This is a genomic window from Hymenobacter rubripertinctus (assembly GCF_003583925.1).
In the GTDB taxonomy this organism is placed as follows: domain Bacteria; phylum Bacteroidota; class Bacteroidia; order Cytophagales; family Hymenobacteraceae; genus Hymenobacter; species Hymenobacter rubripertinctus.
This window is the reverse complement of the sequence record NZ_QYCN01000030.1, coordinates 1-50,041: the sequence shown is the minus strand read 5'-3', so window position 1 is coordinate 50,041 and position 50,041 is coordinate 1. Positions and strand designations below refer to the sequence as shown.

Genomic DNA, 50,041 nt, shown 5'->3' with positions numbered 1-50,041 from the left:
GTCGGCACGGCCTGAATCTGTTGCGCCAACTCACCCGGCCACATACGGCCCCTGACCAGYCGCTGGCACGCAAAATTCTGAACCTACTGGATGTATTTAGTCGCTATCTTGCTCGTGGACAACCCACTAAAATAGTAGGGTAGAGTAAAGAATGATCCTCCCTGCTATTACGTGACCATCAACGATAAAATGGTTCTAATTTACACGGAAGGCTGCTCATCCAAAGACACATCAGACAGGGTCAGTTTCTTCATCAGTAAACTAAGAAATAGGTTGAAAGACGACATAACGAAGCAGCCAGACCGTTTTATCGATGGATATAAATTAATCACGGTTTCTGATTTCTTCGACCCTTCGAACGTAAAAATCAGTGAGTGTGGGCCTAAGACCTGCACTCCAGTTTTGATAGAGAAGATACCATAGATATGCGGCGAATTTGCGCCCTTCTTCCACCCCTCTCCTAGATACGGTGTACCTTTGCAGGCTGCCGACCCTTCTCGGGTCGGCAGCCTCTTTTTTTACCGCCGGCCCAAGCCCCAAGCCCCAGGCCCGAAGACCCCAGCACCACCTGCCCATGTCCACCCGTCTCAATAAATACATCAGCGAAAGCGGCGTGTGCTCGCGCCGCGAAGCCGACCGCCATATCGAGCAGGGCAACGTGCTGGTCAACGGCAAGCGCGCCAGCGTCGGCGACCAGGTGACGCTCAAGGACCGCGTGGTGGTGAACGGCATGCACATCGAGCCCCGGCCCGAGGAAGAGGCCGTGTACATTGCCTACAACAAGCCCCCGGGCATTGTCACGACCACCGATACGTCGGTGCGCGACAACATCATCCGCAGCATCAAGCACTCAGTGCGCATCTTCCCCATCGGCCGCCTCGATAAGGAGTCGCAGGGTTTGATTCTGCTCACCAGCAACGGCGACATCGTCAACAAAATCCTACGGGCCGGCAACCAGCACGAGAAGGAGTACGTGGTGATGGTGGACAAGCCTATCAAGGACGATTTTATTGAGGCCATGCAGGGCGGCGTGCCCATTCTGGGCGTGATGACCCAGAAGTGCAAGGTCAGCAAGGAGACGCCCTACATCTTCCGTATCACCCTCATCCAGGGCATGAACCGCCAGATCCGGCGCATGTGCGAGCATTTCGGCTACGAAGTGGTCCAGCTCGAACGCATCCGGGTGATGAACATCGGTATCAAGGGCCTCGGCCCCGGCGAGTGGCGCGAGCTGCGCGACAAAGAGCTGAAGGTGCTGTTTGAGATGATTGAGCACTCCAGCGGCACTGACGATGGCGCGGTGCCCCGCCGCCGCAAAGTAGTATCCACAGCCGACCAGTGGGGCGACCGGCCGGGCCACAAAACGGCCCGGCCAGCCACCAGCCGCCCCGCCATTTCCCGCCTTCCTTCCGGCCCTTCTTTCGACGATGAAACCGCGCCGCGCCCGACCAAAACCCTGCCCGTGGGCACGTGGCTCGATAAGGGCAAGCCCAAGGCCGGAGCCGGCCCCAAAAAGCTGTCCACGGCCGGCCGTAGTGCTGGTTCGGGCCGGCCCAGCGGCAAGGCTGGCACCCGTCCGGGCAAACCCGCCAGCCCGGCCAGCGGCCCCAAAGGCCCTACCAAACGGCCCGCCAAGGGAGCCGGCAGCGGCGGCCCGGCCAAGGGCAAAACCAGCACCCGGGGCAGCCGCGGTGCGAGCCGCCCCGGCAAGCGCTAGGCGCATCGTCGTCGGATCATCGTTTTTGGCCTTTCTTATTCGCGACCTGACTCCTGTCCGGCCATATGCGCAAACTCCTTCGCCTCGGCACGGCAGCCATCTGTTTACAGGCAGCAGCCTGCGGCCGGCCGGTTCCCGTCGACTCCCTCTTCACCCTGCTGCCAGCGACCGAAACCAACATCGGGTTTCGCAACGACCTGCGGGAGGATAAGCGAACGAACGGCTTCATGCAGGCCACGGCCTACATGGGCGGCGGCGTTGCCATCGGCGACGTGAACAACGACGGGCTGGAGGACGTCTATTTTTCGTCGAACCAAGGTCCCAACAAGCTGTATCTCAACCGCGGCCATCTCACGTTTGAGGACGTAACCGACCAGGCCGGCGTGGCGGCCACCGGAGTCTGGAAAACGGGTATCACGCTGGCCGACGTGAACGGCGACGGCCGGCTCGACATTTATGCCTGTCGGTCGGCGGTGGCCCCGGGCAGCAACAGCCGCAATCAGCTCTTCATCAACCAGGGCAACGATGCCCGGGGTATTCCCGGTTTTCGGGAGGAAGCCGCCGCCTACGGCCTCGCCGACCCGGCTGCCAGTATGCAGGCCGTCTTCTTCGATTACGACAACGACCATGACCTGGACATGCTCCTGGTCAACTACAACACCAGCTGGTTCTCGACCCTGGACGAGGACTTTATTCGCCGGACCCTGACCACGCCCAACGCGGCGGCCGGCCTGAAGCTGTACGTCAATCAGCTGGACGCGGGCCGCCACTATTTTGCGCTGGATTCCACGAGTCGGATCCGCAATACGTCCCTGGCGCGTGGCCTGGCCGCCACGGCCTCCGACCTTAACCTGGACAACTGGGCCGACCTCTACGTTTCCAATGACTTTGAGGCACCGGATTACGTGTACCTCAACCAGCAGAACCGCACCTTCCAGGACCAGGCTGCCCGGCAGCTCGGGCATACGTCCCTGTATTCCATGGGCAACGACATTGCCGACATCAACAACGACGGGCTGCCGGATATTCTGACCCTGGACATGCTGCCGGCCGATTTTCGACGCCAGAAGCTACTGATGGGCGATGAAAGCGTTGAGACGCACGACATGCGCGTGCGGGCCGGGCTGAACCGGCAGTTTATGCGCAACATGCTCCAGCTCAACAACGGCGACGGCACCTTTTCCGAGGTTGGCCAGCTGGCCGGCCTCTCCAACACCGACTGGAGCTGGGCTCCGCTGCTGGCCGACTACGACAACGACGGCCTGAAGGACCTGTTCGTGACCAACGGCTTCCTGCACGACTACACGAACATGGATTTCGTCAAAAACATCGGCGACTCCATCGATATGCGCCACGGCATAATATCGGAGGCGGAAGTTTATAAGATGGCCCGGCGCGTACCCTCCAGCAAGATCACCAACTATATTTTCCGCAACCAGGATGGCGTATCGTTCACGCAGGCCAACGCTGCCTGGGGGATTACGGGCTCTTCCAACAGCAACGGGGCCGCCTATGCCGACCTGGACAATGACGGTGACCTAGATTTGGTGGTAAATAACCTGAACGGGCCGGCATTCGTGTACCGCAACAATGCCCGCCACAGCGGGGCCGGAGCCTTCCGCTACCTGAGCGTGAAGTTGCAGGGGGCCGGCCACAACCCCTACGGAGTAGGGGCCAAGGTAACGGTGTACTGCCCAGGCCAGCAGCAACTGGTGGAGCAGCTACTCACCCGGGGCTTCCAGTCCAGCGTTTCGCCGGTGCTCCACTTCGGGCTCGGGTCCGCATCGGGCATCGATTCGGTGCGGGTGCAGTGGCCCGGCGGCGCGAGCCAGCTGCTGCCCGGCGTAAAAGCCAACACCGTGCTGACCCTGCGCGAAGCCACCGCCCGCCCCCCCCGGCCCATACCGGAGCCCCGGCCCCCGGCATTTACCGCCATGGCCTCTCCCGTACCGGGTATCTGCGCCGAAAACGACGTCAACGACTTCAAGCGGCAGCCCCTGATGCCGGCCAGCCTTTCCTACAGCGGCCCCTGCCTGATTTCGGCCGACGTAAACGGCGACCAGCTGCCGGACCTGTTCATTGGCGGTGCCCAGGGCTTCGCGGGCCGCGTGCTGGTGCAGCAGGCCGGGGGTGGTTTCCGGGCCTTGCCCCAGGCCGCGCTGCTGGCCGATGCGGGCAGCGAAGATGCCGCCGCCGCTTTCTTCGACGCCGACCACGACGGCGACCTGGACCTGTACGTGGGCAGCGGCGGCTACGACACGTTTCTGCCCGATGATGCCCGCCTCCAGGACCGCCTGTACCTGAACGACGGGCACGGCCGCTTCAGCCGCAGCCCCGCCGTGCTGCCGCCCATGCGCACCAGCACCGGTACCGTGGCGGTGGCCGACATCAACGGCGACAGTTACCCTGACCTGTTTGTGGGGGGGCGGGTGATTCCCGGGCGCTACCCTGAGCCACCGCGCAGCTACGTGCTGCTCAACGACGGTCACGGCCGCTTTACCGACCACACGGCACAACTGGCCCCGGCCCTGCAACGGCTTGGGATGGTGTCGGCGGCGGCCTGGGCCGATCTGAATGGCGACAGTTACCCCGACCTCGTGACGGCCGGCGAATGGCTGCCGGTCCAGATCTGGATCAACCAGCGCGGCCGGGGGCTCCGCGACCAGACTACCCACTACCTGCCCGCCCGGCACACCGGGTGGTGGAACACCCTGCTGCTGACCGACCTGAACCACGATGGGCAGGCAGATATCGTGGCCGGCAACATGGGCCTGAACACCCAGTGCAAAGCCAGCGAAGCCGAACCGGCGGAGCTGGTGTATAAGGACTTCGATGATAACGGTGCCGTGGACCCCATTCTGTGCCTCTACAACCAGGGGCGCAGCTACCCCTACCTCACGCGGGATGAGCTGCTGGACCAGATCAGCCTCATGCGCCCGCGCTTTCCTACCTACGCCCGCTTTGCCAGCGCCACCCTGACCGACATATTCACCGCCGCCGAGTTGCAGGGAGCTTCCCGCCTGCGGGCTAACAGCCTGCGCACCCAGTGCTACCTCAGCACCCCCGGCGGCCGGTACCGTGCGGTAGCGTTGCCCATGCAGGCCCAGTTTACGTCTGTTTTTGCCGTGCAGTCGCTGGATTACAACCACGACGGACACCCTGATCTGTTGCTGGGGGGCAATGTCTCGCACCACCGCATCCGTTTCGGCAACCAGGATGCTGGGTTCGGCTGCCTGCTCACCGGCGACGGCAAGGGCGGCTTCCGCTACCTGCCCCAACGGGCTTCCGGGCTGAGCATTCGCGGCGACGTTCGTAGCTTCGCGCTGCTAAACAACACCTTGCTCGTAGGGCGCAGCGGCGCGGCGGTGCAAGCATATCGGGTGCGTTCGAAGTGAGGCCAGTTACCCTCCTTTTGCTGCTCCTGACCTGCCTGGGAGTGGGTCCGGCCTGCCGGCGCGCACCCCGGCAAGTGTCGTACGCTATGCCGGCGGCCCGCATTGGCTGGGTAGTAGACCGTATGCAGCAGCTCATGCGGCAGGATATCACCAACCCACCGCTGGCCGCGCGCTTTTTCGCCTATTCTATGCTGGCGGGCTACGAAACCCTGGCCCAGTCCGATTCCAGCCTAATGCCCCTGCACGGACGCCTGCGCGACTACCCGCGCATTCCGCGCCCGGCCGGCCAGTGCCAGGCCCCGCAGCTGGCTGCCTTGTTCGCCATGCTGCACACGGCCGGCCAGCTCCAGCCATCCGGGTCTGGGCTGGCCGCTGCCGCGGCCGCCCTCACCGACAGCTGCCGCAACGCGGGCATTCCGGCGGCGGTTGTGGCCCAGGCACGGGCGCGCGGGCAGCTGGTGGCTACTGCCATTCTCGCCTACGCCCGGCAGGACGGCTACAACCGCATCAGCAACTACCCGCGCTACACCCCCACCGCCGGCCCCGGGTACTGGAGCCCGACTCCCCCGGCGTTTTTTGGGGCCGTGGAGCCCTATTTCAACCGCGTCCGTCCTTTCGTGCTGGATTCCGCCGCTCAGTTCCGGCCCCCTGCCCCGGTTGCGTTCGATTCGCGGCCCGGCTCCGGCTTTGCGGCGCTCATGCGGGAGGTGTACCAGACCAGCTGTACGCTCACGCCCGCGCAGCGGGCCACGGCCGCCTTCTGGGACTGTAACCCCTTCGCCCTGCGCGAAAACGGCCACCTGCGCATAGGATTGAAAAAAATGTCGCCCGGTGCCCACTGGATGGCCATTGCGAGCATCGCCTGCCGGCAGCGCAAGGCCCCATTTGCCCACACCCTGCAAGTTCATACCGTGCTGGCTGTTGTGCTGACCGACGCCTTCATGTGCTGCTGGGACGAAAAGTACCGCAGCAACCGCATCCGCCCCGAAACGGCCATCCGGCGCTACCTGGACCCAACCTGGCAGCCCATTCTCCAGACGCCCCCCTTCCCCGAATACCTCAGCGGCCACTCCGTTATCTCGACGGCTGCCGCCGAGGTGCTGACCCATTACTTTGGCCCCACCTATGCCTATACCGACACTTCGGAGCGAGCCTTTGGCCTGCCCGACCGCCGGTTTAGTTCCTTTCGGCAGGCGGCGGCTGAAGCTGCCATCTCCCGGCTCTATGGCGGCATCCATTTCCGCGATGCCATAACCCAGGGCCAGGACCAGGGCCGGCAGGTGGGCCAGTTAGCCCTGCGCGTGCTGTTTACGCCGGTTACCAACCCCCGCTAGCAACCCGGGGCGGCTGTCCTAAGCGGCCCGTTTGCTATGGCTCAGAGTCAGGGCTGAATCTTCGGCGGTAGGCGTAGCCTGCCAAGCAGGTTGCGGCCGGCTGCGTACTGATTGGCCCGGCAAAAGGTTTTGCACATCCTTGATGTTAAGTGCGCCTTTTTTGCTATTCGCTTTCGGAGCTTCGCTATATATAGTAGTTTCTGCATTACCTTTGGCCATTCTGGAATCCTATCCCCTCTCCGCAAGCCTATTGCGTTGGGTTGACTCTTTTCAGGATTCGGGTGGCTTCCATACCTCGCGTTTCATGCGCCAGGCAGTGTAGCCCAATGCTTTTGTTCTTTCTCCCTACCACACCTCCATTGCCGATGATTGCACCGCTACCGCACCCTGCTTTCCGCCGCCTGCTTTCCCTGGCAGCCCTGGCGTTTTTGCTGCTGGCCTACGCCCCCAACACCCAGGCCCAGAACAACTGGACGGGCAACCAATCATCGGACTGGAATAACTCCGGCAACTGGAGCTACGGCTCGGTCCCGACCAGTGGTACTGCCGTCACGATTTATCCGCAGTCTACTCAGGACCGTGGATACTGGCGAACCAGTTCCTACAGCTGTGGCTCGTGGCCGTTCTACCGGACTTGCTACTATGATACCTGGGTGCCTGTTTACTATTATCCCCCCACGCCATACGTATACGGCGGCACGATTACCTGCGGGTCTTTGACCATAAGCAACACGTCGCTTAACTTCAATGCCGGTAGCAACCTGACTGTTAACGGTGACCTGACTATTAATAACGGGGGCCCCTCGTCGGTTGCTACGCTTACCGTTTCCGGCAACATAAACTGTCCTCAGACCAATCTGAACCTGGGCAGCGGCGGCCTCATCCTCAATGGCACGGGCAATCAGACGCTGTCCATCGGAAATAGCTCCCTGGCATTGCTGACCATCGATAAGCCATCGGGCGTGGCCAGTATCGGGACCAACCTGAGCATCACCTCCCGGCTCTCCCTCACCCGGGGGATGCTGCAAACCTCAGCCTCGTCGGCCATTACCATTCCGGCGGGGGCCACAGTTGTTGGGGAAGGCGCCGGCCATTACGTGAAAGGCAATCTGATAGCACAGGCTAGCAATGTATCTGGGCTGACGACTTTCGGCAACGGCGTTACCATTAATGCCACTAGCCAGCTGGGCAACGTAACGGTGAAGCGCACCGCCGGCCTGCAAGCGGCCGGCGTCAGCTATGCGGCCAACCCCAAAGATGGCTTACTGAAAGGTATTGATCAGATTTGGGAAATAACGCCCCAGAACCAGCCCGGCGCCCCAGTAGCCGTTACCTTCACCTGGACCACCGACAACGACAATCTGCTGGATCTGACGAAGGCACAGGTGTGGAAGCAAGAAACCAGCGCCGACCCCTGGGGCAGAGTCGGCCCCGTGGCCAATGCTACCGCGCATACCATTACGGTAAGCACCGGTTCATTCTCGCGCTGGACGGTGAGCAACGTGGCCAATCCCCTGCCGGTGCAACTACTTAGTTTTACGGCGGAAGCGAAGGGCAATGATGCCCTGATGCGCTGGGCTACGGCTTCCGAAATCAATAGCCGTCACTTCGCTCTGGAAGTGAGTACCGATGGAAAGCAGTTTCAGTCGTTGGCCCGCATTACGGCCCAGGGGAATTCCTCGACCCGGCACGAGTACCAGTACACGGATGCTGTGGTAGCGCGCTACGGCACCAGCCAACTCTACTACCGACTGCGGCAGGTAGACCTGGATGGCACGGAGGCTATTTCTTCGGTAGCGCCCCTGCGCATAGCCCGCCAGCCGGACCTCATGCTGCAAGCCTTCCCCAACCCCTTCAACGACCAGCTTACGATGCGCGTAGCGTCTCCCGTTGCTGAGTCCGCCACATTTACCGTGCACGATGCCATGGGCCGCGTGCTGCTTAGCCAACCCGTGCTACTCGAGTCCGGCACCACCAACATCAGCCTGCCCGCCGTGTATAATCTCGCGCCGGGTCTCTATGTGCTGACGGTACAAACCAAAACTCAAAAAACAGTCGCCAAGGTCTACCACCAGTAACCTTGGGGGTCTGGTAGTATCAGGCCCGGGGCCAGCGCGTCAGGCGGACCGCTTAAGGGTACGCAGCCGGCTGGCCTCAAGCAAAAGTCCCGTTGGTCTGTGCGGATTAGCAGGACTTTTTTGTACACTATCTGATTTTACAAAGTCTAACGAAAGACAGTTTTCAGAAAACTGATAAAACATCAGCAGCCGCTAGCAAGCGGCTATTACGCCTTTTACAGGCGTTTATCCCTTACAACATTCAAACCAGCAGATCGCCATTCCTTCATCAGGAAGCTTTTTTCAAGTCTGATTCCTGGAAATCTTCGCGCCGTTCAGGCAAAGCAACCGGGTATGTTTGGGATGTCGGATGGGTTGCCGCCGGCCTTAATTTTTCGCACCTCATTCGTACTGCCATGACCACGCCTAAAACCTCCAATGCCTTCGTTGCCGCTTCCTGGTTCGCCCTGCTCGCGGGCATGGCCGCCTTCATGATCGGCCTCTGGAATGCCCAGATGCTGCTCAACGAGAAAGGCTACTACTTCACTATCCTGATGTACGGCCTGTTCTCGGCCATTTCCCTCCAGAAGTCGGTGCGCGACCAGCTCGATGGCATTCCGGTCACGAACATTTACTACGGGTTGAGCTGGTTTTCCACCATTCTCTCCATTGCCTTGCTCGCGGTGGGCCTCTGGAATGCTACGCTCACGCTTAGCGAGAAGGGATTTTATGCCATGTCGTTTCTGCTGAGCCTGTTTGCTGCCATTGCGGTGCAAAAGAACACCCGCGACAGCCAAGGCAAAGTAATGGCCCCGGAAGCCCCGACTTCGGCCTATAATTAACGAGCATCTAACTGGAGGCAGCCGAGAAATCCGCTTCTCCTGTATCTTGCGGCTCGTCGGCAGCTTCGGCTCCGGCGAGCCGCTTCGTTTTGCCCCTACTTTGGCCGTTAGCTGATGGCTGTTCGCTATTAACTGCCGTTCTAAAGCCCACCCCAAAAGCTAGCAGCCATCAGCTAACAGCTAACAGCTCAAAAATCTATGAATCTCCGTACCGACTGGACCCTCGCTGAAGTATCCGCCATCTACCACCAGCCCGTGCTGGAGCTGGTGACCAAAGCCGCTGCCATCCACGCCGAAACCCAGGCCACCGGCGAAGTACAGGTGTGCACGCTGCTGAGCGTGAAAACCGGCGGCTGCCCCGAAGACTGCGCCTACTGCCCCCAGGCCGCCCGCTACCACACGGGGGTGCAGGCCCACAAGCTGCTGCCCGACGCCGAAGTGCTGGCCTCGGCCCAGCGTGCCCGCGACGCTGGCTCCACCCGCTTCTGCATGGGTGCCGCCTGGCGCGAAATCCGCGACAACAAGGACTTTGACCGCGTGCTGGGCATGGTGGAGCAGGTGAACGGCCTGGGTCTGGAAGTGTGCTGCACCCTCGGGATGCTGAACGAGTACCAGGCCGAGCGCCTGAAAGCGGCCGGCCTCTACGCCTACAACCACAACCTCGACACCAGCCGCGAAAAGTACGACGACATCATTACAACCCGCACCTACGACGACCGGCTGAACACGCTGGAGCACGTGCGTAAGGCCGGCATCTCGGTGTGTTCGGGCGGCATCATCGGCCTGGGCGAAACCGACGAGGACCGCATTGCCATGCTGCACACGCTGGCCACGCTGGCTGCCCACCCCGAAAGCGTGCCCGTGAATGCGCTGGTGCCCGTAGAAGGCACGCCCCTGGCCGAGCAGCCCCGCGTGAGTGTGTGGGAGATGCTGCGCATGATTGCCACGGCCCGCATCCTGATGCCCCACACCATGGTCCGCCTCTCGGCCGGCCGCCAGGAAATGCCCGTAACGGAGCAGGCCCTCTGCTTTTTGGCCGGTGCCAACTCCATCTTCTCGGGCGAGAAGCTGCTGACCACCCCCAACCCCGACTTCGACGCCGACCAGCAGATGTTCGCTTTGCTCGGCCTCACGCCCCGCAAATCGTTCAAAGACGTGCCCGAAGGTGCCGTCCTCATGGGCCGCGGCAAGGCGCCGGTAGAGGCGTAAACGCGGCCTGGTAGCACAGTATAAAAGAACAGTGTCATGCTGAGCGAAGGCGCAGCCGCAGTCGAAGCATCTCTACCGCAGTAGTAATCATGTTGACTGCAACGAAGCGGTAGAGATGCTTCGACTGCGGCTGCGCCTTCGCTCAGCATGACGTTCTGTTTCTTTCCCTTCCTCTTCATCCCCTACCCTCCCCTCATGGAAATTGCCTTCGACCTCAACCTCGACCACACCTACGCCGAAACCATCCGCCAGCAGCACGAGGCCCGCGAAGCCCACGAGCTGATTTCGGAATTGGAGGATAAAATCGGGGCGGCCCTGAGCCTGGTGATGCAGCGCCACGGCGTGCTGCCCGCCGTCGGCGACCGGGTGGAAGTGGATTCCGAGTGGCTGGTCATCAGCGCCCGCACCTTCGGCCAAGACGGCAGCGTGTGGCTTTCGGCCAAGCAGTTTGAGGGGTAAACGGAAAGCGAAAGAGCAGTACCGCGAAAGTCTGTTTCGCGACGAGCGAAGCGAGTATTTGGAAACGAGCCCCGAGAACCAGGCGCGCCGATACTCGCTTTGCTCGTCGCGAAACGGACTTTCGCGGTATTTACCGTCTTGACAGTTGCCCATGATGCCCACCCCCCTCCACCAGCGCCTGCATGCGGAACTGGCCCGCCGCGAGGCTGTCGGTACCCGCCGCCACCTGCCCGCCCCGCCCGCGCCCGGCCTCGTCGATTTCAGCTCCAACGACTACCTGGGGCTGAGCCGTCACCCGCGGGTGCAAGCCGCCGTGGCCGAAGCCGCCCAACTGCCCGCCGGCAGCACCGGCTCGCGCCTGCTCACCGGCAACTCCGGGGCCACCGAAGCCCTGGAAACCCACTTGGCGCAGTTTCATGGCACCGAAGCGGCGCTGCTTTTCAACTCCGGCTACACCGCCAACCTGGGCTTCTTCGGGGCCGTGCCCCGGCGCGGCGACACGATTCTCTACGACGAGGCCAGCCACGCTTCCGTCAAGGAAGGTATCCGGGCCAGTTTCGCCACCGCCTGGAGCTTCCGCCATAATGATTTGGCCGACCTGGAACGCAGGCTGGTCCGGGCCACCGGCGCGGTATTCGTGGCCGTGGAAGCGCTGTACTCGATGGATGGCGACCCGGCCCCGCTGCCCGAGCTGGCTACCTTCTGCCGAGGCCGGGGGCTGCACCTGGTGGTGGATGAGGCCCACTCCAACGGCGTGTACGGCCCCCGGGGCGAAGGACTGGTAGCGGCGCTGGGGCTCCAGAACGACGTGTTTGCCACCATCCTCACGTTCGGCAAGGCCCTGGGCAGCCAGGGCGCGGCGGTGGCTGGCCCGGCCCTGCTGCGCGACTACCTGCTCAACTTCAGCCGTCCGTTCATCTATACCACGGCCCTGCCCCCGGCCACCATTGCCGGCCTTACGGCCGCTTACCAGCTGCTGCCCACCCTCACGGCCGAGCGCACCCGCCTGCTCCACCTCTCGGCCTATCTCCAGGCCACCCTAAATGCGGTGCCCGGCCTGCATGTGCCCGCCACCAGCCACATCATCCATCCAGTCTTCTTCACGGCTCCCAATTCGCCCGCCACCGTGCGGGCGGTGGCCGTCGCCGCCGCCCAAACTGGCTTCGACGTGCGGGCCATTGTGGCCCCCACCGTGCCCGCTGGCACCGAGCGCCTGCGCCTGATTGTGCATTCGTTTAACACCGAAGCTGAAATCGACGGGCTGGCAGCAGTGTTGAGTTGAATAAACTGGCTTTTATCAAAATCGTAAACCTAGCTGGTATTGTTTGGGTCAGATAGCCAGTCGTAAGCAACAGTCAGAAGCATGGGTGGCCTTTTCTCTCTGCGACAGTCCAGCCAATTTGAGTTAGGTTGCTGCACTTATCGAGATTCGGATGATTGCACAAAGCATCCCTGCATCATGTAGCAGCCGGCAGCAAGCGGCCACATTGCACACTGCTACTGTAGTTTAGGAAGCTGCTGCCAGAACAAAATTGCGGAGCACACACTTGATATCTTTCGCCGCCGCCGCACAACGGCAGGCACAAACAAAACAGTACATTTTTGCGCAATGGAAAGAGGAGAAATCATAAAACACAACTACTTAAAGCTTATTCTTTCTTCGGCACTCATCGGGTTAGCCAGCAGTACGCTGGCCTATGCCTTAAAACACATGACTGAGCACGTCGAATTAATAATTTATAAAAATATCAGCAATTTTAATCCTATTCTATTTATTGGGTTACCCACGGTTGGATTGACACTTATTTTCTTCTCCAGAAAGTATTTGTTTTATGGCCGGAAGAATAAAGGAATTGTGGAAATATATAAAACGCTTGATCAAAGAAAAGAACATCTGCCTATATTCAAAATTCCATCCCATTTTCTTAATGGCTTCCTGACGGTTATTTTTGGTGGCTCTACGGGTGTGGAGGTTTCTACAGTGGTGGCTACTGCTACCATCGGGAATACAGTTTATAAAAATGATTTTTCGGCAAATAGGTATAAGCGCGAACTGGTATGCGCTGGCGTTACGGCGGGTGTCGCTGTTCTGTTTGTAAGCCCTTTGGCGGGTGGGCTATTTGCGATGGAAGTTATTGCCCGCAAAGTGAGGCGCTCCATCGTTGTTAGCTGCGCTGCGTCAGCGTTAACCGCCTGGCTGTTTATTGCTTTATTCGAACACGAACGGCTTTTATCTTTGTCTGTCCAGGACTGGCACTGGCAGGCATTGCCCTGGTTTGCCGCCCTTAGCTTGCTAAGCGGCCTGCTATCAGTCTATTTCACGTTGCTGGTAACCCGCATGAAATCCATATTCGGTAATATCAACAATAACTTTCTGCGGGTCAATATCGGAGCCATTCTGGTTGGCAGCATGATTTTTATGTTTCCGGCTTTATATGGTGATAGTTACCATGGATTAAAAGAAATATCAGCCAATCCATCAATTTCTATTCTAACACTCGCAATCATCATGTTGCTGAAGCCACTAGCGGCTTCCCTAACGCTTGGGGCCGGTGGTGATGGCGGCGTTTTCGCACCGAGCATTGTAGCAGGCGCGTTTCTGGGTTTACTGTTTTGCTCTTTATGCAATACAGTAGCAGGCACCCACCTAATCCCAATCAACTTTGCATTGGTAGGCGCGGCAGCCACCCTGTCAGCATCTATTTATGCTCCTTTTACTGCTTTGATACTGGTGTGCAACATAGTTCCAAATGGCTATGAGTTATTTATACCCCTGGCACTAGGCTGTTTTATAGCTAAATTATTCGCTCAGAAAATACTTCCTTATAATGCTTATACCTACGATTTTTATTTAGCTAAATCCGATAACATCGCAATAGAATCATCAGAAAACAAATTTTAAATCTGACCCCGTATTGGTAACGCCCAACTCCTATTCCCAGGAACACCTCTTCATCACCGGCATCGGCACCGACGTGGGCAAGACCTTTGCCGCCGCCGTGCTCACCGAAGCCCTGCGCGCCGACTACTGGAAGCCCGTGCAGGCCGGCCTGAAGCCCACCACCGACGCGGGTACCGTGCGCGGGCTCGTGCAGAACCCCGATAGCCGCTTCTGGCCCGAGCGGCACCGACTGGCGCTGCCGGCCTCCCCCCACGCCGCCGCCGCCGCCGAGGGCCTCACGCTGCAACCCGCTGACTTTGAACTTCCCGCCACCGAAAACCACCTGGTGGTAGAAGGCGCGGGCGGGTTGCTGGTGCCGCTAGCCCCCGGTTTCCTGGTGGCCGATCTGGTGCAGCAACTGGGGCTGGCCGTGGTGGTCGTCTCGCGGCACTACCTGGGCAGCATCAACCACACGCTGCTCACGCTGGAGGCGCTGCGGGCGCGGCAGATTCCGGTGCGCGGCCTCCTGTTCAACGGCGAGCCGACGCCGGCTACCGAAGAGGCTATTCTGAGTTATTACAACGGGCCGGTGCTGCCGCGGCTGCTGCCGGAAGTGGAAGTGACGCCCGCCGTGGTGAACCGGTACGCGGCGGAGTTCCGGGCCTGGTTTGCGGAATAGATTTTTTTCGCGCGGAGTTCGCGGAGTTACGCAGAGCCATTTACGTGGAATCGGCTCCGCGTAACTCCGCGAACTCCGCGCGAAAAACCTTACCTGCCCTACCTTTACCCCATGCCCACCCTTTCTGAACGCGACCACGCCGTACTGTGGCACCCCTACACCCAGATGCAGACCGCGCCGCTGCCCATTGCCATCGTAAAAGGGGAGGGCAGCTGGCTTATTGGCGAGGACGGCACCCGCTACCTCGACGCCATTTCGTCGTGGTGGGTGAACCTGCACGGGCACGCCCACCCGGCCATTGCCGAGCGCGTGAGCGAGCAGCTCCGCACCCTGGAGCACGTGCTGTTTGCCGGCTTCACCCACCCCACCGCCGTGGAGCTGGCCGAGCAACTACTTGCGCTGCTGCCCGCCAACCAGGCTCGCGTGTTCTACTCCGACAACGGCTCGACGGCCGTGGAAGTGGCCCTGAAAATGGTGCTCCAGTACTTCCACAACCTCGGCCAGCCCGAGCGCCGCACGTTTATCTGCTTCCAGAATTCCTACCACGGCGACACCTTTGGGGCCATGGCCGTGAGTGCGCGCGGGGCCTTCACCGAGCCCTTCTGGCCCTTGCTGTTTGATGTGGAATTTCTGGACGTGCCGGTGCCGGGCCGCGAGGCCGAAACGCTGGCTCAACTCGATGCGCTGCTGCTGCGCCCCGACGTGGCCGGCTTCATATTTGAGCCCCTGGTGCTGGGCACGGCGGGCATGGTGATGTACGAGCCGGGCGTGCTGAGTGAGCTGCTGCGCCGTTGCCACGCGGCCGGCGTGCTCTGCATTGCCGATGAGGTGATGACGGGTTTCGGGCGCACCGGGCCGCTTTTTGCCTCCGAGCTGCTAAGCGAGCAGCCCGACATGATGTGCTTTTCCAAGGGCCTCACCGGCGGCACCCTGGCCATGGGCCTGACCACCTGCGCCGCCCCGATTTACGAGGCATTTTTGAGCGACGACAAGATGCGGGCCCTCTTCCACGGCCACTCTTACACGGCCAACCCCGTGGCCTGCGCCGCCGCTTTGGCCAGCCTGGAGCTTACCCGGGCCGATGCCTGCACGCAACAACGCCAGCGTATTGAGGCGGCCCACGCTGCGTTCGGCCAGGAAATAGCGGGCCAGCCGGGCGTGCGGGCGGTGCGGCACCGGGGCACCATCCTGGCCGTGGAGTACGACCCGGGCGAGGGCACCAGCTACTTCAGCCGCCTGCGCGACGCCTTCTACCAGCTGGCCCTCGACCACCACGTGGTGCTACGGCCCCTGGGCAACGTGGTGTACCTGCTGCCGCCCTATTGCACCACCGACGACGAGCTGGCGCTGCTGTATGCAGTGCTGCGGAAAATGCGGGCGCTGGTCCTCGATTTCGTGCCCGCCGCCAATCTGCCCCACATCCTGCATGATTAACCCCGCACCGCCCGCCGACGACACCGTGGTGGTTATCCGGGGCCGGGGCCGGGTGTCGGCGCTGGGCTTGGAGCTGGGCCCCGATTACCCGGTTTCGCCCTTCACCGCCCACCCTACCGGCGTATCCGTGGCCGCCCTGCCCGCCGAAGCCGAAGCGGCCCTAACGGAGCTGCGCCACGCCCACCCCGCCTACCGCCAGCTCGACCGCACCGTGCTGCTGGCCCTGCTGGCCGCCCGGCTGGCAGTGGCTAGAGTTAAGTTGCCAGTGGTCAGTGGCCAGCTGCCAGTCCGTTCTGTAGCTGGTTTGGCTGAACGACCTGACTACTGGGCACTGGTCACCAACAACCGACAACCAACAACCAATAACCAATTGGCCATCAGCATCGGGAGCAGCCGGGGCGCGACGGGGCGGCTGGAGGAGTTTCACGCGGGGTTTCTGCGTGAGGGCCGGGTGCCGGCCGCCGCTTCGCCGCTCACGACGCTGGGCAATGTGGCCAGCTGGGTGGCCTTCGATGCGGGCCAGCAGGGCGCGGCGGCCCTGAGCCATTCGAGCACCTGCAGCAGCGCGTTTCAGGCCCTGGGCAACGCCGTGGCCTGGCTGCGGGCCGGCATGGCCGACCGGTTTCTGGCCGGCGGCACCGAAGCCCCGCTCACCGATTTCACCCTGGCCCAGATGCGGGCCATTGGCATCTACTCGCCCTACGCGGCCGCCGACTGGCCCTGCCGGCCGGGGGCGGGCCGGCCCTCCACGTTCGTGCTGGGCGAGGGCGCGGCCGTGTTTGCCCTGGAACGGGGCAGTCGGGCGGCGTTGCGGGCAGCGGGAGAACCAGCATTTCTGCTCGAAGGCGTCGGGTTCGGCTTTGAAGCCATCGGCAGCAAAACCGGCCTCTCGCCCGAGGGAAGCCACTTTCAGCAGGCCATGCGGGAAGCCCTTCGCCAGGCCCGCGCTGCCCCCGAAACCATCGACGCGGTGGTGCTGCACAGCCCCGGCACCCCGGCCGGCGACGCGGCCGAGCGGGCCGCACTGCGGGCCGTGTTCGGGGAGCACCAGCCATTGCTGCTGTCCAACAAGTGGCTGCTGGGCCACACGCTGGGCGCTTCGGCCGCACTGAGCCTCGACTTCGCCCTGCACGTGCTGGCAACTCAGCACTGGCCCACGCCCCCCTTCGCCACCGACGTGAACGGGCCCGCTACGCACCCACTACGGCGGATTCTGGTGAATGCGGCCGGCTTCGGCGGCAACGCCGCCAGCGTGGTCATTGGGTTGGAGTAAGCAACTAACTCAGGTTGCAGACTAGAAACTAAGGCTAGCTCCCCTCCTTTCCAGGGAGGGGCGCTAACTTCTGAACTTTAGTTTTGGCACTCTGCTGCCTGGCTTCGCGCTACCGCCGCAACGCCCGGGCCGCAATTGCGTCTATACCTTTCCAACCATAACTTCCCTATGACCCGCTCCCTCCTCTTGCTGCTCGGCCTCGGCTGCGCGACGCCCGTTTTCGCCCAGAACAAGCCCACCACCACGCCCGATCCGCTCATTTTGCGCATGGTGCAGCAGGTATCGGAAAAGAACCTGCGCGATGACATTTACAAGCTTGTCAGCTACGGAACGCGCCACACGCTGAGCGACACCAAGAGCAAGAAGCGCGGCATCGGGGCGGCCCGCAACTGGGTGGAGGACGAGTTCAGGAAGTACAGCAAGGCCAGCGGCGGACGGCTCAAAGTGGAGCAGGATACGTTCACCGTCAAGCCCGACGGCCGCCGCATTAGCCAGTCGGTGGTGATGGCCAACGTGATGGCCACCCTGCCCGGCACCGACCCCACCGACAAGCGCATCTTTATCGTGAGCGGCCACATCGACTCGCGGGTTTCGGACGTGATGAACGCCACGGCCGACGCGCCCGGGGCCAACGACGACGGCTCGGGCACGGTAGCCGTGATGGAGCTGGCCCGCGTAATGAGTCAGCAGCAGTTCCCGGCCACCATCATTTTTGTGGTGGTGCAGGGAGAAGAGCAAGGCCTCTATGGCTCCACCCACTTAGCCAAACGTGCCAAGCAGGAAGGCTGGAACCTGGTGGCCATGCTCAACAATGACATCATGGGCAACTCGACCGGCCACGACCCGGAAATCAAGAATACGACCCAGCTGCGGGTATTCAGCGAGGGCGTGCCGGCCACCGAAACGCCTGAGGAAGCCAAGTTGCGCCGCACGCTCAGCAGCGAGAACGACTCGCCCAGCCGCCAGCTCGCCCGCTACGCCCGCGAGGCCACCAAGCAGTACGTGCCCGGCCACGAGGTGGTGCTGGAGTACCGCCCCGACCGGTTCCTGCGCGGCGGCGACCACACGCCGTTCAATCAGCAGGGCTTTACGGCCGTGCGCTTCTCGGAAATGAACGAGGACTTTCGCCACCAGCACCAGGATTTGCGCACCGAAAAGGGCGAAGAGTACGGCGACCTGCCCAAGTTCATGGACTTCGCCTACCTGCGGCAGAACACCGGCGTGAACCTGGCTACCCTGGCCAATTTGGCCCTGGCCCCCGCCGCCCCGCAGAACGTGGGCGTGCTCACGGCCGAGCTCACCAACCGCACCCAGCTCAAGTGGGACGCCCCCGCCGCCGGCGAAAAACCAGCAGGATACTACGTGCTTATGCGCCCCACCAGCGCCCCCGAGTGGGAACAGAAGTTCTTCGTAACCGACACCACTGCCGACCTGCCCTTCAGCAAAGACAACTTCCTGTTTGGCGTAGTGAGCGTGGATGCCGAGGGCCACGAAAGCCTGCCGGTTACACCCAAGCCGCGGCGGTAGGATGCTGGCCCGGGGCACATTACCTTGGGCCTCCATCCCCGTTATCCGCATTGTGCATCGCATGAAACAACTGTTACTCCTGCTGGCTGCCACTGGCAGCATCTCCTTAGCCTACGCTCAGGCGCCGACGACGCCCACCTACCATGTGGCGGTGGGCGTGCTGGGCTCCTACCGCACGGCGGGGGTGCTGGGGGAAGCCCGGCTGACGCCCCATTTCGGCCTGAAACTGGCGGGAGTGCTCACCTCTGACGGTACGGTGCCCGACGAGTACAGCACCGCCGGCATCGGGCAAGTGGCCTATTACCTGCCTTGCCATCTAACGTGGCTGGAGCCGGTAGTAGGCCTGGGCGGCATCTACACCAGCTACCACTGGCAGCAGTACGGGCAAAGCGGCACCGTCCGCGACCTGAACGTGGGCGGCAGCTTCGGGGCCAACGTAGTGTTTCATCCGCGTCTGCGCACGGGCGTGCAGGTGTTCGTGGCCAACGGATTCAGGGGCGCGTACTCCGACAACGCCATGCGCATCAGCGGCCGCCGGCTGCTGGCCTTGCCGGCTCTCACGCTCGAAGTACTGCTGTAAGCGCCCGGGGCGGGCCCTGCTCCCGACCTTTTCCGGGAGCCGGCGGCTTCAGGCAAAGCTAGCAGCCCGACGCGTTCCTCCGGCCGTAAGAGCCACAACAACGGCCGGCCTGAAGGCGGCAGCCATGCAGGCTTCGGGCTTGGAAACACCGCGAAGCTGAACCATTGATTTGCGCGGCCGGTCCTGTTTTTTTCGCGGCTTTACTGGAATACTGCCAATCCGGAGCGAACTTGCGGCTGCAAAAAGGTCGAGTTATCTTTTGCACTCCCGATCATAATTGCCCTATGTACTGCCCGTTTTCCTCTGCTCCCGTTTCTTTCGCCAGCCGCTCGGCTTGCGCTATGGGCGTGTGCAGCAAGCGCAAGCGGGCGACTGGCGGCCCCCTGATGGTCAAGAAATCGAAGAAACCTACCCCGACCCGACCGTCGCACTAGTTCACCGTACCTCCCCTGAACGTTCAAGCGCCGGTCCTGCCCAGGATCGGCGCTTTCTTTTGTTCTGCTCTTTTCACATCGCCCCCCCGGGTCTTTTTCCGACACTCGTTTTCTGCTTTTCTGGTTTATGAAGATTTTGAAGTTTGGCGGTACGTCCGTCGGGTCGGCGCAGCGGATGCGCGAAGTGGCAGAACTTATTCACGCACCCCATTTGGACCGGCGCATCGTGGTGCTGTCGGCCATGAGCGGCACCACCAATTCGCTGGTCGAAATTGCCCGCCTGCTCTACAGCGGCGACGCGGCCGCGGCCGAAGCCCGCATCACGTTTCTGCAGCAGCGCTACCACGAAGTGGCCCGCGAGTTGCTCGGCGGCCAGGCCGACGCGTTGCTACCCACCCTCGATCAGAACTTCCAGACCCTGCACGACCTGACGGCGGCCCCTCTTTCAGCCGACGGCGAGCGGGTGGTGCTGGCCCAGGGCGAGCTACTGAGCACGCGGCTGGTGCACGCCTACGTAACGGAAGTGCTGGGCCGCCCGGCCGTGCTGCTGCCGGCCCTCGACTTTATGCGCATCGACACCGACGAGGAGCCCGATGCGCCCGCCATCCGGGAGCGGCTGGCCACCACGCTGGCCCCCTACGCCACCGCCCCGCTGTTCATTACGCAGGGCTACATCTGCCGTAACGCCCAGGGCAGCATCGACAACCTCAAGCGCGGGGGCTCCGACTACTCGGCTTCGCTGATCGGGGCGGCCGTGGGGGCCGAGGAAATCCAGATCTGGACCGATATCGACGGCTTGCACAACAACGACCCGCGCATTGTCAAGGGCACCTACCCGATCCGGGAATTGTCGTTTGATGAGGCGGCGGAACTGGCCTACTTCGGGGCCAAGATTCTGCACCCCAGCTCGGTGCTGCCGGCCCGCCAGCACGGCATTCCGGTGCGCCTGCTGAATACGATGCAGCCCGACGCGCCCGGCACGCTCATTTCGGCCAAAACCGGGGCCGAGGCCATCAAGGCCGTGGCCGCCAAGGACGGCATTACGGCCATCAACGTGAAGTCGAGCCGGATGCTGCTGGCCCACGGTTTCCTGCGCAGCCTGTTCGAAATCTTCGAGCGCTACCGTACGTCCATCGACATGATTACGACCTCGGAAGTGGCCGTGTCGCTGACCATTGACGACGCCGGCCGCCTGCCCCAGATTCTGGCCGAGCTGCGCCGCTTCTGCACGGTGGAAGTCGATGAAAACCAGAGCATCATCTGCCTGGTAGGCAACCTGCTCCAGGACGCCCACGGCAGCGCCAACCGCGCTTTCACGGCCCTCCGAAACATTCCGGTGCGCATGATCAGCTACGGCGGCTCGCCCAACAACATCAGCATCCTGGTCAGCACCGACGATAAAGTGCGGGCGTTGCAGGCCCTGAACGAGGGGCTGTTTCGGCGGTAGCATGGGATTAAAGCCCGTCATGCTGAGCGAAGGCGGAGCCGCAGTCGAAGCATCTCTACCGCTTCGTTCTTACGTCTCGCCTCACCCCCCGGCCCCCTCTCCGAAAAAGGAGAGGGGGAGCCAGCCGACAGGTTTACTATTGCGGTAGAGATGCTTCGACTTCGCTCCGCTGCGCTCAACATGACGGGCATTCTTGCCCAGTTCCCCCTCCCAGCACCCCAATACCCCAACCCATGTCCTTCCAACTGCCGGCTGAATTTCACACCCAGCCCACGCCCTTTTATTACTACGACCTCGCCCTGCTCGACCAGACGCTGGCGGCGCTGACGGCCGCCGCCCGGCCGGGCAAATTTCGGGTGCATTACGCCCTCAAGGCCAACTTCAACCGGCCGATTCTGGAGCGCATAAAACAAGCTGGGCTGGGGGCCGACTGCGTGAGCGGCGGCGAGGTGCAGCGGGCCCTGGAAGCCGGTTTCGGGGCCGACCACGTGGTATTTGCCGGCGTGGGCAAGTCGGATGCCGAGATAAACCTGGCCCTGGCGGCCGATATTTTCTGCTTTAACGCCGAGTCGGTGCCCGAGCTGCGGGTGCTCGATGAGCTGGCCGGGGCCCAGGGCCGCCGGGCGCGGGTGGCGCTGCGCATCAACCCCAACGTAGACGCCTACACCCACCCCCACATCACGACGGGCCTCGACGCCAACAAGTTCGGTATCAGCCTGCCCGATCTGGCCGGCGTTATCGACCAGCTCGACCAACTGCCCAACGTGGAGCTGATTGGCCTGCACGCCCATATCGGCTCCCAGATTACGGAAATGAGCGTGTTTGCCGCCCTCAGCCGCAAGCTCAACGACCTGCAAACCTGGCTCGAAGACCGGGGCCACCAGTTGCCCCACCTCAACGTGGGCGGCGGCCTGGGCATCAACTACGAGCAGCCCGACGAGCAGCCGATTCCCGATTTCGCCACTTACTTCGGCATGTTCGAGCAGCACCTCCAGCGGCGGCCAAACCAGCAGGTGCACGTGGAGCTGGGCCGCTCGGTGGTGGCCCAGTGCGGCACGCTGCTTAGCCGGGTGCTCTACGTGAAAGAAAGCCAGCACACCCGTTTCGCCATTCTGGATGCGGGCATGACCGAACTGATGCGCCCGGCCCTTTACGGCAGCCACCACCACATCCAGAACCTGAGCAGCCAGCTTCCCGAACAAGCCTACGACGTGGTCGGCCCCATCTGCGAATCGACCGACACCTTCGGCCGCGCCCGCCTGCTGCCCGAAACCCACCGCCACGACCTGGTGGCCATCCGCTCGGCCGGGGCCTACGGTGAGGTGATGGCCTCGGGCTACAACCTGCGCGAGAAGGCGGTGGCGGTGTATGGCGGGCGGTGAGGGGCAGTGAATGAGGGCCGGTCTGGATTGGCGAGCCCGGGGCAGAGACGCATCTTTGCGTCTGGTCGTTGAATGGCAACCGTTGAATAGCAGACATAAGACGGTTAACATCAGCGCTGTATAGATGCAAAGATGCGTCTATACAGCGCCATCAATCACCATGCTACCGTCCATTTGCCCAGCTTTTGCTGGTGCCTGAAACCGGCTAGTAGCGGGCGGCGGTTGGTAGGCAGTTCGTCTTTGAAGAGCAGCACCGGGTCTTGGGCCAGCAGCCGGCGGAGGGGGGCCTGCGCCTCGGGCTGATCGAGGTAGAGCAGGTAGCGGTGCCAGCTGGTGCCGGGCTCGAACTGGGTTTCGCGGCGGAGGCTGGTGTTGCCATCGTTCAGGAACACTGGCAACGTGCCCAGCTCGAAGGCCAGCGAGGGCAGCAGCTCGTTGTAGACGATGACCTGGCGGGTGGCGAGGTGCTTCTGGCGCAGGAAGTCGGCCAGCGGGCGGCTGCCGTTGAAAGCCAGCTCGTTCTGGCGCATGATGGGCTTGGCCGAAATCAGCAGGAAAACCGTGAACAGCGTGGCAGCCACCAGCAGGCGGGGTGCCACGCGCACCTGGTTCCAGAGCGTGAGCGTGAGCACGAGCGTGACTACGCCCACGGCCGGCCAGAGGGCGGTGAGCGGGTGCACCTCGAAGCCCAGATCGAGCACCGTGCTGAACACCGGCACCAGGCACAGCAGCCCCAGCAGCAACCCGAAAAACGCCACGATACCCACGTACCACTTCAGCAGCAGCGCCTCGGTGCAACGGCCCAGGTAGTACACCGTGAGCAGGGCCACGCCGGGGAAAACGGGCAGCACATAGAGCAGCAGCTTCGATTTGGAGAGCGAGAAGAACAGCAGCGGCACCAGTACCCAGAAAATGAGCACGTTGCGCCACTGCTGCGGTACCGAGGCCCAGGGCGTACGCGCGGCCCGCACCACCAGCGCCACCGCCCAGGGCAGGCTGGTGGCCGGGGCCAGCACCAGATAAAACCACCAGGGCTTGCTGCGGTTGAACGTGGCCGCATTGGCGAACCGCTCCACCGTATGCTCCACCAGAAAATACCGGATAAACGCCGGATTTTCGGCCACCAGGTACAGATACCAGCTCAGGCCCACCACCACAAACAGCCCAAAGCCCAGCACGTGGTGCACCGTAAACGGCCGCTGCACCGGCTCCCCTTCGGCCCGGAAGTAAGTGCTGACAACGGCCATCAACGGCAGCACGAACCCCACCGGACCCTTCGTGAGAAACGCCAGCCCCAGCCCCAGCCAGAACAAATACAGCCACCGCCGCCCCCCACCGCCGTGATAGTAGCGCAGAATGCCGTAGGTGGCGGCCAGCTCCAGGGTAGCCAGGTAGCCGTCGGTGGTTACGTTGAGGGCCGCGATGAGCACCACCGGCAGCGTGCCGTAGATGACGGCCGCCGCCAGGGCCCGGGCGCGGTCGTGCTTGAACAGCAGCAGGCCCAGCCCGTACATAAGCACGACCTGCGCCAGTACGGCCAGCACTGGCAGCAGGCGCACGCCCACCGTGTTCACGCCAAACAACCCCAGCCCGGCCGCCGTGAGCCAGTACGTGAGCGGCGGCTTGTGGAAGTGCTGAATGCCGAGCAGCCGCGGGTGCAGCCAGTCGCGGCCCATCAGCATTTCGCGCCCGATTTCGGCGTAGCGGGCCTCGCTGCTTTCCAGCGGCCCCCAGCTGCCCAGCTGCCAGGCAAACGCGCCGCCCAGCACCAGCAGAAACAGCCAGAGCCAGCGGCGGGAAGTGATGGGAACAGGCATAGGGCAGCAGTTGGGGTGAAGGGAAAGCGCAAAGGTAGGAGCGTTGTGGGTAGGGGAAGTTGCTCCGGCTCCGATGCGGGGGCCAACGCGGCGGTACTCAACCAGAAAGCCGCCTGCCCGACAGCGGGCAAGCGGCTTTCTTTTCACGTGTTGTCGGCGCGTTTCTGCTACCGGATAAAGTCCGGGCGAATGAGGTTTTCGAAGGTGAAGATTTCGTCCCACTTGGCCTGGGTGAGCAAGCCGCGCTCCGTTACGGCAATAGCGTACACGGATTTGCCGGTTTTGAGGGCTTCTTTGGCAATTTCCGACGAGGCCTCGTAGCCCAGCACCGGGTTGAGCTGGGTGACGATGCCGATGCTGTTGCGCACCAGATTCTCGGCGTGCTCCTTGTTGGCCGTGATGCCGACCACGCACTTTTCGCGCAGGGTGCGGCAGGCATTCGTCATGTAGCTGATGCTGGTGAACAAGGCGAAGCTGATGACGGGCTCCATCACGTTGAGCTGAAGTTGCCCACCCTCGGCGGCCATGGTCACCGTAAGGTCGGCCCCGATAACGTAGAAGGCCGTCTGGTTCACCACTTCGGGCACTACGGGGTTTACTTTACCGGGCATGATGCTGGAACCGGGCTGCAAGGCGGGCAGGTTGATTTCGTTGATGCCGCAGCGCGGACCCGAGGAAAGCAGGCGCAGGTCGTTGCAGATTTTGGACAGCTTCACAGCCGTACGCTTGAGCACGCCCGAGAGCTGCACGTAAGCACCCGTATCGTAGGTGGCCTCAAACAGGTCGCCGGCCAGCACCAGCTCCAGCCCCGAAATGGTGCTTAGGTGCCGGGTAACCAGTTCGGCATAGCCCTGGGGCGCGTTCAGGCCGGTTCCGATGGCCGTGGCGCCCATATTGATTTCGCTGATGAGGCGGCGCGAGTCCTCGATGCGGGAGAGCTCCTCGCGCAGGTTGGTGGCAAAGGCCCGGAACTCGTCGCCCATGCTCATCGGCACGGCGTCCTGGAGCTGGGTACGGCCCATCTTAAGCACGTCGCGGAACTCCTCGCCCTTGGCCCCGAAAGCTTCGGCCAGCTCGCCCAGCACCTGGCTGTAGCCCACCAGCTTGTGGCTGAGCGCGATGCGGAAGGCCGTCGGGTAGGCGTCGTTGGTGCTCTGGGAGCAGTTGACGTGGTTGTTGGGGTGGCAGAACTGGTACTCGCCCTTCTGGTGGCCCATGATTTCGAGGGCCAGATTGGCAATAACCTCGTTGGCGTTCATGTTCACCGACGTGCCGGCCCCGCCCTGAATCATGTCGGTCAGAAACTGGTCGTCGAACTCGCCGCTGGCCACCCGGTCGCAGGCCTGGGCAATGGCGTGGGCAATATCGGCCGGCAGCACGCCCAGCTCGGCGTTGGCCAGAGCGGCGGCCTTTTTCACGTAGGCCAGCGCCCGCACGAACAACGGCTCCGACTTGAGGGGAATGCCGGTAATGGCGAAGTTTTCGAGGGCACGCAGCGTCTGGATACCATAATAAGCATCGGCCGGAATGGCGCGCTCACCCAGAAAATCGTGCTCAAGGCGGGAGGTGGTCATAGTCATTAGAAAAACGAAGGGTGGGAAAGCAGGAGAACGAATAAAGCGCGAAGGTACGGCCAGGCCGCGCAACCGCATACGAAAAAGCCCCGCCACGGATAGCAGGGCTCTTCGCTTGTCAATGTTCAGTGGCTAGTCATTCCGATAATCAGCCACTGGCAACGATTCAACCGGCAACTGAACACTAAAAATTATAGGCCAGGCCGCCGGTCAGGCCCGTGGACTTGCCCACATTGCGGCCCCCTATATACGTGCTGGCCCCCAGTACCAGCCCGAAGCCCTGGGCCAGCGGGCGGAAGGCACTCAGGCCCACCCGGGTGAAATCGACGCGGGTGGCGGGGAAGAAGCCATCGAAGCCGGGCTGGAGAATATCAGTGCCGGAACTGGCCGATTTCTGGTAGGCAATCCAGCCATCTACGTAAAAGAGCGGGCCAGCATAGCCGACTTTCGTCTCGGCCAGGAAGGCGTTGGGTACCCGGCCCGAGCGCACGCTGTAGCCCGTCTGGGCCGTCACGAATACGCCGGAGGCCGTTTGCAGGTGGGCAATGCCCGAGGTAGCCACCTTGGTAGCGCCGTTGCCGATGGCAATGATATACTCCAGGCCCTGCTCGTTTTTGTAGTTGCTGGCTGGCGTGCTCACGCTCACCACGCCCAACAAGTTGAGAATACTGCTGCCCAGCTCCGTGGAGTAGCCCTTGAACTTGAGCAGTCCGGTTACGTCCTGCAAGCCCTGGCGCACATTGGTATAGTTGCCATCCTGCAGCACCTGCGGGCTGGCGTGGCCCTCCGAGCGCACGTAAGGCAGGCTCACAACGGCCTCAATCTTATCGGTGATGCCATAGTTGGCAAACAAATTAACTGACTGCACCTGAATCCGCTCAAAGATGGGCACCTCATCTATTTTCTCCGGGGCCAGATACACCTGCTTGTACCACTCCTGGGTAGTGGAAACGGAGATAGAGCCGTGCTTTTTGCCCGACATAAAGCCGCTGCTGAGACTTTGCGCCTGCGCGGTCACTCCGCTCAACAGTAAAATTGCCACGATGGGCGAGAAGTAAGAGGTGTTCATCGAAGAAGTGAAGGTTGAAGCCGTGAAATGAACTATGATCTTGTTAATGGGAAAACACAATTCCCATTTTGAATACCAAAACAAAACCAGGCCGGTTTATGTTGCTGTCGAACTACGAAAACAAAAGTTCAATCGGTTTGGTAATTAGATAAATCCGATGAACTTTTGTCCTCGTTTGTATCCGGGCTTATCAGCAAAAATAGCTGAAAAGAGATACAAAATCTCCCTAATCACATGAAAAATCTCCTCAAAACTTCATTAGGCTTCCTCTTAGCCACCAGTTGCGCGCTCACTGGCTGCTCGGATAAGCAGGACGCAGATCCGTCCATTGCCAACATTGCCGCTAAGAGCGCAGATTTCCAATTATTGGAAGATGCGGCCATCCGGGGAGGTGTAGCCGGGGTGCTTTCTAATAAAAATCCTAACGATGCCAGCGGCAACTACACCGTTTTCGCGCCCACCAACGCGGCCTTTGCCCGGCTGGGCCTGCGTTCGGCCACCGACCTCATCAGCCTCAACAAAGCCTTTCTGACCAACACCCTGCTCTATCATGTGGCCAACGGCAACCTGCCGGGCAGCAGCCTCACGGCCGGCACTGCCTCCGCCTCCCTGCTGCAAGTGCAAAGCGCCAGCGTAAGCCGCCGCTTCATCGACCGCGGCGGCGTGCGCTACGTGAATGGCGCCCGCATCCTGGCCACCGACGTGAAAGCGGCCAACGGCACGGTGCACCCCATTGATAAAGTCCTGCTGGCGACGGGAGTTGACATCGTACAATCGGCTATTGCCCTCAAGGATGCCCAGGTGTTTACCACGCCCGAGCTGAGCTTTCTGGTAGAAGCCGTGCTGTACGCCGAGCTGGCTGGCCCCTTGTCGGCCTCGTCCGGCAGCCCCCAGCTTACCGTTTTTGCCCCCACCGACCAGGCCTTCCGCGAACTGGGCACCCTGCTGGGTGTGCCCCTGAACGTGCCCACCGACATCCGGCGCCTGCCCAAGGCCACCGTTACGGCCGTGTTGCTGAACCACGTGGTCGCGGGCGGCCAGTTCACGCCTGAGCTGCCCGAAAACGGTACGCTTAAAACCCTGGGCGGCGGCTCCCTCAAACTCGGAGCCTTTACCGAGGGCGTGCTGACGGTGCAGGGAGCCGGCAATATGGCTCCGGCCGGGATGGTCATCCCGGATGTGCAGTGCCTCAACGGCACGGTGCACGTGATTAACCGCGTGCTGCTGCCCTAATCGGGCAGTTTGCTCCTGCTGCCTCTTTTCTTCTTCCCCTCTCCCCTGCCCTCTCCTGTTTTACCTGTTGCTTCCTAGTCGAATGTCTTTGAATCGAGCTTGCGGACCTGTACTCAGAAACTACGCCGGGCGGGCACTGCTGCTGCTGGCGCTGCTGTTGCCTGGGTTAGTTTACGCCCAAAGTCCGGGGAAGTATTCGTTGGAAGGTGAGTGGCGGGGGCCGCTGGCGGTGCCCGGGGGCAGCCTGCCCATCCAGATTATCGTGACGGAGCTGGCCAGCGGTAACCGGTTCGCGGTGCTCAACGTGGCTCCCCAGCGCATCAACCGCATTCCGACCATCGTGGAACAGCGGGGCGATACGGTGGTGTTTTTTGCCGAGCAAGTGGGCTGCCGCTTTAAAGGGCTGCGTACAGCCGAAGGCACGCTGGAAGGCACCTGGAGCCAGCCCGGCTACCAGGCCGCCCTCACGCTGAGCTTTGTAGCGCCGCCGCCAGCGCCACCCAAAACGTTCCGCTTTCCGCCCCCCTACCGGGTGCAGGAAGTTACGTTCCGGAATGAAGCCGAAGGGGTTTCGCTGAAAGGGACGCTCACGATTCCGGCCGGGACCGGGCCGTTTGCGGCCGTGGTGCTGCTCTCCGACTGGGGGCCGCAGAACCAGGACGGGCAGTACGGCGACTACAAGCTGCTGGGCGGCGTGGCCGATCACCTGACCCGGCGCGGCATTGCCGTGTTACGCTTCCACGACCGGGGCGTGGAAGGCTCGACAGGCCAGACCGAGCTGAGCAGCCCCGATGACCGGGTGCGTGATGCCCAGGCCGCGCTGTCCTTTTTGCGGACCCAGTCGTTGGTAGATGCCGGCCACCTGGGCCTGCTGGGCCACGGCGAAGGCGGCAACATTGCCCTGCTGGCCGCCGCCCGCCCCCTGCCCCCATCCTTTGTGGTAACGCTAGCCGCGGCCGGCCTGCCCGGGGCCGATGTGCTCAGTACCCAACTCGGGCTGGGCCGCCCCGCTGCCGTAGCCGACACGCTTTTTCAGCAGCTCAAGCGCCAGCGGGATGCCGAAAACCTGGCCACCCAGCAAAAGCTCGACAAGATGCGCACCGGCGGGGCCAACGCCGCCCAGATCCAGATTCAGGAGGAGCAGAAGTACCTGCGCCAGAAAATAGAGGAGAAAAAGCGCCTGGATGAGCTGGCTAAAAAGCAGCGCCCGCTGCTGGAGCTCGTGCGCCAGAACCCCACCGACGGGCTGGCCCAGGACCTGGTAGCCAAGGCCCTGCGCCAGAGCACGCCCGGCCTGCCCGATACCGTTTACACCAACACCGCCCGGCGCCTGACCTCGCCCTGGGTGCGCTCCTACCTGCGCTTTTATCCCCAGCGGGAACTGGAGCAGGTGCAGTGCCCGGTGCTGCTACTCCACGGCGCCGACGATGTGCTGGTGAATGCCACCGCCAACCTGAGCGTGCTCGAAAAGGGCCTCAAAGCCAACAAGCAAGTGGAAGCCCGCCGCCTCGACGGCCTCAACCACCTGTTCCAGGCCCCCATCACGGAGTGGCCCCTCATCGATGGCCAGCCCTCCCCCGTTTTCGCCACCGTCGCCCTGGACGTCATCCGCAACTGGATTCAGGCCCAGGCCCCGCCGGTGAAGTAGTGAGTGAGTGAGTGAGTGCGTAAGCCGTTGCCAGCAGGCACGGCGACACCATGCGTCCTTCCCCTTCTTCTCCATTTCGACCGATTCACAAAGCCCCCAACGTCCGCACGTTGGGGGCTTCGCGTTTACTCAGGGCTGTAGCTTCGTGCAGGAAGGATTGCTTCGTCGTGCCTCCTCGCAACACCCCGACGGCTCACGTATTCCATCACTCACTCATTCCCGATTTGCTATCTTGCCGGCGTCTGGCCCGGTGGTTCGGGGCGGGTAGTTAGGTGAACCTGATGGATTCTTACGCTCCCGGCCTGCATATTCTGGCCACGTTTACGGCCCCCGTGCCGGCTCTGCGGGACATGGCCGCCTGCCGCGCCTTTTTTGAGGCCCAGATTACGCAGCAGCAGCTTACGGCCGTGGGCAGCGCCTACCACGCCTTCGCGGCGGGCGGCTTCACGGCCGTGGTGGCCCTCACCGAGTCGCACCTGAGCATCCACACCTGGCCCGAGCACGGCCTGGCCACCTTCGACGTGTTTTTGAGCAATTACCGCCGCGACAATGCCGACCGCGCCCAAAGCCTGTACGCGGCCACGCTGGCCTTTTTTGGGGCCAGCGAGCAGAGCAAAACCGAAGTGCGCCGATGAGCCAGCCCGTGCAGTTTGCCCCGGCCGCCATCCGTTGCCCCCACTGCGGCCACGAGGTGCGCTACTACGACGCCCTCCAGAGCGCCTTTTTCGGCTGCCCCGCGTGCAAGACGTTTTTTGAGTACCCTGAGCAGGGCGCGCCCAAGCAATTGCGCCGCTTTAAAGATTCTCCGCCCCCTACTATACCGCTGGCGGTGGGCAGCACGGGGCAGCTGGACAGCGAAACCTACCGCATCACGGGCTATCAGTGGCGGTGCGAGGCCAAGGGCCAGTCGTACCGCTGGGAGGAGTTCCAGCTCCGCCACGAAACCACCGGGGCCAACCGCCAGCTGGCCGTATTCCGGGGCCACTGGCTGCTGATTGAGCCCACCGCCGAGCAGTACCGTGCTTCGCAGGGCGGCCTTATTGAGGCAGAAGAAACCGATTTCCAGCTCTACAACCGCTATTCGCCCCGGGTACTGTACGCCGAGGGCGAGTTCGACTGGAATGTGCTGAGCGATGAGAGCCTGACCTTTTCGGAGTACGTTGGCCCGCCGCTGATGCTGGTGCGCGAGCGGCAGAATAAGAACCGCGACCACTGGTTTCTGGCCCGCCACCTGGAACCCGCAGAAGTGGCCGAGGCCTTTGGCGTGCCCCGCTCCCAGCTACCCCACCGCGCCGGCGTGGGCGCGGCCCAGCCGGTACCGGGCTTCAGCAAGTGGCCCCAGCTGCGCACGTTGGCGCTGGTTATGGCCCTGGTCGTCGTCGTGACCCACGTTTTGCTGATGCTCTGGGGCAACGAAACCGTATTCAACCGCGAATTCGTGACCGAGCCCCTGCCCACCCAGCCCGTTACCGATTCGCTGGGTCAGCTGGTGACGCCCAACGGCCCCGAGCGGCAGGTGCTGGTGTCGCCCTCGTTCGCGGTGCCCGGCACCGGCGCGCTCACCGTGAAACTGTGGGCCAGCGTGGATAACAGCTGGGTGGAACTGCCTTTCGCCCTCGTTAATGAGCAAACCGGCCAGCAGTTTGCCGCCAGCAGCAGTCTGGAATACTACCACGGCGTGGCGGACGGCGAGAGTTGGCACGAAGGCAACCTGAACGCCGAAACCCTGCTCAGCCAGGTGCCGGCCGGGCCTTATCACCTCAACTTCTACCCCGTAGCCGACCTCAGCAAGCCGGAGGCCATTCAGTTCCGGGCCACGGTGCAGGCCCGGGCCACGGCCGGCTCCAACGCCGGGCTGGCCCTGCTGCTGCTGCTGCTCTACCCCGGCATGCTGTACGTCCGCCAGATCCTGCACGAGAGCACCCGCTGGGAAAACAGCGACTTTAGCCCCTCCTAATCCTTCACCCGCCTAACTCCCTGCGGCATGGACTGGCTCCGCTCCCTCTGGAAAATTCGCTTCTACGCCCTGTTTGCCGGGCTCGTGTATGGCAGCTTCGTGTGGGCCGGCCTGGCGGGCTACCGCCTGCTCGGCGACGACAACGAGGCCTCCCCCAACCTCAACGGCACCGGCCGCACCCACGGCTCCGGCGGCCGCGCCCTCTATTTTCATAAATGAGTTGTCAGTGTCCAGTTGTCAGTTGTTAGTTGTCAGTTGCCAGTTGCCAGTTGCCAGTTGTTAGTAGAGAATGTCATTCAGAGCGTAGCGAAGAACCTCGCGTGGTGCCGTTTGCTTACCCCTGACAACCAATTCAACGATTTCAAGCGAGATTCTTCGCTGCGCTCTGAATGACGTTCTCTACTGACAACTGACAACTGAACACTGGCAACTGATAATTAACCTCAAGCTCCTCCTCATGGAATACCTCAACTTCAAGCTCATCGTCTCGTCGGTGGTATACTCGGTGCTGGGCATCGTGATTCTGGTACTCAGCTTTATCGTGATTGAGAAACTCACGCCCCGGATGCTCTGGAAGGAGATTATCGAGGAGCACAACACGGCCCTGGCCATTATGGGGGCGGCTTTTATGATTGCCGTGGCCCTGATTATCAGCGCCGCCATTCATGGATAAAGTACCCGTGCGGCGGGCCGGGCGGGCGGGCTCCGCCGGGGTAGCCGCCCCGCCCGATGCCCGGCCGGCCCTGCTGCTGGGGTCCGTGTTCGTGATTGCCACCTGCGGCCTGATTTACGAGCTCATTGCGGGCACCCTGGCCAGCTACCTGCTCGGCGACTCGGTGATGCAGTTTTCCACCATCATCGGGGCCTATCTGTTCTCGATGGGCATTGGCTCCTGGCTGTCGCGCTACCTGAGCGGCTCGTTGCTGCGCTGGTTTATCCGGCTCGAAATTCTGGTGGGGCTGGTGGGCGGTTTTTCCGCCCCGCTGCTGTTCGTGCTGTTTGAGTACGTGAGCTCGTTCCGGCTGATTCTGTACGCGCTGGTGGGCCTGACGGGCATTCTGGTGGGCCTGGAAATTCCGCTGCTGATGCGGATTCTGGAAAACCGCTTCGAGTTCAAGGACCTCGTTTCGCGGGTGTTCACCTTCGATTACATTGGGGCGTTGCTGGCTTCCTTGGTGTTCCCGTTGGTGCTGGTGCCGCAGCTGGGGCTCATCCGCACCTCCCTGCTGTGCGGGGCCCTGAACGTGGTGGTGGCGGGGGTGGCCCTCTACCGCTTCCCCGAAACCCGCCCCTTCCGCCGCAGCCTCACCGGCGCGCTGGTGGCCTCGCTGCTGGCCCTGGCCGTGGGGTTTGGCTACGCCGAACGCCTGCAAACCTACACCGAGGGCCTGGCCTTTCAGGATCAGGTTATCTACTCCAAAACGACGCCCTACCAACGGCTGGTGCTCACCAAAAACCAGCGGGAGCTGCGCCTGTTCCTCAACGGCAACCTCCAGTTCAGCTCCCTCGACGAGTACCGCTACCACGAGGCCCTGGTGCACCCGGCCATGCAGGCGCTGCCCCAGGCCCGCCGGGTGCTGGTGCTGGGCGGCGGCGACGGGCTGGCGGTGCGCGAGTTGCTCAAGTACCCCCAGCTGCAAAGCATCCGCCTCGTGGACCTGGATGCGGGCATGACCCACCTGTTTCAGCACAACCAGATGCTGCTGGAGCTCAACCAGCGCGCCCTGCTCCACCCCAAAGTGCAGGTCATCAACGGCGACGCCTACCAGTGGGTGCGCCAGGATACCACCCGTTACGACTGCATCGTCGTCGATTTCCCCGACCCCGGCAACTACTCCATCGGCAAGCTCTATTCGGCTGCCTTTTACCGGGAACTGGAGCGGCGGCTGGCCCCCGGGGGCTGGGTGGTGGTCCAGAGCACCTCGCCCTACGTGGCGCGCCGCTCGTTCTGGTGCGTGGCCCACACCCTGGAAGCGGCCGGTTTCACCACCCTGCCCTACCACTGCTACGTGCCCTCGTTTGGCGAATGGGGCTTCGTGTTGGCCGGCCGCAACCGCCACTGGCGGCCCGATGCCGGCCCCCTGCCCCCCGGCCTGCGCTACGTCACGCCCGCCACCATCCGCGCCATGCGCTTCTTCCCCCCCGACATGAGCGAAGTCCCCACCGACATCAACCAGCTCAACAACCAGGCCCTCGTCCGTTATTTTGAAGAGGATTGGGGGCCGTACGTGCATTAGACACCCCCAGTGGCGGCGGGCCGCGCAACCGCTTTCGTTGGGTAGCCTACCGCGTTACTGAACGGCCGCGCCGCGTAGCAGAGTCCGAAACAACTGGCAGTCCAGGCTGCGCGGCGTTACCCCACGCCCTCCTGGCTCAATCACCTGAAAAGCCGTTACGCGGCCCGCCGCCACCGGGGTCAGGTAAGCACACTGCCACATTTTCCCGGGTGCGCTTACCTGCCTGCATCCATCAACCTCAACTGCCCAGTAGCTACGCCGCGCCCATGCCTTCCCGCCGATATTTTATGCAACAAACTGCCCTGGGGGGCGCGGGGCTGCTGCTGGCGCCGCTGGCGGGGCTACACTCTTGCGCGCCGGGCACTGGGCGTGGCCACATTAGCGGGAGTATGCACGGGGCCAACCACGCCACCGGCCATCTGCTGCGCGACCCCGCCCGCCTGCCCGCGCCCACCCGCACCGAAGTGGTGGAGGTGCTGATTGTGGGCGGGGGCGTGGCCGGCCTGGCGGCCCGCCGGGAACTGGAGCGGCAGGGGCTGCGGCCAGAGCAAATTCTGCTGGTAGAACTGGATGAGCAGCCCGGCGGCAACTCCCGGGCTGGCCGCAGTGCCGTTTCGGCCTACCCCTGGGGTGCCCACTACCTGCCCGTGCCCGACGTGCGTAACCACGCCCTGCTGACGTTTCTGCGCGAAGCCGGCGTTATCACCGGCTTCGACGCGGCCTCGGGCCTGCCCGTTTACAACGAGTACCACCTCTGCCACGACCCTGAGGAACGCCTTTTCATCCGGGGCCACTGGCAAACCGGGCTGGTGCCGGAGCTGGGCGTGCCCGCCGCCGAAAAGGAGCAGATTGCCCGCTTCTTCCGCCTGATTGACGAGCTGCGCCAAACCGTGGGCCAGGACGGCCGCGACGCCTTCCGGATCCCGGTCCAGGAGTCGTCGGGCGATGCGCAGTTCCGCCGCCTGGACGACGTGAGCTTCGCGGCCTACCTCGATGAGCAGGGGTTCATCAGCCCCCACCTGCGCTGGTACCTCGACTACAGCTGCCGCGACGACTACGGCGCGTCCGCCGCCCAGGTGTCGGCGTGGGCGGGGCTGCACTACTTCGCCAGCCGCAAGGGCCACGCCCACAACGCCGGCAGCGCCGACGTGCTCACCTGGCCCCAGGGCAACGGCTTCCTGGCCGAGCAGCTCCGCCAGCAGGCCCGCTCCCCCCTCCGGCCCGATACGGTGGCCTACGCCCTCCACGACCGGCCCACCGGCCTGGCCGTGGACTGCTACCACGTGCCCTCCCGGCGCACCACCCGCGTGGAGGCCCGCCGGGTGATTATGGCCACGCCCCTCTTTATTACCGAGCGGCTGCTGGCCGGCCTGCCGCCCGCCGCCCACCGCACTTTACCCTGCCACCGTGCCCCCTGGGTGGTAGTCAACCTCACCGTGCCGGGCCTGCCCCAGGGCCCCGGCCAGCCCCTGAGCTGGGACAACGTGCTCTACGGCGCCCAATCGGTGGGCTACGTGGATGCCGGCCACCAGCGCCTGAGCCTCTCCGACGCCGCGCCGCGCGTGGTCACCTGGTACCTGCCCCTGTCGGCCCCCGACCCCGCCACCGCCCGCCGCCAGGCCTACCAGACCAGCTACGACGAGTGGGTGCGCCGGACCCTGGCCGAGCTGGAAACCGCCCACCCCGGCCTCACGCCCCTGGTCGAGCGCGCCGACGTGTGGGTGTGGGGCCACGGCATGGTAGCGCCCACGCCCGGCTTCGTGTGGGGCGCGGCCCGGGCCGCGGCCGCCCAACCCTGGCAGCAGAAATTATTCCTGGCCCACACCGACCTGAGCGGCATCTCCCTCTTCGAGGAAGGCTTCTACCAGGGAATTAGGGCCGCGCGGGAGGTTTTGGCGGCCTCCGGGGTCGTCCTTGCTTAACCGCTCCGTTTTCACCTCGTGTAGTACCTTCGGCCGCTATGCTCCCCCTCGTCGTTCCCGCCGCTCTGGCTCCCCAACCCCAGCCCTGGATTCGCTCGGCGGGTTTTGATGGACTTTGGATTCTGGCCCCGCCGTTTCTGGCCTTACTGGCAGTAGCCGCCCTGCCCCCGGGGTTGCGCACCGGCACCCAGATGCCGCTTTGGGCCTGGGTGGCGCTGGTGGTGCTCATCGACGTGGCGCACGTGTACAGCACCCTGTTTCGTACCTACTTCGATGCCAAGCGGCGCCAACAGTTCCGGACGCTGCTCTGGGCCGTGCCGCTGAGCTGCTACGCGGCCGGCGTGGCCCTGCACGGGCTGGGCGGCAACCGGTGGTTCTGGCGGGTGCTGGCCTACGCGGCCGTCTTCCACTTCATTCGCCAGCAGTACGGCTTCCTGCGCCTCTACAGCCGTCAGGAAGCCGCCGGCACCTTCGGCCGCCACCTCGATACGGTCCTGGTTTACGCCGCCACCCTGTATCCGCTGCTCTGGTGGCACCTCTCGCCGCCGCGCCACTTCAACTGGTTTATCGAGGGCGACTTTGTGCAGCGCGACTGGCCGGCGGGCCGCCTCGCGCTTACGGCACTCTACGCCACCCTGCTGCTAGGCTATGCGCTCAAGGAAATCCGGCAGTGGCACCGGACGGGCCGGCTCAACTGGCCGCGCAACCTGCTGCTGCTGGGCACGGCAGCCTCCTGGTACGTGGGCATCGTGCTCTTCAATGGCGACCTAATTTTCACTCTGCTCAACGTGGTGGCCCACGGCATTCCTTACCTGGCCCTGATCTGGACCACCAGCCAACCGGCGGCGGCCCAGTTCCAGGGCCGCACTTGGTGGCAGGGCCGCTACGGGGTGCTGCTGTTTCTGGGAGTGCTGTTCGGGCTGGCCTTGTTGGAAGAGGGCCTCTGGGACGGGCTGGTGTGGCGGGAGCACCCGGCCGTATTCGGCTGGTTTGCGCAACTGCCCGCCGTATCCGGTTCCGTGGCCCTGACGCTGCTCGTGCCCCTGTTGGCCCTGCCCCAGGCCACTCATTACGTGCTCGACGGCTTTATCTGGCGGCGCGGGGCCTGAGCTGCTCTGCTGGTCAGCCAGTGCCCGCTGCTGGCCAGTCCGGGCTTTGGCCGGCCGCTATTTCACAATGGTGAACTCCACCCGGCGGTTGAGCTTGCGGGTTTCCTCGCGGGCATTGGAGGCGCGGGGCTTGGTGCCGCCGTAGCCGATGGTGCTGATGCGCTTTTCCATCACGCCCCGGCTCACGAGGTAGCGCTTCACCTCCGCAACCCGCTCCTCGGAGAGTTTCACGTTGAGTTCGGGGCGGCCCTGGTTGTCGGTGTGGCCCTCCAGACGGATGTTCACGGTGGGGTTGTCATCCAGGGTGCGGGCCAAACGGTTGAGCTCGGTGTAGGAGTCGGACAGCAGCGTGAACTTACCCTGGGCAAAAATCAGCGTGGGCAGCTCCAGGCTGGAACCCACGGCCGCCGGCACCAACGACAGCAGCAGGCTCCGCGAACCCGTGATGGTAATGGTATCAGTAGCCGTGAGGTAGCCCGCGCGGGTGGCCTGCACCCGGTAGCGGCCCGGCGGCAACGACATCTGGAAACTGCCCGCCGCAGCATCGGTGCGGGCGGTGGCATTGAACACCAGGTCGTTGGTCAGGCGGCTGGCCTGCACTTCCGTCGCCAGGGCCAGGCTGGTTTTGGCATCAAGCGTCCGGCCGGCCAGCAGCGTGCGCGGAGCCGTGGCGGGGTCCACAGCGCGCTTGGGCACCGAGTCGCGCACGATGGCGGCCGGGGCCATGCCGGTGGCTGTGCGGAACAGGTCGGCGGGGCCGTTGGCAGTGCGCGAAGAGGCGTAGTACGCCTGCTTCTCGTCGGCCGTCAGGCTCAGGTAGGCATCGAAGCCGGGGCCGTTGAGGGGGTACCCCAGGTTGCGTGGCTCGGTCCACTTGGTCCACGAATCGTCGAGACGGGTGGTCACGAAAATATCGGCCGAGCCGTAGCCGGCGTGGCCGTAGGAGCTGAAGTAGAGGGTTTTGCCATCGGCCGCCAGCCAGGGGGCAAATTCGAAGCCGGGCGAGTTCACGACTGCCCCCAGATTGAAGGGCTCCGTCCAGAGGCCCGAGGGCGTAGGCCGCGACACGTACAGGTCGTTGGCCCCTTGCGAGTCGCCGCGCTCCAGGCTCAAGAGCATAATCTGCTCGTCGGGCGTTACAAAAAACGAGGTAGCCGGCCCCGCCGAGTAGTAATTGGCAATGTCCAGCGCTACCGGGCGGTTGTTTTTGCCTCCCCCACTGCGCGGGGCCTTGCTGAGCCCGGCATCCTGAAACGAGCCGTCGCGCTGGTACTGGCCGCGCACGATCAGCTTCCTGCCCTCCTCCACCAGGGCCATCACGCCGTTGTTCTGGCTGGTGTTGAGCGCATCAAAACGGGTGGCCGGGGCCCAGGTCCGGCCGTGGTTGGCGGAAGTACTCATCCACACATCCCCCGACTCGGTGATGCCTTCCGTGTTGCCGCTGTAGCGCGTCCGGCTGAAGTACAGGGTGCTGCCATCGGGCGAAAGCACGGGTTGCAGCTCGTTGCCGGGCGTGTTCAGGCTCAGCAATGGCTCGGGCACGCCAAAACCCGGCTGGCTCAGGTCCACGTTTAGGTGAAGCTTGAAGAGGGTCCATTGCTGCGTGGCGCGGTTCTGCACGCGCTGGCCCACTACGGGCGTCCCGTTGAACTTGTCGGCCGCCGCCAGGGCCGCGCACTTATCGTTGCCCCGGCTGATGAGCAGGAAGCTGCCCACCGGACCGGAAGGCACCAGTTTCCACTGCTGATAGAAGCTACCCGTCCAGGGGCGCTGGACCAGAGGCGCATTTTCCTCGGGCTTTTCCAGGGTCAGGCACTGCCCGCTGTGGCGGGCCTCAATGCGGTAGAAGGTGCTGCCCTTGGCGGCGGGCACGAAGCGCCACTGCTGACTATTGGCGTGGGTGAATTCCCACTGGATAGCCGTAGCGCCCGCTTCCGCCGAGGCCGTGGTAATATCCAGGGAGCGGCCGCTGCTGCGAGCCACTACGCCGTACCAGGTATCCTCCTCGGGCGTGAAGGGGGCCTGGGCAAAGCCTGGGGTGAACACCAAACAACCAAGTAGCACCAGCACCGGAGCCACCACGCGAACCAACGAGTTAACCATGCACGCAAAACGGATGAACAAGGGCGCAAGTTAGCTTAAATGCCGGTTCCGCTCCTTTTTAGCACGCCCAAGGGGGCATCCTCCCGCGCTCGGGAGGATACCCCCTTGGGGCTGATTGACATCCGCAAAACCGGTTTACCGGCTCCTGATACCCCACCGGCAGGCGGGTAGGCAGCTTGCTGCGCCACCGCAGAATCAGGGCGTGGAGGACGCTAGTTGTTGTTGATGTATTTGAACCGGACAAACCGCTCGTTCTCGTAGATGGCCGTGAAGTGTCCCCCCGCTTTCTGGGACTCTAAACGGCGGCTTTCGGTCCGGCGTTCGGCCGATTTAGGGGCGGCTACCGCTACCGATGATGCGTAAGCGCCGGGGGCCAGACCGGGTACGTGGCAGATGAAGGAGAGAATTTTTGAAGGCATGGCGTGTTTTCGTTAAAGAGTAGAAAAACGAGCAGGGGTATGAGGTAGCGACTGCCGGCGCAATGAGGCTGGAAAAGTCGTTTCCGGAGAGCTACTAGCACAATCAAACATAACGATATTATTATTTGATTGAACGATGCTAAGGTATATTTTTTATTGGATAAATTCAAATAAGTAGCAGCCCTTATTTTGCCCCTCCGTACCAGTACGGATATACCGCCTCTTCCTGGCTCCCCTTCCCAATGGCCTGCCACGGTCCATATCCCTAATTTACAGACAAATACCTCGATTTATTCTCTTTCAATTCCGGCGCATTTTTCTTCCTCTCATACCCATCCGCTCTGGTCCGGCACATTGCTCCGCTCCGCCCGACCCGGCCGCAAACCAGGGCGGTTGGGAGTTTTTTGCTCCGCTGTCACTATTTCCGAGTAGTTGTAATCCGGCTACAACCGGTGGTAGCTTCAGCCTGATGCCTGTGTGGTGGCGTGGCTCTTGCGCCCAAAACCCGGGTTGGGTGGGTTGCGGTAGCGGGTGGCTACTACAATCCGCCCAACCCGGGTTTCGGATAAAAAGCGTGAAAACGGCTGATTACGAAATCAGCTTGTTGCGCAGGGCGTACTGAATCAGGCCTACCACCGACTTGGACTTGGTCTTGGTGAACAGATTCCGCCGGTGTGTTTCCACGGTCCGCTCACTGATAAAAAGCGCCTCGGCAATGTCGTGGTTGGAGTATTCGCGGGCAATGAGTTCCAGGATTTCCTGCTCACGACCGGTAAGCGCGGGTTTTCTGCGAGCCTCCAGCGCCGACGGAATCTGGAAGTTCTGGAGCAGGGTATCCGCTACGTCCTGGCTGAAGTAGGTGTGGCCGGCCGCCACCTGCCGGATAGCGTTGCTGAGTTCGGCCCGGCTGGCCGTTTTGAGCACGTAGCCGGAGCCGCCGGCCGCCACCACGTCGGCGACCGTAGCGTGGTCGTGAAACATGCTCAGCACCAGAACCCGTACCTGAGGCCAGCGCCCCCGGATGGCCTGGGCCAGTTCCACCCCGCCCATTTCGGGCATGTTCAGGTCGAGCACGGCCACGCGTACCTCCGGGTGCTGGGCCAGCAACTCCAGGGCCTGCGCGCCGCAGTGAGCCTGGATAACTACCTGCAGGTCTTCTTCCGGCCGGAGCATATTTTTAATACCCTCCACTATCACCGGATGATCATCTACCAGTAGGAGCGGAATAAGGGCGGGAGCAGCAGCAGAAGCAGACATGCGAACAACAGAAACCAATAACTAACCACTTTTTCACCGACTATACCAGCGCCGAGCATCTTGAAGATACTACAATTATCCTGGTTGTGCCCTACGCCTGCCCTACCCGGGCCGGGCACCGGAGCAGGCCCCGGGAGCAACTCAGCGCAGTTTTGTGGAGTACAGGATATTACCGACGCCACCACCACTTCACTGGTCGTTTTCATAATGGAGCCCCACTTTTTTCATCATGCGCAAAGGCACTCAGGTCACCTGGAAATACGGCACTGGTACAGCTACCGGAAAAATCGAGGAAACGCACAAACAAACCCTCAGCCGCACAATTAAAGGCGCGGAAATCACCCGGCACGGCACCCCCGACAACCCCGCCTACCTCATCGTGCAGCAGAACGGCGACAAGGTGCTCAAGCTGAAGAGCGAAGTATCGGAGGCGAAAAAGTAGGGATTAAAAGATGAGGCTGTTTAGAAAGTCAAAAAGGCTGTCGTCCTGCGCTTGCGAAGGACCTTATCACGTCCGCACAACTCGGAAAGAAGTCGAAATATGCCCGCGTAATAAAGCGCTTCGCAAGCGCAGGATGACAGCTAATCAACAAAGCGGACTTTCTAAACAGCTTCGACACTAAAAAGACCCCGCAACAGCTGTTGCGGGGTCTTTTTAGTGTTTTTTTCAAGCTAAAGCGCTAGGGTCTACGACATACCTCCTAACACCTAAGCCCTAATAACCTAACACCTACTTGATGGCGGCCTCGGCCTCCCGCTCGCGGTTGAGCTTGCTGTTGTGGCGGCCGTAGAAGAAGTAGATGGCTACGCCGACAGCCATCCAGATGATCAGGCGCAACCAGGTATCCCAGGGCAGGTTGAACATCATGTAGCCGCAGATCAGAATGCCCAGGATGGGTACCAGCGGCACGAAGGGCGTACGGAAGGGGCGCACCAGATCGGGGTCGCGGCGGCGCATGGCGATAACGCCGGCGCACACAATGATGAAGGCGAACAGCGTTCCGATACTCACCAGTTCGCCCAGCAGGCCTACGGGCAGAATACCGGCCACGATGGCGGCCACTACGCCGGTAAAGATGGTGGTGACGTAGGGCGTCTGAAACTTGGGGTGCACCTTGCCAAAGATGGCCGGCAGCAGACCGTCGCGCGACATGGCGAAGAAAATGCGGGGCTGACCCATGAGCATCACGAGTACCACCGAGGCGAGGCCGGCAATAGCGCCTACGCCGGTGAAGAAGTACAGCCACTTAAGGGCCGGGCCGGCAGCAGCCAGGGCCACGAGCACCGGATCGGGCACGTTCAGGTTTTTGTACGAGGTGAGGCCGGTGAGCACCAGGGCCATCAGAACGTAGAGCAGCGTGCAGATAGCCAGCGAGAGCAGCATCCCGATGGGCATGTCGCGCTGGGGGTTCTTGGCTTCCTGGGCGGCGGTACTCACGGCATCAAAGCCAATGTAGGAGAAGAATACCACGGCCGCGCCGCGCACAATTCCCTGCCAACCGTAGCGGGAGCTGCCATCGGGCAGAATTTCCACCTGCGGGATAAAGGGCTCCCAGTTGGCCGAGTTCACGTATTTGAAGCCAAAGCCAATCACCAGCAGCACGATGGCGACCTTGATGAAGACGATGACGTTGTTGAAGCGGGCCGACTCCTGAATGCCGATGACGAGCAGGGTCGTCATGACGAAAATCAGCAGCACGGCCGGCAGGTTGATGTAGGCTCCGGTGAGCGAGAAGTTGGCCCCGTCGTAGTTGACGGGGGCCTGCGAAATTTCCAGGGGCATTTCAATCCCCGATTTTTTCAGGATGCTGACCACGTTGCCGCTCCAGCCCACGGCCACGGTGGCCGCCCCGAACAGGTATTCCAGAATCAGGTCCCAGCCAATGATCCAGGCCACGAACTCGCCCAGCGTGGCGTAGCCGTAGGTGTAGGCCGAGCCGGCAATCGGAATCATGGACGCGAATTCGGCGTAGCACAAACCCGCGAACAAACAGCCCAGACCGGCAATGATGAAGGAGATGACGATGGCCGGACCCGCGGCGTTGGCGGCGGCCGTACCGGTGAGCACGAAAATACCCGCGCCAATGATGGCCCCGATGCCGAGCATGGTGAGGTTGGTGGCCGTCAGGGTCCGTTTCAGCCCGCCGCCTTCGCCCTCATCGGCCTCATTCATGAGCTTATCGAGCGATTTTCTGGCGAAAATATCTGCCATAAAAGAAAGAAAGTTAGAGAGATGAAAAGGTTGAAAATGTCGAATGAAAAAGAGCAAAAGCCCGTTCAGGTGGCCCGAATATAGCCTTTTATCTGGTTTGCCTACCCGAATTCGGCTATTTCAATTCCAGATTAAACCCTGAATAAGCTCTGGCATCCAACCCCCATTCCACGAACCCACTGACCCAGACCTCATGAAAAAGATGCTCCTTCTGCTGGCCGGCATGGCCCTGGTGGCCGGTACCGCCGCCGCCCAAACGTCGGCCCCTTCGCCGGAGCGCCCGGTTAGAAACGGGTTGCAGCAGGGCCCCGAACAGCGCACGCCCGAGCAGCGCGCCGCCACCCTTGCCAAGCAGCTGGGCCTGTCGGCCAGGCAAACCGAGCAGGTGCGCCAACTCGAGGAAAGCCGCCGCCAGGAAATGCAGGCCCTGCGCGCGCAGCGGCCGACCGGCGACGACCGTAGTGCCCTGCGCCAGACCATGGAAGCCCTGCGCACCAAGTACGACGCCCAGCTCAAGGGCATCCTCAGCGCCGACCAGTACGCCCGGTACGGCCAGCTGCAAGACAACCGGATGGAAAAGCGCCAGGACCGGAAGACAAAAATCAAGTCCTGAAGCTGCTTACTTCGGTTGTAGATAAAGGGCCAGCCCGCAAAAATGCCTCGTCCGACGCTGGTCGGATGAGGCATTTTTGCGGGGTGGCCCTTTGGCGTAACTGATGGCCGGTAGGGGCCGGGTGCGCCAGGCTTTGCGGCAGATAGCGGTGGGCTTGCGTATATTTGACACTATCGCCCTCCCAACGGCAGCCCCGCAGCCCGACGGCCCGTTCACCACATCCAACACCCCATGAGTCCTCTGCCCAGTAGTACCGGCTCGGTACAAATTCAGCAGTTTTACGATAAAGGCCTGGCCCACGCGAGCTACGCCATCCGCAGCGAAGGCCAGATTGCCCTCATCGACCCCGCCCGCGACCCCCAACCCTACTACGATTTTGCCGACGAGCACGAGGCCCGTATCGTGGCCGTCATCGAAACGCACCCCCACGCCGATTTCGTGAGTAGCCACCTCGAAATTGCGCAGGAAACCGGGGCCACCATCTACGTGAGCCAGCTGGTGCAGGCCGCTTACCCCCATACCACCTTCGACGAGGGCCAGCGCATTACGCTGGGCACCGTCGAGCTCCACGCCCTCAATACGCCCGGTCACTCGCCGGACTCCATTAGTGTGCTGCTGCTCGATGAGCTGGCCCAGTCCCGGGCCGTGTTCACCGGCGACACCCTGTTTGTGGGCGACGTGGGCCGGCCCGACCTACGCGAGTCGGACGCCGTGGGCGGGCACAGCCGCGAGTCGCTGGCCGCCCAGCTCTACGCCAGCACCCGCCAGAAGCTGATGACCCTGCCCGCCACTACCCGGGTGTATCCGGCCCACGGCCCCGGCTCGCTCTGCGGCAAAACCACCAGCACCGACCTCGACAGCAGCATCGGCAAGGAAATCAGGACCAACTATGCGCTCCAGCCCATGTCGGAGGCCGATTTTGTGCAGGTGCTACTCGCCGACCAGCCGTTTGTGCCCAAGTATTTCGGGCACGATGTGATGCTGAACAAGCTGGGGGCAGTGGCTTTTGAAGATGGTATCCGGATGGTGCCGCGCCTGCGGGCCGAAACCGAAATGGAGCCCGGCGTGCTGCTCATTGACACCCGCCCGGCTCAGGAATTCCGCGCCGGCCACCTGCCCGGGGCCATCAACCTAATGGACGGGGGCAAGTTTGAAACCTGGCTGGGCTCTATTGTGGCGCCCCAGGAAGCCTACTACCTGCTCGCCGACTCCCAGATTGCCCTGGATACCGTCATCCGGAAAACGGCCAAAATCGGCTACGAAACCAATATTCGGGGGGCCTTGCTCACCCCCCGCGAGCTGCCTGCCACCAGCGCCGGCCCCGATGTGGAGCAGGTCCGCCAGCATCCCGGCACGTTTACCATCGTGGATATCCGCAACCCCTCGGAGGTGAAGGCGGAGCCGCTGTTTACCCAAGCCCTGCATATTCCGCTGTACGAGCTGCGCGAGCGGGTTACTGAAATTCCGACCGACAAGCCTATTCTGGTTCATTGCGCCGGCGGCTACCGCTCGGCGGCGGGCAGCAGCATCGTGCGGGCGGCATTACCACACGTACTGGTATATGACCTGAGCGAGGCGGTGACCACCTTTTAAGCGCCGTCGGCCCAGTGGCCCGATGGGGTCATACAACCTTTAGTTAGGCTATTGCAATCTGAATCTCAGAGCTGTCGAGGCGTTGAGATTCATTTTTTACCTACCTATATGAACCGACTACTCCTTATGCTGGCGCTGGGCACGTTCGGGCTGGCGGCCTGCCAGAAGGGCGGAACAAGCGCTGAACCCGGGCCGTCCAAGCAGGTTCCGGCCTGCATCAAAGACAAGACCGCAGCATTTGCCAGGGAGGCGCTCTGCAAAACGGCTGGCCCGATTGCGGGGGCCAGCGTGCAGGAATACACGTTTCAGAAACGGCTGGTATACGTCTTCAGCCCGGGTACCTGTCGCGCGAACATGACGTTTGTGTATGATGCGGCATGTCATGACTTGGGCGGTCTGGGCGGCGTTGTCGGCAACAGGAACATAAACGGCGAGCCATTCGCCAATGCAACTTTCGAGCGCACTATCTGGCAGCAATAATGTTCTTCGACAGCTGTTACGGCCGGCGCGGCCGGCCGGCCTAGGGGGCTAGCGGGCCGGTTTTCTGCGGGCCGGAGTATCTTCGTGGCTATGCGCGTTCTACATACCGCCGACTGGCACCTGGGCCAGCGGTTTATTCAGGGCCACGAGCGGACCGAGGAGCACCGCCATTTCCTGAACTGGCTGGTGGCTACTATCGAGCAGCAGAACGTGGAGGTGCTCGTGGTGGCGGGCGACATTTTCGACACCGGCTCGCCCGCCAACCAGGCCCTGGAGCTCTACTACGATTTTCTGCTGCAATTGCGGGCCACCGGCTGCCGCGACGTGGTGGTGGTGGGCGGCAACCACGACTCGCCGGCCACCCTGAATGCCCCGGCCCGGCTGCTGCGCCACCTGCGGGTGCACGTGGTGGGCTGCGTGCCCGAGTGCTTCGAGGAGCAAGTGCTGGTGCTCGATGATGCCACCGGCCGGCCCGGGCTGGTAGTGTGCGCCGTGCCCTTCCTGCGCGACCGGGACGTGCGCCTCTCGGTGCCCGGTGAAAGCGCCGAGGAGCGGGAAACCCGCATCAAGCAGGGCCTGGCCGACCATTACACCCGGGTAGCCGAGGTGGAGCAGGTCTGGCAGCTCAAGGATCTGGGCCTGCCCGTGCTGGCCACCGGCCACCTCTACGCCGCCGGGGCTGCCCCCTCCGACTCGGAGCGCACCATTCACGTGGGCAACCTGGGCCAGGTAACGGCCGACCACTTCCCGGCCATTTTCGACTACGTGGCCCTGGGCCACCTGCACCGGCCCCAGCAGGTGGGCGGGCGCGAGCATATCCGCTACTCAGGCTCCCCCATCGCCCTCTCCTTTTCAGAAGTCGACCACCCCAAGCAAGTAGTGCTGCTCGATTTCGCGGGCGGCAAGCTGGCGGAGCTGCGCAGCCTGGCAGTGCCCGGGGTGCGGCGGCTGGTACGCTTCCACGGCAGCCTGGAGGAGGTTACGGCCGGCCTCACGGCCTACGACAACGCCGGTTTCGCCCTGCCCGCCTGGGCCGACGTGCAGGTGCGTTCCGAGCTAAGCCAACTGGAAGTAGCCGAGGCCCTGCTCCGGGTAATTGAGGCCCTCGACCGGCAGCAGCTTCAGGTGCTGGCCCGCCGCCACCTGCGCCTCATCCGCCTGCGCGGCCTTGGCACCCCCGATGGCGACGACGACGACGAGGAAGCGGCCTTGCTCACCCGCAGCCTGCACGATTTTACGGCCCGCGAAGTTTTTGAGCAGCGCCTGGCAGCGGAGCCCGCCGAGGCCCGTGCCGAGTTACTGCGCTCCTTCGACGAATTGCTGGAGGGCTTGTAGGAAGCGGCGCCAGGTGCCGGTTGCAGGTTCGTAGCAGGCCGTCTCTGAAGGGCCGCGCCACGCGGCGGAGCGAATCACATTGCTTTTTTCTACAAACTAACAGCCACTCCGGCGCTGCTGCGGAAGGCCGCTAGTCAACCGGATTCCGGTGGCTTTGGACAGCAGTTGTACCTTTGAAACCGAAACGCGGCCCGGGCTTCGGTGGCCCTTGCTTTCCGTTTTGGCTTGTGGCTGCTGCCACGGGTCTTCTCCGTTATTTCCCGCTCCCCGTTCCTCTATGGCTGTTCCTCTTCTTGTTCGTCCGCTGGTGCGGCCGTTTGCCGAATTCTTTCGCCGGGAAGCCGCCGGCGGTATCATGCTGATGGTGAGTGCCGTACTGGCCCTGATACTGGCCAACGCCAATTGGGGACCAGCCCACTTTTTTCCCGAGTTATGGGAGAAGCATCTCAACCTGGCCCTCAACGGCTTCGGACTCGAGCTAAGCTTGCTGCACTGGATCAACGACGGGCTGATGAGCATTTTCTTCCTCATCGTGGGCCTGGAAATCAAGCGGGAAGTACTGGAGGGCGAGCTCTCGGACCGGCGGCAGGCCGCGCTGCCCATCGCGGCGGCCATTGGCGGCATGGTGGTCCCGGCCCTGATCTACTTTTTCATCAATCGGGGCCACCCCGCCGCCAACGGCTGGGGCATCCCGATGGCCACCGACATTGCCTTCGCGCTGGCCGTGCTGCAATTGCTGGGGCCGCGGGTGCCACTGGGCCTCAAGGTGTTCCTCACCGCGCTGGCCATCGTCGATGATCTGGGCGCGGTGCTCGTTATTGCCGGTTTCTACACCACCAACCTGCACCTCACCTACCTCTACCTGGCCCTGGGCACCTGGGTGCTGCTGCTCAACCTGAACCTGCTCGGGGCCCGGCTCCTGGTGTTCTACCTGCCACTGGGCTTATTGATGTGGTTTTTCATGCACGAGTCGGGGGTGCACGCCACGCTGGCGGGCGTGCTGCTGGCGCTGGCTATTCCGTCCCGCATCGGGCAGGCCAAACCCGAGTTGCTGCTCATGCTCAACAGCCGCCTGAGCATGCTCCAGGACGAAGTGCACGGGGCCGACGCCAACCCGCGCATCATCAGTGAAGAGTTGGAGTACCTGTCCGACGCCATCAGCTCGCCGGCCCAGAAGCTGGAGCAACGCCTGCACTCGGTGGTGGCCTTCGGCATCATTCCCCTCTTCGCTTTCGCCAACACCAGCCTCGAAATTGATGGGGCCGTGTTCCGGCAGCTGGCCTCGCCCCTGGCCATAGGCATTATCCTGGGCCTGGCAGTGGGCAAGCCCCTGGGTATCGGCCTGATGAGCTGGCTGAGCATCCGGCTGGGCTGGGCCTCGCTGCCCACCGGCGTTACGTGGCGCCACCTGTGGGGCGCGGGCCTGCTGGGCGGCATCGGCTTCACTATGTCGCTCTTCATTACGCTGCTGGCCCTGGGCGAGCACACGGCCGGTGAGCCGGTTGCCAAACTGGCCATCCTCACCGCCTCGCTCATTTCCGGCACCCTGGGTTTTCTGCTCCTGCGCACTATCCCGGTGCGTAATGCATAGTAAGAGCCCGTCATGCTGAGCGAAGCCGGAGGCGCAGTCGAAGCATCTCTACCGCTTCGTTGTGGGTGTCAGGATTAGCATTGCGGTAGAGATGCTTCGCCTTCGCTCAGCATGACGGGCTATTACACAGCACATTTTTTTACCCAACTATCACGCAGCCTTCTACTTCTCCCGCACGAAGAACGGGATGTTGGCTACGCCAACGTTGTCGTGGCCATCGTAGGCGTAGATGTACAGGCGGTAGGCGCCCGGCTTGGTGGGCGCGGTGAGCGTGGTTTGGGCTGCGGCTTTGGCCGGAATCAGGCCCCGTATGGCGGTGGGGCGGCTTTCCCGGTCGCCGCCGGTTTTCAGGTCGGTGCTTTCGGGCAGCATCTCCCAGCGGTAGGTGAGCGGGTCCTGGTCGGGGTCGGTTACCGTCACGATGGCGGGGTACTTTTTACCGGCTTGCAGGTACACGCCATCGGGGGCGTGCTGGTTGTTGAGGCGGAAATCGGTGAGGTGCGGGGCGCGGTTGGCGGGCCAGTGCCCGCTCCACAGGTACTGCATCACGTCCACCACTTCCGACTCCTTGCCGTCCTCGGTGAAGATGCCGTACCAGGTGGGCGTGCGCTCCTGCTTCTGGCCCCACAGAAACACGTAGGTGCCCAGGCATTGGGTGGTATCCCGGGCTACTGAGGCCTCGTAGCGGCTTTGGTACACGGCGGCTTTCTGGCTGCTGTTTTCCTCCACCGAGGCTTTCCAGGGCGTAACGGGGCTTTCCCAATGGCCGGTGGGGCCCCACTCGGCCACCACGTAGGGGCCGGCCCAGCCCATGGTGCGCACCTGCTGCGGAATGGCGGCCAGCCCGGCGTAGGTGTTGATGCTCAGAATATCCACCGACGGGCAGCGGGCCTTGATGTAATCGACCTCCTGTTGGTTGAGGCCGGCCAGCACGGTGCTGGTGGGGTGGTTGGGGTCCACTTCGTGAATCATACGGGCAATCTGCTCCACCGCGTCCCAGACGTTGGGGTTGAGGTACTCCAGGTTCAGCTCGTTGCCGATGCCCCAGAACAGCACGGCGGGGTCGTCTTTATACTTAGAGTCTATCCGAATAGGGAATGAGGGTCAGCCAAAAAGACAATTGTACCACGTAATGCGCGCACAGGCAAAGTGGAGCATGGCCAAGTAGTTCTCCGGTTTTTTGGCCCAGCGAATCAGCAGATGCCGGAAGCGGTTGAGCCAA

At 62.7% G+C, this 50,041-nt stretch carries 39 protein-coding genes and 1 pseudogene; 31 read left to right on the top strand and 9 right to left on the bottom strand.

The genetic code is table 11. The features are described from left to right. Window positions 1-574: 574 nt before the first annotated feature. The 16 genes from rluF (at window position 575) to lysA (ending at window position 22,650) form a co-directional block, all read left to right on the top strand. Window positions 575-1,717, top strand: a complete 1,143-nt coding sequence (gene rluF, locus D0T11_RS16845; RefSeq protein ID WP_119656973.1) for a 23S rRNA pseudouridine(2604) synthase RluF — start codon at window positions 575-577, stop codon at window positions 1,715-1,717. 65 nt (window positions 1,718-1,782) lie between these two features. Further along, window positions 1,783-5,112, top strand: a complete 3,330-nt coding sequence (locus D0T11_RS16840; protein WP_119656972.1) for a VCBS repeat-containing protein — start codon at window positions 1,783-1,785, stop codon at window positions 5,110-5,112. A 74-nt stretch (window positions 5,113-5,186) separates the two neighbouring features. Then, on the top strand, window positions 5,187-6,446 hold the full coding sequence (locus D0T11_RS16835) for a vanadium-dependent haloperoxidase (protein WP_245990968.1): 1,260 nt from the start codon (window positions 5,187-5,189) through the stop codon (window positions 6,444-6,446). Window positions 6,447-6,811: 365 nt separating this feature from the next. Then, complete coding sequence (locus D0T11_RS16830) at window positions 6,812-8,524, top strand: T9SS type A sorting domain-containing protein (protein ID WP_182888462.1); 1,713 nt, start codon at window positions 6,812-6,814, stop codon at window positions 8,522-8,524. A gap of 395 nt (window positions 8,525-8,919) precedes the next feature. Next, window positions 8,920-9,345 carry an inner membrane protein YiaA gene (gene yiaA, locus D0T11_RS16825; RefSeq protein WP_119656970.1) on the top strand — a complete coding sequence of 142 codons (426 nt, stop codon included), beginning with the start codon at window positions 8,920-8,922 and terminating at the stop codon, window positions 9,343-9,345. Window positions 9,346-9,543: 198 nt separating this feature from the next. Next, on the top strand, window positions 9,544-10,554 hold the full coding sequence (bioB, locus tag D0T11_RS16820) for a biotin synthase BioB (RefSeq protein ID WP_119656969.1): 1,011 nt from the start codon (window positions 9,544-9,546) through the stop codon (window positions 10,552-10,554). Between the two features lie 195 nt (window positions 10,555-10,749). Next, window positions 10,750-11,013 carry a hypothetical protein gene (locus tag D0T11_RS16815; protein WP_147374698.1) on the top strand — a complete coding sequence of 88 codons (264 nt, stop codon included), beginning with the start codon at window positions 10,750-10,752 and terminating at the stop codon, window positions 11,011-11,013. 151 nt (window positions 11,014-11,164) lie between these two features. Continuing rightward, complete coding sequence (locus tag D0T11_RS16810) at window positions 11,165-12,295, top strand: aminotransferase class I/II-fold pyridoxal phosphate-dependent enzyme (RefSeq protein ID WP_119656967.1); 1,131 nt, start codon at window positions 11,165-11,167, stop codon at window positions 12,293-12,295. Window positions 12,296-12,622: 327 nt separating this feature from the next. Continuing rightward, complete coding sequence (locus D0T11_RS16805) at window positions 12,623-13,915, top strand: chloride channel protein (RefSeq protein WP_119656966.1); 1,293 nt, start codon at window positions 12,623-12,625, stop codon at window positions 13,913-13,915. A gap of 13 nt (window positions 13,916-13,928) precedes the next feature. Further along, window positions 13,929-14,573, top strand: coding sequence for a dethiobiotin synthase (bioD, locus tag D0T11_RS16800; RefSeq protein WP_119656965.1), 645 nt, complete (start codon window positions 13,929-13,931; stop codon window positions 14,571-14,573). A 111-nt stretch (window positions 14,574-14,684) separates the two neighbouring features. Then, window positions 14,685-16,007 (top strand): adenosylmethionine--8-amino-7-oxononanoate transaminase, encoded by a 1,323-nt coding sequence (gene bioA, locus D0T11_RS16795; protein ID WP_119656964.1) that lies wholly within the window; start codon window positions 14,685-14,687, stop codon window positions 16,005-16,007. Continuing rightward, window positions 16,000-17,280 carry a beta-ketoacyl synthase N-terminal-like domain-containing protein gene (locus D0T11_RS16790; RefSeq protein ID WP_119656963.1) on the top strand — a complete coding sequence of 427 codons (1,281 nt, stop codon included), beginning with the start codon at window positions 16,000-16,002 and terminating at the stop codon, window positions 17,278-17,280. The genes bioA and D0T11_RS16790 overlap by 8 nt, the downstream gene beginning before the upstream one ends. 168 nt (window positions 17,281-17,448) lie before the next feature. Then, complete coding sequence (locus D0T11_RS16785) at window positions 17,449-18,807, top strand: M20/M25/M40 family metallo-hydrolase (RefSeq protein WP_119656962.1); 1,359 nt, start codon at window positions 17,449-17,451, stop codon at window positions 18,805-18,807. Between the two features lie 61 nt (window positions 18,808-18,868). Further along, window positions 18,869-19,387 carry a hypothetical protein gene (locus D0T11_RS16780; protein WP_119656961.1) on the top strand — a complete coding sequence of 173 codons (519 nt, stop codon included), beginning with the start codon at window positions 18,869-18,871 and terminating at the stop codon, window positions 19,385-19,387. A gap of 561 nt (window positions 19,388-19,948) precedes the next feature. Next, complete coding sequence (locus D0T11_RS16775; RefSeq protein WP_119656960.1) at window positions 19,949-21,268, top strand: aspartate kinase; 1,320 nt, start codon at window positions 19,949-19,951, stop codon at window positions 21,266-21,268. Window positions 21,269-21,501: 233 nt separating this feature from the next. Further along, the gene (gene lysA, locus D0T11_RS16770; RefSeq protein WP_119656959.1) at window positions 21,502-22,650 is read left to right on the top strand and encodes a diaminopimelate decarboxylase; all 1,149 of its coding nucleotides are present in this window, start codon (window positions 21,502-21,504) and stop codon (window positions 22,648-22,650) included. 155 nt (window positions 22,651-22,805) lie between these two features. On the opposite strand, the gene D0T11_RS16765 is transcribed toward lysA, so the two are convergent. From D0T11_RS16765 to D0T11_RS16755, 3 genes are all read right to left on the bottom strand, one after another. Further along, a complete protein-coding gene (locus D0T11_RS16765) occupies window positions 22,806-24,467 on the bottom strand; it encodes a glycosyltransferase family 39 protein (RefSeq protein ID WP_119656958.1) in 1,662 nt (553 codons plus the stop codon). Between the two features lie 167 nt (window positions 24,468-24,634). Continuing rightward, the gene (aspA, locus tag D0T11_RS16760) at window positions 24,635-26,041 is read right to left on the bottom strand and encodes an aspartate ammonia-lyase (protein ID WP_119656957.1); all 1,407 of its coding nucleotides are present in this window, start codon (window positions 26,039-26,041) and stop codon (window positions 24,635-24,637) included. Window positions 26,042-26,225: 184 nt separating this feature from the next. Further along, window positions 26,226-27,110 carry a hypothetical protein gene (locus tag D0T11_RS16755; RefSeq protein WP_119656956.1) on the bottom strand — a complete coding sequence of 295 codons (885 nt, stop codon included), beginning with the start codon at window positions 27,108-27,110 and terminating at the stop codon, window positions 26,226-26,228. 234 nt (window positions 27,111-27,344) lie between these two features. On the opposite strand from D0T11_RS16755, the gene D0T11_RS16750 reads away from it, so the two are divergent. The 9 genes from D0T11_RS16750 (at window position 27,345) to D0T11_RS16710 (ending at window position 37,216) form a co-directional block, all read left to right on the top strand. Beyond that, the gene (locus D0T11_RS16750) at window positions 27,345-28,343 is read left to right on the top strand and encodes a fasciclin domain-containing protein (RefSeq protein ID WP_119656955.1); all 999 of its coding nucleotides are present in this window, start codon (window positions 27,345-27,347) and stop codon (window positions 28,341-28,343) included. Window positions 28,344-28,425: 82 nt separating this feature from the next. Next, entirely contained in the window at window positions 28,426-29,991 is a 1,566-nt protein-coding gene (locus D0T11_RS16745) for a serine aminopeptidase domain-containing protein (RefSeq protein ID WP_119656954.1), read from the top strand. Between the two features lie 281 nt (window positions 29,992-30,272). Next, window positions 30,273-30,626 carry an S-adenosylmethionine decarboxylase family protein gene (locus D0T11_RS16740; RefSeq protein WP_119656953.1) on the top strand — a complete coding sequence of 118 codons (354 nt, stop codon included), beginning with the start codon at window positions 30,273-30,275 and terminating at the stop codon, window positions 30,624-30,626. Then, on the top strand, window positions 30,623-31,948 hold the full coding sequence (locus D0T11_RS16735) for a DUF4178 domain-containing protein (RefSeq protein ID WP_119656952.1): 1,326 nt from the start codon (window positions 30,623-30,625) through the stop codon (window positions 31,946-31,948). The genes D0T11_RS16740 and D0T11_RS16735 overlap by 4 nt, the downstream gene beginning before the upstream one ends. Before the next feature lie 27 nt (window positions 31,949-31,975). Beyond that, window positions 31,976-32,167, top strand: coding sequence for a hypothetical protein (locus tag D0T11_RS16730; RefSeq protein WP_119656951.1), 192 nt, complete (start codon window positions 31,976-31,978; stop codon window positions 32,165-32,167). Window positions 32,168-32,405: 238 nt separating this feature from the next. Further along, window positions 32,406-32,621 carry a DUF350 domain-containing protein gene (locus tag D0T11_RS16725; protein WP_119656950.1) on the top strand — a complete coding sequence of 72 codons (216 nt, stop codon included), beginning with the start codon at window positions 32,406-32,408 and terminating at the stop codon, window positions 32,619-32,621. Beyond that, window positions 32,614-34,185, top strand: a complete 1,572-nt coding sequence (locus tag D0T11_RS16720; protein ID WP_119656949.1) for a polyamine aminopropyltransferase — start codon at window positions 32,614-32,616, stop codon at window positions 34,183-34,185. Before D0T11_RS16725 ends, D0T11_RS16720 begins: the two co-directional genes overlap by 8 nt. Before the next feature lie 287 nt (window positions 34,186-34,472). Beyond that, complete coding sequence (locus D0T11_RS16715) at window positions 34,473-36,107, top strand: NAD(P)-binding protein (protein WP_245990965.1); 1,635 nt, start codon at window positions 34,473-34,475, stop codon at window positions 36,105-36,107. Between the two features lie 38 nt (window positions 36,108-36,145). After that, complete coding sequence (locus tag D0T11_RS16710) at window positions 36,146-37,216, top strand: hypothetical protein (RefSeq protein WP_119656947.1); 1,071 nt, start codon at window positions 36,146-36,148, stop codon at window positions 37,214-37,216. 57 nt (window positions 37,217-37,273) lie between these two features. Here the strand turns inward: D0T11_RS16710 and D0T11_RS16705 are convergent, their stop codons facing one another. From D0T11_RS16705 to D0T11_RS16695, 3 genes are all read right to left on the bottom strand, one after another. Further along, window positions 37,274-39,340 carry an RICIN domain-containing protein gene (locus D0T11_RS16705; protein WP_147374697.1) on the bottom strand — a complete coding sequence of 689 codons (2,067 nt, stop codon included), beginning with the start codon at window positions 39,338-39,340 and terminating at the stop codon, window positions 37,274-37,276. 191 nt (window positions 39,341-39,531) lie between these two features. After that, on the bottom strand, window positions 39,532-39,738 hold the full coding sequence (locus D0T11_RS16700) for a hypothetical protein (RefSeq protein ID WP_119656945.1): 207 nt from the start codon (window positions 39,736-39,738) through the stop codon (window positions 39,532-39,534). A gap of 588 nt (window positions 39,739-40,326) precedes the next feature. Then, the gene (locus D0T11_RS16695; protein WP_119656944.1) at window positions 40,327-40,995 is read right to left on the bottom strand and encodes a response regulator; all 669 of its coding nucleotides are present in this window, start codon (window positions 40,993-40,995) and stop codon (window positions 40,327-40,329) included. A gap of 229 nt (window positions 40,996-41,224) precedes the next feature. Here D0T11_RS16695 and D0T11_RS16690 point away from each other — a divergent pair, with 229 nt between their 5' ends. Continuing rightward, window positions 41,225-41,437, top strand: coding sequence for a hypervirulence associated TUDOR domain-containing protein (locus D0T11_RS16690; protein ID WP_119656943.1), 213 nt, complete (start codon window positions 41,225-41,227; stop codon window positions 41,435-41,437). A gap of 288 nt (window positions 41,438-41,725) precedes the next feature. Here D0T11_RS16690 and D0T11_RS16685 read toward each other — a convergent pair whose 3' ends face one another. Beyond that, window positions 41,726-43,207, bottom strand: a complete 1,482-nt coding sequence (locus D0T11_RS16685; RefSeq protein ID WP_119656942.1) for an amino acid permease — start codon at window positions 43,205-43,207, stop codon at window positions 41,726-41,728. A gap of 193 nt (window positions 43,208-43,400) precedes the next feature. Between D0T11_RS16685 and D0T11_RS16680 the strand changes: the two genes are divergently transcribed. From D0T11_RS16680 to nhaA, 5 genes are all read left to right on the top strand, one after another. Beyond that, window positions 43,401-43,820 carry a hypothetical protein gene (locus D0T11_RS16680; protein ID WP_119656941.1) on the top strand — a complete coding sequence of 140 codons (420 nt, stop codon included), beginning with the start codon at window positions 43,401-43,403 and terminating at the stop codon, window positions 43,818-43,820. Window positions 43,821-44,051: 231 nt separating this feature from the next. After that, window positions 44,052-45,413: an MBL fold metallo-hydrolase gene (locus tag D0T11_RS16675; protein WP_119656940.1), complete on the top strand. Its 1,362-nt coding sequence runs from the start codon at window positions 44,052-44,054 to the stop codon at window positions 45,411-45,413. Between the two features lie 108 nt (window positions 45,414-45,521). Next, window positions 45,522-45,893, top strand: coding sequence for a DUF6970 domain-containing protein (locus D0T11_RS16670; RefSeq protein ID WP_119656939.1), 372 nt, complete (start codon window positions 45,522-45,524; stop codon window positions 45,891-45,893). Window positions 45,894-45,983: 90 nt separating this feature from the next. Continuing rightward, a complete protein-coding gene (gene sbcD, locus D0T11_RS16665) occupies window positions 45,984-47,228 on the top strand; it encodes an exonuclease subunit SbcD (RefSeq protein WP_119656938.1) in 1,245 nt (414 codons plus the stop codon). 277 nt (window positions 47,229-47,505) lie between these two features. Beyond that, entirely contained in the window at window positions 47,506-48,819 is a 1,314-nt protein-coding gene (gene nhaA, locus D0T11_RS16660) for a Na+/H+ antiporter NhaA (protein ID WP_119656937.1), read from the top strand. Between the two features lie 162 nt (window positions 48,820-48,981). On the opposite strand, the gene D0T11_RS16655 is transcribed toward nhaA, so the two are convergent. Then, a complete protein-coding gene (locus D0T11_RS16655) occupies window positions 48,982-49,875 on the bottom strand; it encodes a hypothetical protein (protein ID WP_119656936.1) in 894 nt (297 codons plus the stop codon). Window positions 49,876-49,923: 48 nt separating this feature from the next. Further along, window positions 49,924-50,041: pseudogene (locus tag D0T11_RS16650) on the bottom strand (IS5/IS1182 family transposase); the annotation flags it as partial.

What these genes read in the sequence shown, in the direction of transcription:
- D0T11_RS16675 (WP_119656940.1), top strand. Translation starts at nt 44,052, where the DNA reads ATGAGTCCTCTGCCCAGTAGTACCGGCTCGGTACAAATTCAGCAGTTT.
- bioA (WP_119656964.1), top strand. Translation starts at nt 14,685, where the DNA reads ATGCCCACCCTTTCTGAACGCGACCACGCCGTACTGTGGCACCCCTAC.
- D0T11_RS16840 (WP_119656972.1), top strand. Translation starts at nt 1,783, where the DNA reads ATGCGCAAACTCCTTCGCCTCGGCACGGCAGCCATCTGTTTACAGGCA.
- D0T11_RS16780 (WP_119656961.1), top strand. Translation starts at nt 18,869, where the DNA reads ATGAAACAACTGTTACTCCTGCTGGCTGCCACTGGCAGCATCTCCTTA.
- D0T11_RS16765 (WP_119656958.1), bottom strand. Translation starts at nt 24,467, where the DNA reads ATGCCTGTTCCCATCACTTCCCGCCGCTGGCTCTGGCTGTTTCTGCTG.
- aspA (WP_119656957.1), bottom strand. Translation starts at nt 26,041, where the DNA reads ATGACCACCTCCCGCCTTGAGCACGATTTTCTGGGTGAGCGCGCCATT.
- yiaA (WP_119656970.1), top strand. Translation starts at nt 8,920, where the DNA reads ATGACCACGCCTAAAACCTCCAATGCCTTCGTTGCCGCTTCCTGGTTC.
- D0T11_RS16690 (WP_119656943.1), top strand. Translation starts at nt 41,225, where the DNA reads ATGCGCAAAGGCACTCAGGTCACCTGGAAATACGGCACTGGTACAGCT.
- rluF (WP_119656973.1), top strand. Translation starts at nt 575, where the DNA reads ATGTCCACCCGTCTCAATAAATACATCAGCGAAAGCGGCGTGTGCTCG.
- D0T11_RS16730 (WP_119656951.1), top strand. Translation starts at nt 31,976, where the DNA reads ATGGACTGGCTCCGCTCCCTCTGGAAAATTCGCTTCTACGCCCTGTTT.
- D0T11_RS16775 (WP_119656960.1), top strand. Translation starts at nt 19,949, where the DNA reads ATGAAGATTTTGAAGTTTGGCGGTACGTCCGTCGGGTCGGCGCAGCGG.
- D0T11_RS16670 (WP_119656939.1), top strand. Translation starts at nt 45,522, where the DNA reads ATGAACCGACTACTCCTTATGCTGGCGCTGGGCACGTTCGGGCTGGCG.
- D0T11_RS16710 (WP_119656947.1), top strand. Translation starts at nt 36,146, where the DNA reads ATGCTCCCCCTCGTCGTTCCCGCCGCTCTGGCTCCCCAACCCCAGCCC.
- bioB (WP_119656969.1), top strand. Translation starts at nt 9,544, where the DNA reads ATGAATCTCCGTACCGACTGGACCCTCGCTGAAGTATCCGCCATCTAC.
- D0T11_RS16700 (WP_119656945.1), bottom strand. Translation starts at nt 39,738, where the DNA reads ATGCCTTCAAAAATTCTCTCCTTCATCTGCCACGTACCCGGTCTGGCC.
- sbcD (WP_119656938.1), top strand. Translation starts at nt 45,984, where the DNA reads ATGCGCGTTCTACATACCGCCGACTGGCACCTGGGCCAGCGGTTTATT.
- D0T11_RS16805 (WP_119656966.1), top strand. Translation starts at nt 12,623, where the DNA reads ATGGAAAGAGGAGAAATCATAAAACACAACTACTTAAAGCTTATTCTT.
- D0T11_RS16695 (WP_119656944.1), bottom strand. Translation starts at nt 40,995, where the DNA reads ATGTCTGCTTCTGCTGCTGCTCCCGCCCTTATTCCGCTCCTACTGGTA.
- D0T11_RS16685 (WP_119656942.1), bottom strand. Translation starts at nt 43,207, where the DNA reads ATGGCAGATATTTTCGCCAGAAAATCGCTCGATAAGCTCATGAATGAG.
- D0T11_RS16810 (WP_119656967.1), top strand. Translation starts at nt 11,165, where the DNA reads ATGATGCCCACCCCCCTCCACCAGCGCCTGCATGCGGAACTGGCCCGC.
- D0T11_RS16725 (WP_119656950.1), top strand. Translation starts at nt 32,406, where the DNA reads ATGGAATACCTCAACTTCAAGCTCATCGTCTCGTCGGTGGTATACTCG.
- D0T11_RS16755 (WP_119656956.1), bottom strand. Translation starts at nt 27,110, where the DNA reads ATGAACACCTCTTACTTCTCGCCCATCGTGGCAATTTTACTGTTGAGC.
- D0T11_RS16790 (WP_119656963.1), top strand. Translation starts at nt 16,000, where the DNA reads ATGATTAACCCCGCACCGCCCGCCGACGACACCGTGGTGGTTATCCGG.
- D0T11_RS16715 (WP_245990965.1), top strand. Translation starts at nt 34,473, where the DNA reads ATGCAACAAACTGCCCTGGGGGGCGCGGGGCTGCTGCTGGCGCCGCTG.
- D0T11_RS16740 (WP_119656953.1), top strand. Translation starts at nt 30,273, where the DNA reads ATGGATTCTTACGCTCCCGGCCTGCATATTCTGGCCACGTTTACGGCC.
- D0T11_RS16815 (WP_147374698.1), top strand. Translation starts at nt 10,750, where the DNA reads ATGGAAATTGCCTTCGACCTCAACCTCGACCACACCTACGCCGAAACC.
- lysA (WP_119656959.1), top strand. Translation starts at nt 21,502, where the DNA reads ATGTCCTTCCAACTGCCGGCTGAATTTCACACCCAGCCCACGCCCTTT.
- nhaA (WP_119656937.1), top strand. Translation starts at nt 47,506, where the DNA reads ATGGCTGTTCCTCTTCTTGTTCGTCCGCTGGTGCGGCCGTTTGCCGAA.
- D0T11_RS16735 (WP_119656952.1), top strand. Translation starts at nt 30,623, where the DNA reads ATGAGCCAGCCCGTGCAGTTTGCCCCGGCCGCCATCCGTTGCCCCCAC.
- D0T11_RS16830 (WP_182888462.1), top strand. Translation starts at nt 6,812, where the DNA reads ATGATTGCACCGCTACCGCACCCTGCTTTCCGCCGCCTGCTTTCCCTG.
- D0T11_RS16720 (WP_119656949.1), top strand. Translation starts at nt 32,614, where the DNA reads ATGGATAAAGTACCCGTGCGGCGGGCCGGGCGGGCGGGCTCCGCCGGG.
- D0T11_RS16680 (WP_119656941.1), top strand. Translation starts at nt 43,401, where the DNA reads ATGAAAAAGATGCTCCTTCTGCTGGCCGGCATGGCCCTGGTGGCCGGT.
- D0T11_RS16750 (WP_119656955.1), top strand. Translation starts at nt 27,345, where the DNA reads ATGAAAAATCTCCTCAAAACTTCATTAGGCTTCCTCTTAGCCACCAGT.
- D0T11_RS16745 (WP_119656954.1), top strand. Translation starts at nt 28,426, where the DNA reads ATGTCTTTGAATCGAGCTTGCGGACCTGTACTCAGAAACTACGCCGGG.
- D0T11_RS16785 (WP_119656962.1), top strand. Translation starts at nt 17,449, where the DNA reads ATGACCCGCTCCCTCCTCTTGCTGCTCGGCCTCGGCTGCGCGACGCCC.